This is a genomic window from Bradyrhizobium sp. NP1 (assembly GCF_030378205.1).
In the GTDB taxonomy this organism is placed as follows: Bacteria; Pseudomonadota; Alphaproteobacteria; order Rhizobiales; family Xanthobacteraceae; genus Bradyrhizobium.
The window spans coordinates 7,651,422-7,706,540 of the sequence record NZ_CP127385.1; the positions used below are offsets into that span (position 1 = coordinate 7,651,422).

At 66.0% G+C, this 55,119-nt stretch carries 54 protein-coding genes and 1 pseudogene (2 of these 55 running past the window's edge); 29 read left to right on the forward strand and 26 right to left on the reverse strand.

What is annotated here, in order from left to right:
• Both QOU61_RS36835 and QOU61_RS36840 read right to left on the reverse strand, forming a co-directional pair.
• Nucleotides 1-571, reverse strand: partial view of a L,D-transpeptidase gene (locus QOU61_RS36835; protein WP_502877002.1) — the 5' portion only. The gene continues 20 nt to the left of window position 1, outside the view; only the first 571 of its 591 coding nucleotides appear in the window; its start codon is at nt 569-571; the stop codon falls past the left edge of the window.
• Nucleotides 572-775: 204 nt separating this feature from the next.
• The gene (locus QOU61_RS36840; protein ID WP_289656063.1) at nt 776-1,663 is read right to left on the reverse strand and encodes a DUF2778 domain-containing protein; all 888 of its coding nucleotides are present in this window, start codon (nt 1,661-1,663) and stop codon (nt 776-778) included.
• 512 nt (nt 1,664-2,175) lie between these two features.
• Here QOU61_RS36840 and QOU61_RS36845 point away from each other — a divergent pair.
• The gene (locus QOU61_RS36845) at nt 2,176-2,769 is read left to right on the forward strand and encodes an HdeD family acid-resistance protein (RefSeq protein WP_289656064.1); all 594 of its coding nucleotides are present in this window, start codon (nt 2,176-2,178) and stop codon (nt 2,767-2,769) included.
• On the opposite strand, the gene QOU61_RS36850 is transcribed toward QOU61_RS36845, so the two are convergent.
• From QOU61_RS36850 to QOU61_RS36860, 3 genes are read right to left on the reverse strand one after another with little or no spacing between them, the layout of a single operon-like run.
• The gene (locus QOU61_RS36850; protein WP_289656065.1) at nt 2,756-3,868 is read right to left on the reverse strand and encodes an ABC-type transport auxiliary lipoprotein family protein; all 1,113 of its coding nucleotides are present in this window, start codon (nt 3,866-3,868) and stop codon (nt 2,756-2,758) included. The two genes, QOU61_RS36845 and QOU61_RS36850, sit on opposite strands and share 14 nt — an antisense overlap.
• A gap of 16 nt (nt 3,869-3,884) precedes the next feature.
• Complete coding sequence (locus QOU61_RS36855) at nt 3,885-4,625, reverse strand: ABC transporter ATP-binding protein (protein ID WP_289656066.1); 741 nt, start codon at nt 4,623-4,625, stop codon at nt 3,885-3,887.
• A 2-nt stretch (nt 4,626-4,627) separates the two neighbouring features.
• Nucleotides 4,628-5,773, reverse strand: a complete 1,146-nt coding sequence (locus tag QOU61_RS36860) for an ABC transporter permease (RefSeq protein ID WP_502876863.1) — start codon at nt 5,771-5,773, stop codon at nt 4,628-4,630.
• Nucleotides 5,774-5,915: 142 nt separating this feature from the next.
• On the opposite strand from QOU61_RS36860, the gene QOU61_RS36865 reads away from it, so the two are divergent.
• From QOU61_RS36865 to QOU61_RS36875, 3 genes are read left to right on the forward strand one after another with little or no spacing between them, the layout of a single operon-like run.
• On the forward strand, nt 5,916-6,194 hold the full coding sequence (locus tag QOU61_RS36865; RefSeq protein WP_289656067.1) for a hypothetical protein: 279 nt from the start codon (nt 5,916-5,918) through the stop codon (nt 6,192-6,194).
• Entirely contained in the window at nt 6,191-6,670 is a 480-nt protein-coding gene (locus QOU61_RS36870; RefSeq protein ID WP_289656068.1) for a phage holin family protein, read from the forward strand. Before QOU61_RS36865 ends, QOU61_RS36870 begins: the two co-directional genes overlap by 4 nt.
• Before the next feature lie 27 nt (nt 6,671-6,697).
• Nucleotides 6,698-7,108, forward strand: coding sequence for a hypothetical protein (locus QOU61_RS36875; protein ID WP_289656069.1), 411 nt, complete (start codon nt 6,698-6,700; stop codon nt 7,106-7,108).
• Between the two features lies 1 nt (nt 7,109).
• Here the strand turns inward: QOU61_RS36875 and QOU61_RS36880 are convergent, their stop codons facing one another.
• Nucleotides 7,110-9,848, reverse strand: a complete 2,739-nt coding sequence (locus QOU61_RS36880; protein ID WP_289656070.1) for a bifunctional acetate--CoA ligase family protein/GNAT family N-acetyltransferase — start codon at nt 9,846-9,848, stop codon at nt 7,110-7,112.
• A complete protein-coding gene (locus tag QOU61_RS36885; protein ID WP_289656071.1) occupies nt 9,830-10,306 on the reverse strand; it encodes a CBS domain-containing protein in 477 nt (158 codons plus the stop codon). Before QOU61_RS36885 ends, QOU61_RS36880 begins: the two co-directional genes overlap by 19 nt.
• Nucleotides 10,307-10,435: 129 nt before the next feature.
• Between QOU61_RS36885 and QOU61_RS36890 the strand changes: the two genes are divergently transcribed.
• Complete coding sequence (locus tag QOU61_RS36890) at nt 10,436-11,419, forward strand: zinc-dependent alcohol dehydrogenase family protein (protein ID WP_289656072.1); 984 nt, start codon at nt 10,436-10,438, stop codon at nt 11,417-11,419.
• Entirely contained in the window at nt 11,416-12,939 is a 1,524-nt protein-coding gene (locus QOU61_RS36895; RefSeq protein ID WP_289656073.1) for a bifunctional aminoglycoside phosphotransferase/ATP-binding protein, read from the forward strand. Before QOU61_RS36890 ends, QOU61_RS36895 begins: the two co-directional genes overlap by 4 nt.
• On the opposite strand, the gene QOU61_RS36900 is transcribed toward QOU61_RS36895, so the two are convergent.
• Nucleotides 12,936-14,750: a PHA/PHB synthase family protein gene (locus tag QOU61_RS36900; protein WP_289656074.1), complete on the reverse strand. Its 1,815-nt coding sequence runs from the start codon at nt 14,748-14,750 to the stop codon at nt 12,936-12,938. The two genes, QOU61_RS36895 and QOU61_RS36900, sit on opposite strands and share 4 nt — an antisense overlap.
• 340 nt (nt 14,751-15,090) lie before the next feature.
• Between QOU61_RS36900 and QOU61_RS36905 the strand changes: the two genes are divergently transcribed.
• The 4 genes from QOU61_RS36905 to QOU61_RS36920 all read left to right on the forward strand — a co-directional run bounded on the left by QOU61_RS36905 (nt 15,091) and on the right by QOU61_RS36920 (nt 17,320).
• Nucleotides 15,091-15,927 carry a universal stress protein gene (locus QOU61_RS36905; protein WP_289656075.1) on the forward strand — a complete coding sequence of 279 codons (837 nt, stop codon included), beginning with the start codon at nt 15,091-15,093 and terminating at the stop codon, nt 15,925-15,927.
• A gap of 259 nt (nt 15,928-16,186) precedes the next feature.
• A complete protein-coding gene (locus tag QOU61_RS36910) occupies nt 16,187-16,522 on the forward strand; it encodes a c-type cytochrome (protein ID WP_289656076.1) in 336 nt (111 codons plus the stop codon).
• A gap of 27 nt (nt 16,523-16,549) precedes the next feature.
• On the forward strand, nt 16,550-16,753 hold the full coding sequence (locus QOU61_RS36915) for a hypothetical protein (protein ID WP_289656077.1): 204 nt from the start codon (nt 16,550-16,552) through the stop codon (nt 16,751-16,753).
• A gap of 168 nt (nt 16,754-16,921) precedes the next feature.
• Nucleotides 16,922-17,320, forward strand: a complete 399-nt coding sequence (locus tag QOU61_RS36920) for a DUF4118 domain-containing protein (RefSeq protein WP_289656078.1) — start codon at nt 16,922-16,924, stop codon at nt 17,318-17,320.
• An 8-nt stretch (nt 17,321-17,328) separates the two neighbouring features.
• On the opposite strand, the gene QOU61_RS36925 is transcribed toward QOU61_RS36920, so the two are convergent.
• From QOU61_RS36925 to QOU61_RS36935, 3 genes are all read right to left on the reverse strand, one after another.
• Nucleotides 17,329-17,601: a hypothetical protein gene (locus QOU61_RS36925; RefSeq protein ID WP_289656079.1), complete on the reverse strand. Its 273-nt coding sequence runs from the start codon at nt 17,599-17,601 to the stop codon at nt 17,329-17,331.
• 122 nt (nt 17,602-17,723) lie between these two features.
• Nucleotides 17,724-18,416, reverse strand: a complete 693-nt coding sequence (locus tag QOU61_RS36930; protein WP_289656080.1) for a glutathione S-transferase N-terminal domain-containing protein — start codon at nt 18,414-18,416, stop codon at nt 17,724-17,726.
• Entirely contained in the window at nt 18,409-19,470 is a 1,062-nt protein-coding gene (locus QOU61_RS36935; RefSeq protein ID WP_289656081.1) for a glutathione S-transferase C-terminal domain-containing protein, read from the reverse strand. The genes QOU61_RS36930 and QOU61_RS36935 overlap by 8 nt, the downstream gene beginning before the upstream one ends.
• A gap of 221 nt (nt 19,471-19,691) precedes the next feature.
• On the opposite strand from QOU61_RS36935, the gene QOU61_RS36940 reads away from it, so the two are divergent.
• Nucleotides 19,692-21,275: a class I adenylate-forming enzyme family protein gene (locus QOU61_RS36940; protein WP_289656082.1), complete on the forward strand. Its 1,584-nt coding sequence runs from the start codon at nt 19,692-19,694 to the stop codon at nt 21,273-21,275.
• A 12-nt stretch (nt 21,276-21,287) separates the two neighbouring features.
• Here the strand turns inward: QOU61_RS36940 and QOU61_RS36945 are convergent, their stop codons facing one another.
• The 3 genes from QOU61_RS36945 to QOU61_RS36955 all read right to left on the reverse strand — a co-directional run bounded on the left by QOU61_RS36945 (nt 21,288) and on the right by QOU61_RS36955 (nt 25,479).
• Nucleotides 21,288-22,070, reverse strand: a complete 783-nt coding sequence (locus QOU61_RS36945) for a helix-turn-helix domain-containing protein (RefSeq protein WP_289656083.1) — start codon at nt 22,068-22,070, stop codon at nt 21,288-21,290.
• 53 nt (nt 22,071-22,123) lie between these two features.
• Nucleotides 22,124-23,434, reverse strand: a complete 1,311-nt coding sequence (locus QOU61_RS36950; protein WP_289656084.1) for an MFS transporter — start codon at nt 23,432-23,434, stop codon at nt 22,124-22,126.
• 164 nt (nt 23,435-23,598) lie between these two features.
• On the reverse strand, nt 23,599-25,479 hold the full coding sequence (locus tag QOU61_RS36955; RefSeq protein ID WP_289656085.1) for a potassium transporter Kup: 1,881 nt from the start codon (nt 25,477-25,479) through the stop codon (nt 23,599-23,601).
• Nucleotides 25,480-25,822: 343 nt separating this feature from the next.
• Here QOU61_RS36955 and QOU61_RS36960 point away from each other — a divergent pair, with 343 nt between their 5' ends.
• From QOU61_RS36960 to QOU61_RS36970, 3 genes are all read left to right on the forward strand, one after another.
• Complete coding sequence (locus QOU61_RS36960; protein ID WP_289656086.1) at nt 25,823-27,652, forward strand: CocE/NonD family hydrolase; 1,830 nt, start codon at nt 25,823-25,825, stop codon at nt 27,650-27,652.
• 195 nt (nt 27,653-27,847) lie between these two features.
• Nucleotides 27,848-28,411: an alpha/beta fold hydrolase gene (locus QOU61_RS36965; protein WP_289656087.1), complete on the forward strand. Its 564-nt coding sequence runs from the start codon at nt 27,848-27,850 to the stop codon at nt 28,409-28,411.
• 72 nt (nt 28,412-28,483) lie between these two features.
• Nucleotides 28,484-28,648, forward strand: a complete 165-nt coding sequence (locus QOU61_RS36970) for a hypothetical protein (RefSeq protein WP_289656088.1) — start codon at nt 28,484-28,486, stop codon at nt 28,646-28,648.
• A 65-nt stretch (nt 28,649-28,713) separates the two neighbouring features.
• Here the strand turns inward: QOU61_RS36970 and QOU61_RS36975 are convergent, their stop codons facing one another.
• On the reverse strand, nt 28,714-29,217 hold the full coding sequence (locus QOU61_RS36975) for a MarR family winged helix-turn-helix transcriptional regulator (protein WP_289656089.1): 504 nt from the start codon (nt 29,215-29,217) through the stop codon (nt 28,714-28,716).
• 208 nt (nt 29,218-29,425) lie between these two features.
• On the opposite strand from QOU61_RS36975, the gene QOU61_RS36980 reads away from it, so the two are divergent.
• The 10 genes from QOU61_RS36980 (at nt 29,426) to QOU61_RS37025 (ending at nt 40,510) form a co-directional block, all read left to right on the forward strand.
• The gene (locus QOU61_RS36980; protein ID WP_289656090.1) at nt 29,426-31,093 is read left to right on the forward strand and encodes a UGSC family (seleno)protein; all 1,668 of its coding nucleotides are present in this window, start codon (nt 29,426-29,428) and stop codon (nt 31,091-31,093) included.
• A 15-nt stretch (nt 31,094-31,108) separates the two neighbouring features.
• Complete coding sequence (locus QOU61_RS36985; RefSeq protein WP_289656091.1) at nt 31,109-32,110, forward strand: NAD(P)/FAD-dependent oxidoreductase; 1,002 nt, start codon at nt 31,109-31,111, stop codon at nt 32,108-32,110.
• Nucleotides 32,076-33,479 (forward strand): MFS transporter, encoded by a 1,404-nt coding sequence (locus QOU61_RS36990; RefSeq protein WP_289662103.1) that lies wholly within the window; start codon nt 32,076-32,078, stop codon nt 33,477-33,479. Before QOU61_RS36985 ends, QOU61_RS36990 begins: the two co-directional genes overlap by 35 nt.
• On the forward strand, nt 33,476-34,540 hold the full coding sequence (locus tag QOU61_RS36995; protein WP_289662105.1) for an ABC transporter substrate-binding protein: 1,065 nt from the start codon (nt 33,476-33,478) through the stop codon (nt 34,538-34,540). Before QOU61_RS36990 ends, QOU61_RS36995 begins: the two co-directional genes overlap by 4 nt.
• Nucleotides 34,537-35,343 carry an ABC transporter ATP-binding protein gene (locus QOU61_RS37000; protein ID WP_289656092.1) on the forward strand — a complete coding sequence of 269 codons (807 nt, stop codon included), beginning with the start codon at nt 34,537-34,539 and terminating at the stop codon, nt 35,341-35,343. Before QOU61_RS36995 ends, QOU61_RS37000 begins: the two co-directional genes overlap by 4 nt.
• Entirely contained in the window at nt 35,340-36,203 is an 864-nt protein-coding gene (locus tag QOU61_RS37005) for an ABC transporter permease (protein ID WP_289656093.1), read from the forward strand. The genes QOU61_RS37000 and QOU61_RS37005 overlap by 4 nt, the downstream gene beginning before the upstream one ends.
• 25 nt (nt 36,204-36,228) lie before the next feature.
• Entirely contained in the window at nt 36,229-37,341 is a 1,113-nt protein-coding gene (locus tag QOU61_RS37010; RefSeq protein ID WP_289656094.1) for an aldo/keto reductase, read from the forward strand.
• 297 nt (nt 37,342-37,638) lie between these two features.
• The gene (locus QOU61_RS37015; RefSeq protein ID WP_289656095.1) at nt 37,639-39,204 is read left to right on the forward strand and encodes a flagellin N-terminal helical domain-containing protein; all 1,566 of its coding nucleotides are present in this window, start codon (nt 37,639-37,641) and stop codon (nt 39,202-39,204) included.
• 144 nt (nt 39,205-39,348) lie between these two features.
• Nucleotides 39,349-39,990 carry a glutathione S-transferase family protein gene (locus QOU61_RS37020; RefSeq protein WP_289656096.1) on the forward strand — a complete coding sequence of 214 codons (642 nt, stop codon included), beginning with the start codon at nt 39,349-39,351 and terminating at the stop codon, nt 39,988-39,990.
• Between the two features lie 7 nt (nt 39,991-39,997).
• Nucleotides 39,998-40,510, forward strand: coding sequence for a DUF1697 domain-containing protein (locus tag QOU61_RS37025; RefSeq protein ID WP_289656097.1), 513 nt, complete (start codon nt 39,998-40,000; stop codon nt 40,508-40,510).
• Between the two features lie 21 nt (nt 40,511-40,531).
• Here the strand turns inward: QOU61_RS37025 and QOU61_RS37030 are convergent, their stop codons facing one another.
• The 3 genes from QOU61_RS37030 to QOU61_RS37040 form a co-directional block, all read right to left on the reverse strand.
• Entirely contained in the window at nt 40,532-40,735 is a 204-nt protein-coding gene (locus QOU61_RS37030; RefSeq protein WP_289656098.1) for a hypothetical protein, read from the reverse strand.
• On the reverse strand, nt 40,732-40,965 hold the full coding sequence (locus QOU61_RS37035) for a hypothetical protein (RefSeq protein WP_289656099.1): 234 nt from the start codon (nt 40,963-40,965) through the stop codon (nt 40,732-40,734). Before QOU61_RS37035 ends, QOU61_RS37030 begins: the two co-directional genes overlap by 4 nt.
• A gap of 118 nt (nt 40,966-41,083) precedes the next feature.
• Complete coding sequence (locus tag QOU61_RS37040; protein WP_289656100.1) at nt 41,084-42,052, reverse strand: AraC family transcriptional regulator; 969 nt, start codon at nt 42,050-42,052, stop codon at nt 41,084-41,086.
• 240 nt (nt 42,053-42,292) lie between these two features.
• On the opposite strand from QOU61_RS37040, the gene QOU61_RS37045 reads away from it, so the two are divergent.
• Nucleotides 42,293-42,715, forward strand: a complete 423-nt coding sequence (locus tag QOU61_RS37045) for a GFA family protein (protein ID WP_289656101.1) — start codon at nt 42,293-42,295, stop codon at nt 42,713-42,715.
• 49 nt (nt 42,716-42,764) lie between these two features.
• Here QOU61_RS37045 and QOU61_RS37050 read toward each other — a convergent pair whose 3' ends face one another.
• Nucleotides 42,765-43,283, reverse strand: coding sequence for a GNAT family N-acetyltransferase (locus QOU61_RS37050; protein ID WP_289656102.1), 519 nt, complete (start codon nt 43,281-43,283; stop codon nt 42,765-42,767).
• Nucleotides 43,284-43,604: 321 nt separating this feature from the next.
• Here QOU61_RS37050 and QOU61_RS37055 point away from each other — a divergent pair, with 321 nt between their 5' ends.
• Together QOU61_RS37055 and QOU61_RS37060 are read left to right on the forward strand one after the other, a co-directional pair.
• A complete protein-coding gene (locus QOU61_RS37055; RefSeq protein ID WP_289656103.1) occupies nt 43,605-44,741 on the forward strand; it encodes a helix-turn-helix transcriptional regulator in 1,137 nt (378 codons plus the stop codon).
• Between the two features lie 101 nt (nt 44,742-44,842).
• A complete protein-coding gene (locus QOU61_RS37060) occupies nt 44,843-46,129 on the forward strand; it encodes an LVIVD repeat-containing protein (protein ID WP_289656104.1) in 1,287 nt (428 codons plus the stop codon).
• Nucleotides 46,130-46,175: 46 nt separating this feature from the next.
• Here the strand turns inward: QOU61_RS37060 and QOU61_RS37065 are convergent, their stop codons facing one another.
• From QOU61_RS37065 to QOU61_RS37075, 3 genes are all read right to left on the reverse strand, one after another.
• Nucleotides 46,176-46,856: a di-trans,poly-cis-decaprenylcistransferase gene (locus tag QOU61_RS37065; protein WP_289662107.1), complete on the reverse strand. Its 681-nt coding sequence runs from the start codon at nt 46,854-46,856 to the stop codon at nt 46,176-46,178.
• Nucleotides 46,857-46,988: 132 nt separating this feature from the next.
• Nucleotides 46,989-47,363, reverse strand: a complete 375-nt coding sequence (locus QOU61_RS37070) for a winged helix-turn-helix domain-containing protein (RefSeq protein ID WP_289656105.1) — start codon at nt 47,361-47,363, stop codon at nt 46,989-46,991.
• Nucleotides 47,350-47,967 (reverse strand): hypothetical protein, encoded by a 618-nt coding sequence (locus tag QOU61_RS37075; protein ID WP_289656106.1) that lies wholly within the window; start codon nt 47,965-47,967, stop codon nt 47,350-47,352. The genes QOU61_RS37070 and QOU61_RS37075 overlap by 14 nt, the downstream gene beginning before the upstream one ends.
• Before the next feature lie 175 nt (nt 47,968-48,142).
• Between QOU61_RS37075 and QOU61_RS37080 the strand changes: the two genes are divergently transcribed.
• On the forward strand, nt 48,143-49,393 hold the full coding sequence (locus QOU61_RS37080; RefSeq protein ID WP_289656107.1) for a S1C family serine protease: 1,251 nt from the start codon (nt 48,143-48,145) through the stop codon (nt 49,391-49,393).
• Between the two features lie 149 nt (nt 49,394-49,542).
• Here the strand turns inward: QOU61_RS37080 and QOU61_RS37085 are convergent, their stop codons facing one another.
• Together QOU61_RS37085 and QOU61_RS37090 are read right to left on the reverse strand one after the other, a co-directional pair.
• On the reverse strand, nt 49,543-49,851 hold the full coding sequence (locus tag QOU61_RS37085; protein ID WP_289656108.1) for a DUF3551 domain-containing protein: 309 nt from the start codon (nt 49,849-49,851) through the stop codon (nt 49,543-49,545).
• A 73-nt stretch (nt 49,852-49,924) separates the two neighbouring features.
• Complete coding sequence (locus tag QOU61_RS37090) at nt 49,925-50,902, reverse strand: Bug family tripartite tricarboxylate transporter substrate binding protein (protein WP_289656109.1); 978 nt, start codon at nt 50,900-50,902, stop codon at nt 49,925-49,927.
• Between the two features lie 149 nt (nt 50,903-51,051).
• On the opposite strand from QOU61_RS37090, the pseudogene QOU61_RS37095 reads away from it, so the two are divergent.
• A pseudogene (locus QOU61_RS37095) lies at nt 51,052-51,453 on the forward strand (VOC family protein); the annotation flags it as partial.
• 135 nt (nt 51,454-51,588) lie between these two features.
• Here QOU61_RS37095 and QOU61_RS37100 read toward each other — a convergent pair.
• A complete protein-coding gene (locus QOU61_RS37100) occupies nt 51,589-52,686 on the reverse strand; it encodes an HD-GYP domain-containing protein (protein ID WP_289656110.1) in 1,098 nt (365 codons plus the stop codon).
• A gap of 190 nt (nt 52,687-52,876) precedes the next feature.
• Nucleotides 52,877-55,119, reverse strand: the 3' portion of a protein-coding gene (locus QOU61_RS37105; RefSeq protein WP_289656111.1) for a xanthine dehydrogenase family protein molybdopterin-binding subunit. The gene runs 64 nt beyond the window's last position; the window shows 2,243 of its 2,307 coding nt (coding positions 65-2,307); its start codon lies off the right edge, out of view; its stop codon occupies nt 52,877-52,879.

Genomic DNA, 55,119 nt, shown 5'->3' on the forward strand with positions numbered 1-55,119 from the left:
CGATCTGTGCAGTCCGGCCCGGCGCAAGCACGACGACGGTCGTGCCCATCGATACACGGCCGAACAGATCGATGACATCGCTGTTGGTCATGCGGATGCAGCCGGACGAGATCGCCTGGCCGATATATTCCGGCTGGTTGGTGCCGTGGATCCGATACAGCGTATCCTTGTTGCCTTCGTAGAGATAAAGCGCCCGCGCGCCCAAAGGATTGGCCGGGCCTCCGGAAACGCGCGCCGGATAGGGACCGAGCCGGGCCTGGATATCCGCCGTCGGGACCCAATCCGGCCACTCGGCCATGCGGCCGACGGTTGCGACGCCGGAAAAGGCCATCGCCTCCTCGCCCACCGCCACGCCGTAACGGATCGCCTTGCCGCCGGGCAGCACATAATAGAGATAGCGCGCATCGGTATCGACCAGGATCGTGCCCGGCCGCTCCCGGCGCTGGTAGTCGACGATGTGCCGCTGATATTGATCGGGGATCGAGGCCTGCGCGTAAGGGGGATGGGCCAGCAGCTGCCGGTCCCTTGGTGTCATGGTGGCGTCCGACGACGGCGAGAGCGTCGCCTGCATGCACCCACCGAGCAGGAAAACTCCCGCGAGCACCACTGCAGTTGCGGACCTCGACACGGCCTGTCCTCCACGCGTTACACGGCCTCAATGTTGCTGCTTCAATAACGCTGAAATCAAGGCAATCAGCGTCATCACCCGGCACGGAGGCGAGTGGCCGGCGCCGATGTCGGAGCCGGTCGCGCCTCGAATGGCTTTCCCTTTCAACTATAGCGACGACTGTCGCGTGGGCGTGGGCCCGCCCGCAGCGAGATTCGGCACGACTGCCAATCGCTTGATGTCGCCTTTCTGATAGGCGGCCAGGAACTTGTCGTAGTCCTTGACTGACACGCAGCCATTCGAGTCCCCGTTGGGGCCGAGCATATAGGTGTGGACCAACAGGCCGGTGCGGCCAAGCGCGCTTCCTTCGACCGGAAGCATCCGCAACGCCTGAACACCGTGAAACAGCTGCTCGCGCGGCTTCAGCTCATAGACTGCCGGCGGCGTCGCTCCGACCGAACGCTGGCTGACGTAGCGCGGATCGTCCAGTTTTTCGCCCAGGCCCGAATGGGCCTCCAGCTTGGAGCCATCGGGCAAATAGACCACGCGGGCCGAGATGTCGTAGACCGCCGTCTGGCCATCATAGCCGCGCGAGGCCAGGTCCGGCGCGGTCGCAAAAATCCCGTCATTCGGTGTCAGCGAGGCGAGCGTCAGGCGATAACGAAACATCCCCGACAGTTTCTCGAGCAGCGTCGGGTCTTCGGTATGAGCACTGTCACCGTCACCTGGAAGTGGAAGCGCCTTGGCTTCCGAGGGCCGCGGCCGCGGGACCGGAACGGCCGCTGCGACCACCTGCTGCGCCGGCTCGTTCGGGGTCACCCGGTCCCAGCTTTCGGTTGTCGGCACCTGAGGCAGGGAGACGTTGACGACCTGGAGCTTGATGTCCGAACCGGAGGACCGCGGCTTTTCCTGATGCACGGAAAACCCGCCCAGATCGAGAAACGACTCGCGAATCCTTGAGGCGGGGGAGTCGGTCGAAGCCGTCGAAGGCGGGATCGCAGCGACGGAGTCGCTGATCCAGGACTCGTCCATCCAGGCCGCTGCCGCGGAAGCCACGGCGAAGGCTGCAATGACAACGCTCGCCGGCCCCGCCCATCGGCGGCGCCGAGCATCCGCACCAGCGATCCTTGTGCCGTGATGCATTCAATCCCCAACGGCGTCCCGCGAAACGAATCCCCCATATCGGGGACGCCACCCCCATCATGCAGATCGGACTGAGGCAAAATATGGGCGATCCGCCCGATGGAGGGGCAAGAAAGCTGTCCTGCGGCCTCCCCCGGGGAGGGGGCAGGCCCATCGCGGCGGCATCCGCTTGGCGACGCCGTCCGGCCGCGACGCTTGCGACCACCGCTCCCGGGCGCCCGGCCCAGCCGGATCCCCTCAAATTGTCCGGCCTTTGAAGAGAAAAACCCGAGACATTGCCGCTTGTTTGCGGCGAAACGGACCGCCGCGAAGCGGCCTGCCGGCCCGCAGGCGAGAGATATCTGTTGCGGGCAGGACCGCTCTGTCCCTATCTTAGGCTGTAGCCCGCAAAGCAGTCGGATAGGTTTCCGTCCAGGAGGACCGTCATGACAAGCGTCTCGGATAGCTCACAAGTCCCCGGCCTCAACTCAGCCATCGCACCGCTTCGCGCAAAGTGGGGCTGGATCGTCGCGCTCGGCGTCGTTTACGTCATTGCCGGCTTCATCGCGCTCGGCAGTATCGTGATGGCGACGGTCGCCAGCGTGCTCGTCGTCGGCATCATGATGATCGTTGCCGGCGTCGCCGAAGTCATCAACGCGTTCCAGATCAAGACCTGGGGCAAGTTCCTGCTCTGGGTGCTGCTCGGTGTCCTCTATATCATCGCCGGCTTCATCACCTTCGACAATCCGCTGTTCGCCGCCGTGCTGCTCACGCTGCTGCTCGGCGCATCGCTGATCGCTTCCGGCGTGATGCGGATCGTTCTCGCCTTCAGCATGAAGTCCGAGATGCCGTGGATCTGGGTGGCGCTGTCCGGCGCCGTCACGCTGCTGCTCGGGCTCCTGATCGTCGCGCGCTGGCCGGTCAACAGCGTCTATATCCTCGGCCTGTTCCTCGGCATCGACCTGATCATCGCGGGCACGGGCTGGATCGGACTCGGCTTCGGCCTGCATCGCAATCCGGCCGGCGTCACTTCCCGCTGACCGAGACGGTCCACTGCACGAGCTCCCGGGCAAGGCTGCCGAAGGCCTGGTTGAAGGCTGCGGCCGCCGTCGCCGGGGTCACGGTGTCGATCGGGGCCGACTGCTCGAAGATGCGCGCCGCGCGCAGATGGCCGCCGCCGTCGACGAGCTTGGCCGACAGCGCGATCGTCGCTTTCGGCCGTGGCGCGACCGCGATGTCGAACTGGCGCAGGTCGATCAAAAGACGCGTCCCGCCCTCGCTCATCGCATCGGCGCGCAACGGCGCATGCGCGATGTCATAGTTTTCGAAACTCTGCAGCAGTCTTGCCTGAACCAGCGCCGGCAGGCTGTCGCTCCACTGCGCGTTGTCGAAATCCTCGTGCGGCTCCTCGCTGCCCGCAAACAGCAGGCGCTGCGTCTGCAGCCGCGTCGTCGCCGTCGGCTCGGCGAGCGCGAGCCCGCTTTCCAGCTGACGCTTCGGCGCGTCGAAGCTCCGCGCCGCATCGAGGTCATAGACGATCTTGCGCGGCGGCGTCGCCCCGCCGGTCATCCGCTCCAGCCCCGCCACGATACCCTCGAGCCGCGGGGTGTTGCGCGCCAGCCCTTCCGTGAACGTGCTCAAATTGGTGATCGCATCATGCAGCGGCGCGGCGTTCTCCGACAGCACGGCGTCGACCCGGCGCAGCGCGTCGCGCGCGGCCTGCGTCATGCTCTGGCCGGCGCCCTTCTCGGCGACCAGCGCGCCGCGCACCGGCGGCGCCGATGCGCTCTCGCCGCCCTCGAGCGACACCACGGGCACGCCGGTCAGGCCCTGAAATTCGAGGCCGACCTTGGTGTCGGCGCGAACCGGGGTGCGCTCGGCGACCGCGATGGTCGCGTCGATCTCGCGCGGCCGATCGGCGGCGAGCTCGAGCGCGGTGACCTCGCCGACGCGAATGCCGTTGAACAGCACCGCTGCCCCGACCAGCAGGCCCGGCACCGGCTCGCGGAACACGATCGCATAGGTCTCGCGCTTTCCGATCCCGCCGGCATTGTTCAGCCAGTAGACGAAGCCGAACACGGCGACGATCGCGGCGAGCACGAAGGCGCCGACGACGATATAGGGTGCCCGTGTTTCCATTGTTGTTCTCCCGGCCTCAGGCGCCGTTCAGGTGAAGCATCTGGGCGCGGGCGCCATGAAAATACGCCCTGACCCAGGGATGATCGGATTCCAGCACGCTCGACAGCGGGCCGAGCGCGGCGATCTTGCCGTCCGCGAGCGCCGCGACGCGATCGCACACCGCAGCCAGCGTGTTGAGATCGTGGGTGATCATGAAGACGGTGAAGCGCAGCGTCCGCTGCAGCGTCTTGATCAGCGCGTCGAATTCGCCGGCCGCGATCGGATCGAGGCCCGAGGTCGGCTCGTCGAGGAACAGCAGCGCGGGATCGAGTGCGAGCGCGCGGGCCAGCGCGACGCGCTTGGTCATGCCGCCGGAGAGCTCGGATGGAAACTTGTCGCCATCGCCGGCGCGAAGTCCGACCATTTCGAGCTTGGCATTGGCGATCTCGTCCAGAAGTTCCGGCGAGAGGTGAGCGGCCTCGCGCAGCGGAAACTGGATGTTCTGCCGCGCGTTGAGCGCCGAGAACAGCGCGCCCTGCTGGAACAGCACGCCGCGACGGCCGCCGCCCGCCTCGGACTCGAACGCGATTTCGCCGCTGCGCTTTGGCAGCAGCCCGATCAGCGTCCGCATCAGCACCGACTTGCCGCCGCCGGACGCTCCGACCAGCCCCAGGATCTCGCCCCGGCGCACGTCGAGCGAGAGATGGTCGAGCACGATGCGCTGGCCGAATCCGACCACGAGGTCGCGGACATGGATGGCGGCGGGATGGTCCGGCATCGTCACATCCCGATCGAGGCAAAGAACACGGCGAACACGCCGTCGAGCACGATGACGAGGAAGATCGACTTGACCACGGAGGTCGTGGTCTGCTGGCCCAGCGATTCCGCCGATCCCTTGACCCGCAATCCCTCGCAGGCCGCGACCAGCCCGATCACCAGCGCCATGAACGGCGCCTTGATGATGCCGACCTCGAAATGGGTGACCGACACCGCCTCGCGCAGCCGCGCGATGAAGATGGCCGGGCTCATGCCGCCGTAGAGCCAGGCGACCAGGCCGCCGCCATAGAGCGCGGCCATCGAGCCCAGGAAGGCAAGGATCGGCAGGGCCACGATGAGCGCGAGAATCCGCGGCAGGATCAGCACCGAAACCGGGTCGAGCCCCATCGTGCTCAACGCGTCGATCTCCTCGCGCATCTTCATCGAGCCGAGTTCGGCGGTGGAGGCACTGCCCGAGCGGCCGGCGACCATGATGGCGACGATCAGCACGCCGATCTCGCGCAGCACCAGGATGCCGACCATGTCGACCACATAGGATTCCGCACCGAAGCGGCGGAAGTGAAAGATGCCCTGCTGTGCGATGATCGCCCCGATCAGGAAGGTGATGAGCGCGATGATGGGAATCGCCTGCCAGCCGACGCGGCCGAGCTGATAGATGGTCGGCGTCAGTCGGAACGAGCGCGGCCGGCGCAGGGCGTGAAGCAGCGCGATGCTTGTCGCGCCCAGCATATGCAGAAAGGCCGCGCCATCGGCCGTCGTATCGCGCGCGATGCGGTCGAGCCGCTCGATCAAGGCGCTGCGCCGTGTGGTCGCCGCCGGCCTGGTCCGGTTCAGGCCATGCAGCTCATCCAGCAATCCGGAATAGGAATCGGGGACTGCGACAAACCGCGCTTGCGGGGCCGTCGTGCCGCCTGAGCGCGCCAGCTTCTCGAACAGCCAGGCACCCACCGTGTCGAGCGCGGTCACCCCGCTCAAGTCGATCGCGCCGATCGCGCCTGCACGGACGCCCCTGCAGAGCCGTTCGAGGGTCTCGACATTCTCGACCGTCCAGGCGCCGGTCGGGCGCAGCGCTCGCGGTTCGTGCGGCGTCACGGTCAGCCCGGGCAAATCGGCGGTGCCGGCGGCGGCCAGAATGGATACGTCAGTCACAGCAAACTCCTTCTCGTTTCTCATAGGGCCGGGCGCCGCGAAACCAATTGACCCAGCGCAAGGAGCCGCGGTTCACGCCGTTGATTCACATCAAAAACGTGGAACGCGATCCGCCCTAGCGTGCGACACAGGAGATGCGGCCATGACCTATCGCCATGACATTCTGGACGAGCTGCAGGCGCTCAAGCGCGAGGCGGGCCGCCGGCTGCAGGCGGGTGCCGACGAACTGCGCGAGGCGTCCAGCGAAACGGCCAAGACCATCGGCGCCGACATGAGGGCATTCGTGACCGACCTTCGCGATGCGCTCTCGCTTGACGAGGCCGAGATCGAACGCATCTTCGCCGGACGCGCCGCCGCGGCGCTGACGACTGCGCTGGTGCTCGGCGTCGTGATCGGCGCGACCTTGAGGAAGAAGCCATGAATGCAAGCCGGTTCGCAAGCCACGCGCGCGCGCTGTGGCGCACGGAACGCATCGTCGCCGAACTCCGCCTGAAGCGGCTGCTGGGTAACCTCGGATTGCAGGCGCTGGCCGCGCTGGCAACATCCTGCGCACTGCTGCTGTTCGAGCTCGCGGCCTATTTCGCGCTGGTGCAGAGCTGGAGCGCGATCGCTTCCGCAACGATGCTCGGTTTCGTCAACCTCGTGGTCGCCGGCCTGCTCGTGCTGTTAGCGTTGCGCCGGCGGGCGGGCCGCGAGCTGACGCTGGCGAACGACGTGCATCGCGAGGCGCTCGCCGCTTTCGAGACCGAGCTGCAGCACGCGGAGACAACGGCGCCGGCCACGCTGCGCGCCGCGCTCGAAAGCGCCGCCATTCCGCTGTTGCTGCCACTGATTCCGCTGGTGATTCGCCGCCTGCGCAGGGCCAGGGCCGCGACGCCTGCGACCGACGATTTGTGACGCCTGGACGTTTTTTCGGAGAGACCCATGAACCACCCCGCCTTCCCGCCGCTACGCAACACCGCGTTGCCACACACGTTCCGCCAGATCCGCATCGAGCGCGCACGCGAGCATGGCCATCCCGAGGGCGACAGCAGGACCGCCTATATCCTGATCGCGCCGCTCGACGACGAGGGACGGATCGATGCCACCGTGTGGGCTGCGCACAAGGAGGCCTGCCGCGTGGTGCGCAAGCGCGCCGACGGCGACGACAGCCTCGGACATCTCGTTCGCGGTCCGGGCGGCCACTGGCGTTTCCACTATGACGTGTCCGGCAAGACCGCGGACGAGTCCGGCCACCATTTCGAGAACGAGCGATTCGAGCTCGGCGAGTATGTCTCGGTGCGCGAGGCGGACGGCCCGCACGCCTACCGGGTGGTTGCCGTCAACGCGCTCTGAGCTACCGATTCGGCCGGATCAATCCGGCGTGCCTGATGTGGTCGGGCACCGTGGCGAGGTCGAGCGAGACCTCGACAATGCCGGCATCGTGGACGTCGCTCGCGGTCTTGAAGCCGAGCTCGCGGCACATCGCGAGCATCGTCATGTTCTCGCGAAGCACTTCGCCGGTCAAGGTTTTCAGGCCTTCGCTGCCTGCATAGTCGATCAAAAGCCGCATCAGGCTCCAGCCGAGCCCGCGGCCCTTGAGGTCGGAGCGCAGCAGGATGGCGTATTCGGCGTTCTCGTAGCGGGAGTCCGAATGCAGCCGGACCACCCCGAGCACCTCGCCGCTTGCCTGATCGAGCGCGACAAAGGCCATCGCGCGGGCATAGTCGAGCTGGGTCAGGCGCGAGATGAATTGATGCGAGAACGCCTTTACCGCATGAAAAAAGCGCAGCCGGAGATCCTCGGGTGAAACGCGATCGAGCAGCCTTGCGATCGCGGGCTCGTCCTCGGGCCGCACCGGACGGACCGCGACCGTCGAGCCGTCGCGCAGCTTGAGCTCGCCCTCCCACTGCGCAGGATAGGGCCTGATCGCCAACCGCGTCTGCCCCGCGAACAGCCGCGCCGGCGGGCCGATCGCGACGCGCGCGTCGAGCGCCAGCACGCCGCTCTCGTCCGCGATCAGCGGATTGATGTCGAGCCCGCGGATCTCGGGCAGGTCCGCCGCCATCTGCGACAGCTTTACCAGCGTCAGCGGCACGGCGTCGGGCGGCACTGCGGGCACGTCGCGGTAGGCCGGGAGCAGCCGGGCGATCGCGGTGCGCCCGACGAGGTCGCGCGCCAGGTTCATGTCGAGCGGCGGCAGCGCCAGCGCCTTGTCCTTGACAACCTCGACCGCGGTGCCGCCGCGGCCGAACACCATGACCGGGCCAAAGGTGGGATCGTCGGCTATCCCCAGGATCAGCTCGCGCGCCGCAGGCCGCGTGATCATCGGCTGGATCATCACGCCCTCGATGCGCGCGTCCGGCCTCGCGCGCCGGGCGCGCTCCAGCACCCTGGTCGCAGCATTGCGGACCTCCTCGCCGGTGGCGAGGCCAAGGATGACGCCGCCGATATCGGACTTGTGGGTGATGTCGCGGGAGAGGATCTTGACTGCGACCGACTGGCCCTGGCCCAGGAATGGCGCGGCCTTGGCAGCCGCTTCGTCGGGACTGGCCGCGGCGATCGTCGGCACGATCGCGATGTCATAGGCCGCAAACAGCGCGGCGATCTCGATCGGATCGAGCCAGGCACGGCCCTCCTTCCGGGCATTCGCGATCAACTTCCTGGCCGATTCCACATCGGGCGTGAACAGCGACGACACGCCGGGCGGCACCGCCATCAGCGCTTCGATGGCCTCGCGATGCTTCACCAGATGCATGAAGGCCCGCACGGCGTCGTCCTCGGTGGGAAAATGCGGGATCGTCGCCTTGTCGAAGATCGGCGCGACCAGCTGGTCGTTGCCGACCCAGGCCGCAAGCACCGGCTTTGCCGAGTCACGGCGTTGCGCGCGATCCTCGCCCACCCGCGCGGCAACGGCCCGCGCAATCTCCGGCGCCGACGCCACCGCCGTCTCCACATTCATGACAAGCACGGCGTCGCTGCCGGGGTCGGCGAGCAGCACGTCGAGCGCCGCCCCATAGCGCCCGGCGTCGGCATCGCCGCCGATATCGACCGGATTGGCCTTCGACCAGGTCGGCGACAGCGCGGCATCGAGCCGTGCCGCGATATCCTTCGCCAGCACCGCCGCGGTGCCGCCGAGCTCGGCGAGGCGATCGATGGCAAGGATGCCGAGCCCGCCGCCATTGGTCAGGATGGCAAGGCGCGCCCCCTGCGGCGCCCGGCTCCGGCCGAGCAGCGCCGCACAGTCGAACAGCTCGCGCAGATCCATGACGCGAAGCAGTCCGGCGCGGCGGAACGCCGCGTCATAGACGGCATCGGAGCCGGCCAGCGCGCCAGTATGGGTGGCGGCGGCCTTCGCGCCTTGCGCCATCCGCCCCGATTTCACCACCACCACCGGCTTCAACCGTGCCGCGGCGCGCGCCGCCGACATGAACTTGCGGGCATCCTTGACGCCCTCGACATAGAGCACGATCGCGCGGGTCTTTTCGTCGAGCGCGAAATAATCGAGCAGGTCGGCGACATCGACGTCGAGCTGATCTCCGATCGAGACGATGCCGGAGAAGCCGATCGACTTCTCGGCGCCCCAGTCGACCATGGCGGCCGCGATCGCGCCGGACTGCGAGATCAGCGCCAGCGAGCCGGCGGCGGGCGAGCGCGCGGCAAAGCTCGCATTCAATCCGAGCGCCGGAAACATGACGCCCAGGCAATTGGGGCCGACGATCCGCATCTTGGCGGCATGTGCATCGCGCAGCACCGCTTCCGCGTGCGAACCCTCGCCATGGCCGAGGCCGGAGGAGATGATGACCGCGCCGGCAACGCCGCGCGCGCCAGCCTCCCGAATGATGCCCGGGATAGTCTCGGCCGGCGCGGTGATGACGATCAGATCGGGGGTGAAGGGCAGCGCCGCGAGGCTCGGATAGGTCTTCTTGCCGTCGATCGCGGCGTGGCGCGGATTGACCACCGCGATCTCGCCGGAAAAGCCGGCGGCCTGGAGGTTGCGCAGCACCGCCGCGCCGAGTGAATGCGGCCGAGGGCTGCCGCCCACCAGCGCGACGCTGCGCGGACGGAAAACCTGTTCTAGGCGAAAGGTGGACATCGCGCGGTCTCACAGGGGACAAGCGAAGGATCCTGCCGCCCTATGCAGCGCGCCATGGCCCGCATCACATCTTCCCGCGCGATGATGCCGATCAGGTTTCGCCATTGATCGATGACCGGCAGGCTCTTCACACGATGTTCGACCATCAATTGCAGGACCCGCTGCAGGTTGGTGTCAGGGCTGACGGCCACCACGTCGGCGGACATGATCTCGTCGACCGTCGTACCCATGCCAACGTCATAGTGCGGCAAAATTCGGTCCTTTGTGAAGGCAAACACCTTGAGCGCGTCGAGCTTGGAAACCATGCCGACCAGTCGATCGTCCCGTGCCACCGGATAGGCATCGAAGTCGTCGACCGCGAACAGCCGGTAGAGATCGCCGACCGCAAGCTCCGGCGCGACGCATCGGACCGCCCGGGTCATGTTCTCTGCAACGGTTTCATGAAGGAATTCGTACATCGGGCTTTTCCATCATCTGGCTGGAACCGGCCCCGACCTTAAAGGAACGGCGGACTTCGACGTTGACCGAGATCAAACAGCCTGCAGACTACGCGGTCAAATTGAAGCGAACATGATGGGACTTCTTCCATGTACGCCATGGTCCTTGCCGCACGCGGCGCGCCCCTGACGCTTCAGGAACGGCCCGACCCCAAACCGGGGCGCGGCGAGGTCGTGGTCAAGGTCAGCGCCTGCGGCGTCTGCCGCACCGACCTGCATGTGGTCGACGGCGAGCTGCCTGACATCGCCTACCCGATCGTCCCCGGGCACGAGGTCGTCGGCCGCATCGAGGCGCTCGGCGCCGGCGTCACCGAGCTGAAGATCGGCGCGCGCGTCGGCGTGCCCTGGCTCGGCGCGACCTGCGGCATCTGTCCCTATTGCCGCGCGGGCAAGGAAAACCTCTGCGACCGGCCGCAATTCACCGGCTATACCCGCGACGGCGGCTTCGCGAGCCACCTCGTGGCGGACGCGCGCTACTGCTTTCCGCTCGGCGAAAAGGGCGACGACACGGCCCTGGCGCCGCTGTTGTGTGCCGGGCTGATCGGCTGGCGATCGCTGGTGAAGGCGGGCGACGGCAAGCATCTCGGCATTTACGGCTTCGGCGCGGCCGGTCATATCGTGGCGCAGGTGGCGCGCGCCCAGGGCCGCGTGGTCTATGCCTTCACGCGCAAGGGCGACCGCGAGGCGCAGCTTCTCGCGCTGTCGCTGGGGGCGCAATGGGCCGGCGCATCGGAGGACACGCCGCCGGTCGAGCTTGATGCCGCCATCATCTACGCGCCGGTCGGGCCGCTGGTGCCGCAGGCGTTGCGCGCCGTGCGCAAGGGCGGCCGCGTGGTCTGCGCCGGCATTCACATGTCCGACATTCCCGCCTTTCCCTACCAGATCCTCTGGGGCGAGCGTCAGGTCGTCTCGGTCGCCAACCTGACGCGCCAGGACGGCACCGATTTCCTCAAAGCGGCGGCGCGGGCGCGCGTGCAGACCCACACCACCGTGTTTCCGCTCGAGCAGGCCAATGAAGCGCTGGCGCAACTGCGCGACGGCAAGCTGGTCGGCGCCGCGGTGCTGGAGCCGTGACCGCTGTGGAGGACGACCAGAAGGCCGTGCTGGATTTCCTCGGCGGCCGCCGCGAGGTGAAGCGCGTCGACACCCACATCTCGGTCGTGTTCCTCGAACCGGAGCGCGTGCTGAAGGTCAAGCGCGCGATCCGTTTGCCCTATCTCGATTATGCGACGCTGCAGAAACGCAAGGACGCCTGCGATGCAGAGCTTGCGATCAACCGGCGCTTTGCGCCGGCAATCTATCGCCGCGTCATCCCAATCACCCGCGGGCCCGCGGGGCCCGCCATCGACGGCGACGGCCCCGTGATCGAATGGGCCGTCGAGATGGCGCGGTTCGACGAGCGGAACACCTTCGACCATCTCGCCGCCACCGGGACGATCGGGCCCTCGCTTGCCGAACATCTGGCCGACACGCTGCGCGCCTCCCATGAACGCGCCGATGTCGCGCGCCAATCATCCTGGCCGCAGTCGATTGCCGGGCTGATCGATCGCAATACGGAGAAATTTCGCAGCCACGCGAGCCTCGACCGCCGAAGCGTCGAGCAGCTCGACGCGCTCAGCCGGCAGAAGTCGGCGGCGCTGCGCGCGATCATTGAACAGCGTGCCGCCGATGGCATGGTCCGCCGCTGCCATGGCGATGCCCATCTCGCCAATATCGTGCTGATCGACAACGCGCCCGTTCTGTTCGACGCGATCGAGTTCGATCCGGCAATCGCGACCACCGACGTGCTTTATGATCTGGCATTCCCGCTCATGGACCTCCTCCATTTCGGTCAGGGCGCGGCGGCAAATCGACTGTTCAACCGGTACTTCGAGGCGAGCTGGCGCCACAATGGCAGCGCGCTCGGCCTGATGCCGCTGTTTCTGTCGATCCGTGCCGCGATCCGGGCGCATGTGCTGCTCACGCGTTGCGAGCAATCGCCGCACGATGCCTCGGCGGCCGACGCGGCGCGCGCCTATTTCGACCTCGCGCTGCGGCTGATCGCGCCTGCCCCGCCCGCGCTGGTCGCGATCGGCGGCCGCTCGGGCACCGGCAAGAGTGTGCTGGCGCGTGCGGCCGCCGGGCTGATCGAGCCAATGCCGGGTGCGCTGGTGCTGCGCTCCGACGTGATCCGGAAAGAGGTGTTCGGCGTCGGTCCGCTCGAGAAGCTGCCGGAACCGGCCTATGCGCCTGACGTCACCGAGAGCATCTACCGGATGCTGTGCGAACGCGCGCGGCAGGCTGTTGGCCAAGGCTGCTCGGTCATCGTCGATGCCGCCTATCTGCGCGAGAGCGAGCGCGCCGCGCTTGGCGAGGAGGCGCGCCGGCTCGGCGTCGCCTTCTTCCCGCTCTTCCTCGATGCCCCGAGCCAGATCCGTTTCGACCGCGTCGCCACGCGCCGGGGCGATGCCTCCGACGCAACCCGCGAGGTCGCCGAGCGCCAGGAACGCATGGACCTCGGCCCGATGGAGTGGCCGGTGATCGACGCATCAGGCGCGCCGGAAGAGACGCTGCAGCGGGCGCGCCGTCACCTGCCAAATCCGATCGCGCCTTAGCACTGCAGCACGTAGCGTCCCGGCGCGTCGTCCAGCGCCGCGGCTCGCGACGAACCGCCGAGCGGCGGCGGCGACACCGGCTCACCCGAATGGCTGCCGAGGAAATCGCGCCACGCCGTCCACCACGATCCTTCGACGTGCAGCGCCTGCTTCAGCCACTCTTCCGGCCCGACATAGGAGCCATCGACCGGCCGGGCCAATATCTGGTAGCTGCGACCCTCCTCCCCGGTCGGAGGCGCGACGATGCCGGCGTTGTGCCCGCCACTCGCCAGCACATAGGTGATCGGCGCATCGGCCAGGAAGTGGATCTTGTGGGTCGACCGCCACGGCGCGACATGGTCGTACTGCGTCCCCACCACGAACATCGGCATGCGCAGATCGGAAAGCGCGACCGGCACGCCGTCGGCGCGGTAGCGGCCCTCGGCGAGATCGTTGTTGAGGAAGAGCTGCCGCAGATATTCCGAATGCATGCGGTAGGGCATGCGGGTGGCGTCCGCGTTCCATGCCATCAGGTCGCTCAACGGCTCGCGTTCGCCCATCAGGTAGTCGCGCACCACGCGCGACCAGATCAGGTCGTTGGAGCGCAGCATCTGAAAGGCGCCGGCCATCTGTCCGGCATCGAGCACGCCGCGTTGCCACATCATGTCCTCGAGGAAAGCGACCTGGCTTTCGTTGATGAACAGCGTCAGCTCGCCCGCCTCGGTGAAGTCGGTCTGCGCCGCGAGCAGCGTGACGGAGCGCAGCGCCTCCGGCCGCACCCGGCCGAGCCGCGCCGCCTCGATCGCGAGCAGCGTGCCGCCGAGGCAATAGCCCGCGGCATGGATCGGACGCTTCGGCACCATCTCGTTGACCGCCTCGATCGCCGCTTCCACCCCGAGCTTGCGGTAATCCTCGAGGCTGAGGTTGCGATCATCCGAGGTCGGGTTCTTCCACGAGATGATGAAGACGGTGAAGCCGTTGTCGACGAGATAGCGCACCAGCGAATCCTGCGGCGCCAGATCGAGAATGTAGTATTTCATGATCCACGCCGGCACGATCAGAACCGGCTCGGGGCGAACCACCGCGGTCGTGGGCGCATATTGAATGAGCTCGATCAACTCGTTGCGATAGACCACCTTGCCCTTGGTGGCCGCCACCGTCTTGCCGATCACGAAATCCGATGCTGCGCCGGGCTTGCCGCCGGCGAAGAGCGCCTTGCAGTCCTCGAGCCAGTTGTGCAGCCCGGAGACGAAGTTGCCGCCGCCCGATTCCATGATCGTGCGCAGCACCTCGGGGTTCGTCAGCGGGAAATTCGAAGGCGCAGCCGTATCGAGGAGCTGGCGCAGTGCGAAGTCGACGATCGCTGCGTTGGGCCGGGCGAGCCCGTGCACGCCTGAGGTCGCCGAGTGCCACCATTGCTCGCCGAGCAGGAAAGCCTGGGCCATCATGTTGAAGGCGGGCAGCTCCCAATCCGGATCGGCAAAGCGGTGGTCGTTCGGCGCCGCCTTGACGACTGACCAGGGCTGGAATTCCGGATGCCTGGGCACCCAGGCTTCAGCGAAGCGCAGCGTGTCGACGAAGGCCTGATGCGTCAGCGCGAGCTGCTTGCCCGGCGAGGCCGCAAGATGAAGCTGCCAGTCCGCGAAGGCGAGCAGGATCGCGGCCGGCGACAGCCCGCCGGTCCAGCGCGCGATCGCGGCGTGAGTGGAACGATCGATCGTCTGGAAAGCCGAGTCCGGGTCAGGCGCGGCGACCGGCGGCGATGGCGGTGTCGCAGTGGACGGCTCGGCGAAGGAAGTCGGAATGCGGCTGACCGATGCGGTAGGGGACATGGCGAGGCTCCTTGATGGCGGCAGCCTAGCCGTGCCGGCAAGGAGCGCCGTTGAGCTGCATCAAACTGGGGCCGCCCTCGGCCGCAGCCCAGAGCATGATCCGCCCAGGGCGAAGATCCTGGCGCAGCGATGATCGATCCAGACCACGGCGCGGGCATGGGGCGTCGGCTGCAATGAATTGGCTTGTGTCACGGCGGTTCTCGGCGGTTAAATTGGCTGCAATCTGGCGCGCCTGCGACGCGGTTGCAGTTTGACATGCGTCAACGCCGGACGCCGGATGACCTGTTCTGATGCCTGTGTTTTCGGGCCTTGCCTGAATCCTCATTCGTGGAGCGCAGAGATGTACAGGAACATGTTGGTGCATATCCCGACCGAACGATCGGTGCGGCCGGCGGTCGATGGCTCCGTTTCGCTGGCCCTCGCCTTCGGGGCCCACCTGCAGGCCGTGGCCGTTGGCTATATCTCGACCAATGTGCCGTTCGTGGCCGAGGGCGGCGCCGCCGTGGCCTCGTTCTATGACATCGAGAACGAGCGTGCGCTTGAACGCGCCAATGCCGCGATTGCCGTCTTCGAAACCGAGGCGCAGAACGCGGCGATCGCCCATAGCCATCGCGCCTTCACCGGGAGCTATGCCGAGGCGGTGGAAACCGTCGGCGCGATGGCGCGGCTGACCGATCTGACAATCGTCTCGCAGCCCGAAAGCGGCCGCGACATCTTCGACAACCACGTGCCGCAGGAGATGCTGTTCCAGTCCGGCGGACCAGTACTGTTCATGCCCTACACGTTTCACGGCGCGCTCAAGGCCGCGCGCGTCGGCATTTGCTGGGACGGCAGCCGCCTCGCCGCCCGCGCGCTGCGCGACGCCATGCCGTTCCTCACCAAGGCCGACGCCTTGACCGCCATCACCATCAACGAGGCGAACCAGGTCCCATCCGAGGCCTCGCCGGCCCAGCTTGCAAAATATCTTGCGCAGCTTGGCCTGCCGGTCAGGACCGTCTCGCTGCAGTCGGATCGGGCCAACGTCCAGTCGAGCATCCTGTCGCTGGCGGCGGACGACAACCTCGATCTGCTGGTGATGGGCGGCTACGGCCACTCCCGACTGCAGGAGAGGATACTCGGCGGGGTCACGCGCGAAATGTTCCGCGCCATGACGGTGCCGACCCTGATGTCGCACTGATCTCGCGACACGACGGCTGCGCGCCGCCAAAAAAGGGCCGCTCTGGTCGTTGCGACCGAGCGGCCAAGTTTTTGGCGCACGGGTTGGCTGTACGCCGGACCCCATCTTTGCGCGTTCTTCCACGCCTGTTTTTGATCGAGATCAACCTCGCGCCAACCTTCCCGCGCTTCCGGCGCGCTCCCGGCCTTTGACCTGCGTCAACGGCCGAGGCTGGAAAGCGACTAGCCTTCCAATCAGCTTCAATGGGTGCAGCATCGAAATGTCCTATCCTGCGATCAAGTCCACGGCCCTCGGCGGCCTGCTTGCCTGCCTTGTGCTTCTCGCCGGCGCAACGCCGCTCGCCGCCTCCAGCGTCGCCCAGGGCAAGCGGCTGGCGCTGACCCATTGCGCGCGCTGCCATTCGATCGACAAGGTGAGCCCGAGCCCGCTGACGATCGCACCGCCATTCCGAACACTGCACGAGCGCTATCCGGTCGAGACGCTGCAGGAGGCGCTCGCGGAGGGCATCGTCACCGGCCATCCCACCATGCCGGAGTTCAGCTTCGATGCGGATCAGGTCGGCGACTTCATCGCCTTCCTGAAGACGCTGGAGTGAAACGCAGCAATCGAAAGGGAAGCGAAAATGGCATGGATCGTCCGGTTCATCCTGATGCTGGCCACACCGATCGCGGCACTGTTCGTGGCGCGTGACGCGCTGAACTTCGGCATCGTCCAGAGCCTGGTGGCGACCGGCCTGGTCGCGGTCGTCCTCGTGACGGTCGCCCGGTGGTCCGTGGGCCGCGCCGACCGGCCGGCGGACAGCTCGACATCCGAACCTTTATCATAATACCGTAAAGCAAGAGCGCGATACCTCCTCCCATTGTTCCGCCAGTGATGCTATCCATTGCGCCGTTGTGGAACGACTGGCCCTGCCGGGACCGCTCCGCAACGGGGGGAACGGCTCGCAAAAAAATAACCGTCGCCATTGTTGAAGCAGGGGCACGCGGAGCGCGGAATGGGCAAGAGATCGTCGGCGTCGGATTACATCCTGCGGCTGCGGCCGTGGTCGGTTCCCTCCCTGCTTCTTGTGCTGCTGGCGCTATCCATCGCCGTCGCCCTCCGTCTCCTTTTGGACTATCTCGGCACGACGGTTTACTTCGCGACCTTCCTCCCTGCGGTGCTGCTCGCCGCGCTGCTCGCGGGCGTGCCGGCCGGGATATTTTCCGCATTCGCTTCCGTTGCGATCGTGTGGTGGGCGTTCCTGCCGCCGATCTTCGAATTCAGCCCGCTCACCGAAACCGATTCGCAGAGTATCGTGTCGTTCTCGCTGTTCAGCGGGCTGCTGATCGGCTTCGCACACATCGCCCGCGAAGCACTGACGTTGCGGCTCGGTATGAAAAATACCCGGGCCTGACGCCGCTTTCAGCACTTCAGGTAGACGACGCGATCCGGCGGGCTGCTGGTGATCCCCGGGATCTCGGTCTGGATCGCCTGCTCGCCGACAACATGGCCGCGGCGGCAATAGGGCCGGATGGTCTGCCGGGCGAGACGGATGCGATCCGCACTCACCTCCGGGTTATAGCCATAATCGTAGGACGTCCGGACATGGACGACGTAGTCGTAGGGCTGGCCGGCCGGCGCGGCCTCGACCACGGACGCGTCGAGATCGTGAACGCAGCCCAGGCTCAGGCCCACGACAACACCTATCGGAACCAGACAATGCATTGAGCTGACCTCCGCCGGACGCCGTTCGAGCGACGGTGGAATCCTAGCACGTTTCAGGAAGGTCGACGCCTTCCCTGCGAGCCCGCGATTCGTCAGCGAACGGCGGTCTGGCCAAACAGGATCGCCTTCGACTGCTCGGTCACGACAGGCCCGCCGCCGAGCCAGTCGCGCCCGACCCGCCATCCTTCGCGCACCGCCAGCCGCTCGTTCAGCATCAGGAACCAGCGCTTGAGGTTTTCGAACGCGTCGAGATCCTGACCCTGGAGCCTGTACGGCTTGATCCAGGGCCAGCAGGCCATGTCGGCGATCGAATAGTCGCCGGCGATGAACGTGCGATCCGCAAGCCGCGCATCGAGCACGCCGTAGAGGCGGTTGACCTCCTTGGTGTAGCGCTCGGCCGCATAGGGCACCGGCGTGTCGACATATTGCCGGAAGTGATGCGCCTGACCGCACATCGGGCCCAGGCCCGCCATCTGCCACATCAGCCATTGCGCGACGTCGTAGCGCGCGCGTGGCTCGAGCGGCCAGAAGCGCTGATGTTTCTCGGCGAGATACATCATGATCGCGCCGGATTCGAAGATCGACAGCGGCGCGCCACCGCCCGAAGGCGCGTGATCGACCAGCGCCGGCATCCGGCGGTTCGGGCTGACAGCGGCGAACTCCGGCTTGAACTGCTCGCCGGTCGCGATGTTCAGCGGGATCAGGCGATAGGGGACACCGAGCTCGTGCAGCAGGATCGTGATCTTGCAGCCGTTCGGCGTCGGCCAGTAATAGAGATCAAGCATGGCCCGCTCCGGTCGGCTCGAAATAGTCCGCGGCGCGCGCTTCACGCAGGATCTCGGCCACGGCGGCGCGCTGGGTGTGCGGGATGGCGCGATACTCGTCGCGCAGCACGCGGTAGCATTTGCCGTGATAGCGGAACGGTGCCTGGCAGTAGGTCATGCCGTCGACCTCGAAGGCAAAGGACGGCGCCGACGCCTGCAAGGCCAGCTCGTTCGCTCTGAGATAGGGTAGATAGAACTCGGCGGCGAACCGAACGAGCGCGATTGCGCCCGTCCCGAGGTCGCGGCAGGTCATCGCGGCCGGCTCGATGCCGGAGGCGTCCTCCAGAAGCTGCAGGTACGGGAAGATCGCCGGCGCACGCTCTCGCATGATGGCCCAGGGCGACGGATCGGTCGCCAGCGACTGGAGCTGCCCGTAGAAACCGAAATCGGCCAGTGTCGGGGCGGCACCGAGCAGGAACGTGGTCTCGCCTGGCACGCGCTGCATGATCGCAAGAAGCCGTGCAAAGCTTGCCTCGATCAGGGCTGCGTTCTCGGGCGTGCATCCGACCAGCGGCATGCGCGACTGCTGGCGCTCGGCAAAATGCCGGGCGGCATCGAGAAACACGGTTTCGGGATAGCCGCCGCCAAGCACCTCGCCGGTCACGATCCGGCTCTTGTAGGCGGCGTTGTCGCCGTTACCCCAGCGATAGTGGAAGGCGATCTTGACCAGCCATTCGTCGGCCATGTCCTCGAGCAGATGCGCAAGGAAGGAAAGCCCGGGATCGGCGGGCACCACCAGGCGATCCGGATGCTCGTGATCGAGCCGGTAGGCGAGCGTGGTCGATTCGTTGCGGATCACCCGATCGCCGGGGAAATAGATGGCGGGCACGACGCGCGGATTGAGGTTCTCGATCTCGCGGTTTGCGGCCGCGCTCAGCGGCGGATGCGGCAGGTTGTCCGGAATCCAGTCCAGCGTCGCCGGCACCCAGTCGAAGCAAAGGCGCTTGTAGCGCATCAACGCGCGCAGTTTCAGCGCGTAGGGTGAGCCGACGGTGCCGAACAGACGATAGCGCATGGGAGAACGCCCCGGGAATGTGACGGCGCAGATCGTAGAGGCGCCGTCGCAAGCCCGCTTTGGCTGAGGCCGACAAACGCTGCGGCGAAACCGTCAATCGTGCGCCGGTGGCAAGCGCACCAAACAAGTCCGTTGCGCCGTATCCGCTGGCGGTTTGGCGAAAGACGGTCTTTTCGGCAGCTGGGATGCTCGCTGGCATCGACCAGCTTGCGAGGGGCTAAATGAACGTCGGATCCATTCTCACCAGTCACGCCCGGTTTCGTCCCGACCATCCGGCCGTGCTGTTCGGCGGGCAGGTTCTGTCGTACCAGGCGTTCAATGCGCGTGTGAACCGGCTCGCCAATGCGCTGATCGCCAACGGCATCAGGGAAGGCTGCAAGATCGCCTGCGTGACGCCGAACTGCCTGGAGATGCTGGATCTCTATTGGGCGACCGCCAAGATCGGCGCGGTCGCCGTTCCCCTGAGCCCGCTCTTGACCGGCCGCGGGCTGAAACACCTGATCGACCATTCGGATTCGGTGCTCGCCCTGCTGTCGCCGGAGGCGGCTCTTGCGATGGACCCGGCCGGGCCGCACAGCCCGGCGCTGCCGCCGCACAATCGCATCATCGTCGGCGACGCGCTCGACGGTTACCGGAGCTATCAATCCTTCGTCGATAATCATTCCAGCGACGAGCCGCCGGCGGCCGGCACGCACGAGCGCTCGCCGCTGATGATCGTCTATTCGAGCGGCACCACGGGCGATCCCAAGGGCATCGTGCTCAGCCACTATGCCCGCACCATGTATTGCACGCTCTATGCCGCAGCCTGGCGGATGACGCCGGAAAGCGTGTCGCTGCATACGGGGTCGCTGGTCTTCAACGGCGCGTTCATGACGCTGATGCCGTCATTCTTCCTCGGCGGCCGCTACATCCTGCACGAGGAGTTCGATCCCGAGCGGATCATGCAGACGATCGAGCGGGAGAAGGTGACGCATATCGTGATGGTGCCTTCGCAGATCGTCGCGCTGCTCGACTGCCCGACCTTCGACGCGAAGCGCCTTGCGTCGCTTGAGGCCCTGATCTCGCTCGGCGCCACGCTGCACCTGTCGCACAAGAAGCGGCTGATCGCGGAGCTGGGCGAGTGCTTCTACGAGATGTATGGCCTGGCCGAGGGATTCATGACCATCCTGGACCGGTCGCAGGCGAACGCGAAGCTTGCGTCCGTGGGCTGTCCCCCGCCCTTGTTCGAGATGCGGATCGTCGACGAGAACGGCGGGGATGCGCCACCCGGCAGCATCGGGGAAATCGTCGGCCGTGGCCCGATCCTGATGGAAGGCTATTACCGCCGCCCCGACCTCACCGCGAAGGCGATCGTCGACGGCTGGCTCTATTCCGGCGATGTCGGCTTTGTCGATCAGGACGGCTTCCTGCATCTCGCCGACCGCAAGAAGGACATGATCAAGTCCGGCGGCGTCAGCGTCTATCCGCGCGACATCGAGGAGGTGATCGTCGGCCATCCGGCCGTGCGCGAGGCCGCGGTGTTCGGCGTGCCGCACGAAAAATGGGGCGAAACCCCGGTCGCCGCCGTCATCGCGGGCGAAGGCAAGGCGATCGCGGCGGACGAGCTCAAGGCGTGGATCAACGCCAATGTCAGCGCGAAATTCCAGCGCGTGAGCGACGTCGCGGTGTTCGACGTGTTTCCGAAGAACGCCGCTGGCAAGATCCTGAAACGCAGCGTGCAGGAGCAATATCTGAAGAGCCGCGAAGCGGCCGCCAGCCATCCGGTTCAGGACATGCAGCTCGCCAGCCCGACTTCTCCGACGTGACCAAAGGACGGGTCAGCCGTCGAGGAACTGGCCGGGCGTCCGTCCGGTCAGGCGGCGGAACATCTCGATGAACGAGCTTGGATTGTCGTAGCCGGTATCGAGCGCGATCGACGTCACCGGCTGGCCCTGATGCAGGCGGATGACGGCATCCTGCAGCCGAAGCTGCCGCCGCCATTGCGCAAAGGTCATGCCGGTTTCCTTGTGGAACAGGCGCTCCAGCGTCCGCGTGCAGCCGCCGGCGACCTTGGACCAGTCCGACAGCGCGCGACTGTCGGCCGGGTTCTGCTTCAGCGCGGCGCAGATCCGCTTCAGGCGCGGATCGCGCGGCTCGGGGAAGCAGAATGCGATCTCCTTGGCGATGCGGAATTCCATCACCAGCAGGTCGAGGATCTTCGCCTCGCGGCTGTGCTTCTGCACCCACTGCTCGCCCTCGACCGCGCTGCCGAGCAGCTCGGAAAACAGCGGCGAGATCGAGATCAGGGAGATCGACTGCGGCAGCTCGGGCGCGAGCATGCGCGAGATCTGCAGGTTGCGCATCTTGGCGTCGGTCGAGGCGGCGACCGCGTGGTCGCAGCCTTCCGGAATCCACAGGCCGGTTCGCCCCGCCACGACATAGGATTTACCCGCGGCGGTCACGCTGAGCACGCCCGACGGCGCGGTCATGATCTGGCCGCGGTGATGCTGGTGGCGCTCGATGGCGCTGCCATGCACGAGCTCCATCCCGAGGCCATGGATCGGCGAGGCGCCGATCTCGGCTTCCCAGGAGGCGATGGTCGAAGCACTCAGCGTAAACATCGGCGGCTCCCGCAGCGTTCGGTCGGTTCGGGTGCCGGTCGCAGGTCGTGTGGTCAAGCGAGTGGCCGCCCTCGCGTTTCCGGCATCCACCAGATCGTGACAGCGGTCAAAAGGTTGAGCGCTATCAGATAGAAGGAGAAGATATCCATCCGCTCGATGCTCGCAAGCCAATTCTGGATGTAGGGCGCGGTGCCGCCGAACAGCGCGACCGTCAGCGAGTAAGGTATCGCCATGCCGGTGGCCCTGATCCGCGTCGGGAACAATTCCGCATAGACTGCCGGCGCGATCGCGGTCCACGCCGCGAGGAAGAACAGCGAGATCGAGATCGCGGCCGTCAGCTCGACAAAGGCGCCCTGGATCAGGCCGACCAGCGGCACGGCGAGCAGCACGGCCATGACCGCACCGATCAAGAGGTTGGGCTTGCGGCCGCCCTTGTCCGAGATCATGCCCCAGATCGGCTGGGCGATGATGTAGACGATGCAGCCGATCAGGAGGCTCCACAGCGCGCTCTTGGCGTCCATGTGCTTGAAGTTGATCGCGTAGGTGGTCGCGCCCGATACCCAGGTGTTGTAGCTCAGCGTCGGGCCTGCGGTCAGGCCCACCACGGTGACGATGGCGCCGCGGCAATCCCACATCGTGCGCCACACCGGCTGGCGGTTGCGATGGGTGGCGTCATAGGCCTGCTCCGCCTTGAAGGCGTCGGGCTCGTCGAGGCCGCGCCGCAGGAAGATGGCGTAGACGCCGAGCAGCGCGCCGATCAGGAACGGGATGCGCCAGCCATAGGCCGCCATGGCGCCTTCGGGAAGAACCGCGGTCAGCACCAGCGCGATGATGGTCGCGAGCAGCGATCCCATGATCAGGCAGATGAACATGCTGCTCGACCACAGGCCGCGACGCTCCGGCGGCGCGCTCTCGATCAGGAAGGTGAAGGAGGCACCGATCTCGCCGCCGAGGCCAAACCCCTGGGCGAGACGGCCGAGCACCAGCAGCGTGGGTGCCGCAATCCCGATCGTCGCGTAGGTCGGCGACAGGCCGATGACGAGGCAGCCCACCGCCGTCACCGACATCGACACGATCATGGCATGGCGCCGGCCCCTGCGGTCTGCGAGCCAGCCGAAGTAGAAGCCGCCGAGCGGCCGCAGCAGGAAGCCGACGGCAAAGATCGCGAGTGTCGCGAGCAGGGCCGCGGTCTTGTCCTGCGGGTTGAAGAATTGCGGTGCAAAGAACGGCGCGAAGATCGCGTAGGCCGCAAAATCATACCATTCAAGCGCGTTGCCGATGCCGGCGCCGAAGATCACCGAACGCATGTTGGGCGCGCGCGACACTGGTACGATGGCCGTGTCCACGGCCGCTTCGATGGTCATATCCGCTTCCTCCTCCGTTTTTATTGAACAGTATCAATTGAGGCCGGAGGGGCTTGCGGTGCAGCGACATTCGATATGGGAAAAGAGACAGGCTCGCGAGGCGAATGGCGGCCGCCACGGGATCGGCGTGGCGCGCGCGTTTCGCTACTTACGTCACGGGCGAGCTAGATCGCGACCTGCCTGCCGATCTCGACCACCTGGTTGTTGGGCAGGCTGAAGAAGTCGGAGACATGCACGGCGTTGCGCTCCATTGCGACGAAAAACCGTTCCTGCCAGGCCGGCAATCCAAGGCCGTCCTCACGCCGCACGACAGTCTCATGCCCGACATAGTAGGTCACGTCATCAAGATCGACCTCGCAGCCGAGCGACTTGCTGGCAGCCAGAACCTCGGGGATGTTCGGGCGCTCCATGAATCCGAACGAGGCCTCGACGCGCCAGAAATTCGGAACGACTTCGCTGACGGTGATGCGATCACTCTCGGAAACCCGGGGAATCTGCATCACCTGCACGCGCACCACGACAAGGCGCTGGTGCAGCGCGCGGTTGTGCTTGACATGCCAGAGCATGACCGGCGGCGTGCCCTCCGTAAGGCGGGTGAGGAATACCGCCGTGCCCGGCACGCGGGGAACCGCTTCCGCCGCGATCTTCTTCATGAAGTCCGGCACCGCGACGATCTGCTCGCGCAGGCGCCCGGAAACCGCTGCCGCGCCGCGGTGCCAGATCCACATGATCGTGTAGACGCCGGAAGCGAGGATCAGCGGCACGTAGCCGCCCTCCGCGACCTTGGCGAGGTTCGCCAGGAAGAACGCGCCGTCGATCGTCAGGAACACGGCGGCGGCGGCGGCCGCGGCCACCACGTTCCAGTGCCAGATCTCGCGCATGGCGATGAAGAGCAACGCCGAGGTCATCAGCATGGTCAGGGAGACGGCGATGCCGTAGGCGGCAGCCAGATTGTCGGACTTGCGGAAATAGACCGTCAGCCCCACGGTCGCGAGCATCAGCAGCCAGTTCACGGTAGGCACATAGATCTGGCCGTATCCTTCCGATGACGTCTGCTTGATCTGCAGGCGCGGCAGCCATCCGAGCTGGATCGCCTGCCGCGTCATCGAGAAGGCGCCGGTGATGATCGACTGGCTCGCGATGATGGTGGCGACGGTTGCGAGAACGACCATCGGCAGCAGCAGGCCTTCGGGACACAGCCGGAAGAAGATGTTGCCGTCGGTGGGCGCGCCCTCCAGCACCAGCGCGGCCTGCCCGGCGTAGTTCAGGATCAGGCTCGGAAACACGATGGCAAACCATGCGAGGTTGATCGGCCGCCGGCCGAAATGTCCCATGTCGGCATAAAGCGCCTCGGCGCCGGTGACGCAGAGGAAGACGGCGCCGAGCACGAGAAAGCCGGTCATGCCGCTGGAGAACAGATAGTTCAGCCCGTAGACCGGATTGATCGCGGCGAGCGCGGACGGATGCTTGACGAGGCCGGCGATGCCGAGCGCCGCGATGGCGACGAACCACAGCAGCATCACCGGCCCGAACAGGTGCCCGATCGCCGACGTGCCGTTCGATTGCAGCGCAAACAGCGTCACCAGGATGACGACCGCGGCGGGGACGATGTAGGGATCGAACGTCGAAGTCACCATGTTCAGCCCTTCGAGCGCCGACAGCACCGAGATGGCGGGCGTGATGGTGCCGTCGCCATAGATCAGCGCGGCGCCGAACAGCCCGACCGCCACGATCGCCGGCCGCTGGTGCTTCTTGATCCCGAGCAGCGCCATCAGCGCCAGGATGCCGCCCTCGCCGTCATTGTCGACCCGCATGGCGAAGCAGACATATTTGACGGTCGTGATGATGAAGAGCGTCCACAAGACAAGCGAAAGCGCGCCGAGGATCGCGAGCCGGTCCGGCCCCTGCGGCGCCGTGCCCAGAATCGCCTTGAAGGTATAGAGCGGGCTCGTTCCGATATCGCCGAAGACGATGCCTAGCGCGGTCAGCGCCAGGACGGGAAGACGGCCTGAAGGCAGGTGCGGACGGGAGGTAGCCGAAGACATTGGATTGAGATTCTCCGCATGAGGTGCGATCGAGGGCGGCCGCCTGGTTGGCGCTTTCAGGCCGATGCTAGCGCCCCTCGGACAAAGCCCGATGACGCCTGCCATCGTCCAACTATGGCGCCGCGCATTGCAACGACAAAGGCCGCGTCTCCTTCACGCGCATGGCTCTGCTCGTCGCCATCCTGCACCAACCCTTGTCAGCCCGGACAGACTGACCATAATCGGAAATTGCCGGGCGGGCTGAATTTACCAGCACAACAATATGTGCGCAGCACAATAAGAGAATCTGCGACCCGCTCAAAAGAACGCCGGGGCCCTTAACCGGTGCAGACAGGGGAAACGCATGACCAGAACCGCAACAAAAATCGTCGTCGCAGGCCTGATCGCCGCCAGCACGTCCGCCACAAGCAGCATGGCGGCGCAATTGGCGACAGGGCCGTGCAACGTGACGGCCGAATATGACGTCCCCGCGCGCATGCGCGACGGCACCATTCTGATGGCCAATGTCTGGCGACCGAAGGAGCCGGGCAGCTATCCGGTGATCCTGATGCGGCTGCCCTACAACAAGGATCTCGGGCAGATGAACGTCTACGCCAAGCCCGAAATCTACGCCTCGCACTGCTACATCGTGGTCACGCAGGACATCCGCGGTCAATACAAGTCGGGAGGCGTATTCTATCCGTTCCGTCACGAGGCGGACGACGGCTATGACAGCGTCGAATGGGCGGCGAAGCTGCCGGGCTCGACCGGCAAGGTCGGCATGTACGGCTTCTCCTATGTCGGCGCGACGCAGTGGCTGGCGGCGACGAAAAAGCCACCGTCGCTGGTCGCGATTTCGCCGGGCCATACCGCATCCGACTACTACGACGGCTGGACCTATGCAGGCGGCGCGCTGAGCCAGGCCTTCATCCAGTCGTGGCCGCTGACGACGATCGCGCTGACCGGCACCCGCCGGCTCGGCGATCAGGACGTCACCGATCGCATCATCAAGGGGCGCGACACCGCGCAGCAGACCTACGCGGCGTTGCCGCTCGCCCGATACACCTGGCTGTCGACGGACGACAAGCGTGTCGCGCCGTATTATCTCGACTGGCTCCGCAACGAGTCGCGCAACGATTACTGGAAGCAATGGAGCATTCGCGACCGCTATCAGGACATCACCGTGCCGGCGCTCAGCATGGCCGGCTGGTACGACGTGTTCCTGAAAGGCGGAATCGAGAACTTTACCGGCATGCGCGCCCGCGGCGGCTCGGAGGTCGCGCGCAAGGGGCAGAAGCTGATCATCACGCCCTATGTCCACATCCCCTGGACGCGCACGGTCGGCGAGATCGACTTCGGTCCCGAGGCGGAGAACCAGCACGACAGTGTCCAGCTGCGCTGGTTCGACCACTGGCTGAAGGGTGTCGACAACGGCATCGACCGCGAGCCGCCGGTGAAGCTGTTCGTGATGGGCGCCAATGCCTGGCGCGAAGCCACGGACTGGCCCGTGCCCGGCACGCAGTTCACCTCGTTCTATCTGGAGAGCACGGGTGCTGCGAACTCCAGCTTCGGCAACGGCAGCCTGAGCCGCACCGCGCCGTCGGCAGCGCAGCCAGCCGATCGCTTCGTCTATGATCCGGCCAATCCGGTGCCAAGCCGCGGCGGCAACTCCTGCTGCTCGATTGCGTTTGCGCCGGTCGGCCCGTTCGACCAGGCCGCGATCGAGCAGCGCTCGGACGTGCTGGTCTATTCGACCCCGCCGCTCGCCGAGGACACCGAGATAACGGGACCGGTCACGGTCGATCTCTATGCCTCAAGTTCGGCCGTCGACACCGACTTCACCGCCAAGCTGGTCGATGTCCATCCCGACGGCAAGGCCTACAATGTCAGCCAGGGCATCATTCGCGCGCGCTACCGCGACTCGCTGGAGAAGGCAAAACCCCTGACCCCGGGCGAGGTCACCGCGTTCAAGATCGAGATGATGCCGACCAGCAACGTGTTCAAGGCGGCACATCGGATTCGCCTTGAAATCTCCAGCAGCAACTTCCCGCACTACGATCGCAACCTCAACACCGGCGAGCCGATCGCGAGCGGCGAGAAGGCCAAGCGCGCCACGCAGACGATCTATCATGAGCCGCAGCGGCTCTCGCGGATCGTGCTGCCGATCATGCCGCAGCCGCTGAAAACGCAATAGGAGCGGACACGGACGACAAGCCAAAGCGCGGTGGCGGCTCGACCTGAAGCCACCGCGCTTTGGGCCGCGGCCGCTCACCTGCTTCGGCGATGACCACGCGATTTTGAAGGAAGTTTGCGGGAAGAAACGCGGCACGCCCGGCGTCATGAATGCTGGTCATCCGACCGCAGGACTCACGTACCGTTCAGCCTTCTCATGCATACGCAAGCCGATCCCACCACCGCAGCCGCGCCGGCCGACAGCGGCATCGCCCTGCACACCTTCGGTCGACGAGACCGGCCGCCACTGTTGCTGATCCATGGCATCGGCATGGGTCACCGGTTATGGCTTCGGCAGATCGACGAATTCAGCGCAACCCATTTCGTCATTGCCCCGGACCTGGCCGGCCTCACCTCGCCCGCCCGCGACGTCCCCATCGATATCGCGCTCGTGGCGCAAAGCCTTGCAAAGGCGCTGCGCTCGCTGGGCGCCGTCGAGCTTTCCGTGTGCGCCATCTCGGCCGGCGCAAGCGTGGCGCTCGGGCTTGCGCTGCTTGGCAACGTCCGTATCCGGCGGCTGATGCTGTCAGCGCCGCAGGCCCGGGCGCCGCGGATCGCGCTCGGCCTTCAAATCGCGATCTGCGCCGCGATACCGGAATCGGCGCTCGTGAAGGCTGCGGTGAAGGCGATCGGCGGCGGTCCCGACATCGCCGCGGCTGCCGCGGAAGACCACCGCGCCCTCGGCAAGCGCGGCCTGCTTGGCGCGATGGCGGCGCTCTGACGGCTGGATCTGCGACAACGTCTTCGCGAGATCGATATCCCGACCTGGGTTTTCTGCGGCTCGAACGACCGCGTGAACCTCCCGGCGGCGCGCGCGATTGCGGCCGCAATGGCGCGCTCCGTCCTGCGCGTCGAGAATGGAATGGGTCACCTGTGGAACGTACAGGACCCCGTTCGATTCAACCGCGCGATGCGAGAGGCGATGAGCGGCGACTATCCGAACAACGTGGCAGGTTGAGCGCGCCTCGCGCTGCTCCTGTCCGCCGTGACGTCAGGGTTGGCTGGCGCGCCCGAAAGGAGGCGTCACGTCGCGCCGGCGACGATCCTGCGCGCCTTTTCCAGGAGTGCGAACAGCCGGTCATACTCCTCGGCCGTCAATCCGTCGCGCAGCGGCTGCTCGGTCGCCATCGCCAGCCCATGCATTTCCAGCATCAGCTTCTCGCCGGCGGGCGTGAGAAACAGCGAGTTGCGGCGACGGTCGCTTGGCGAACGGCCGCGGATGGCAAGCCCCCGCGCCTCGAGCCCATCGACAATGGTGACGATGGCGGATTTGTCGAGATTGCCGATCCGCGCCAACTCGGCCTGGGAGTAACCCGGATTGGCCGAGATCAGCACCATGACCGTCAGCGAGCCCGGACGCAGGCCGTAAGGCAGGAACACGTTGGCGACGCGCTCGCTCAGGAGATGATGCAGCCGGCGGACCTGAAATCCGAGCCGCAGCGCATGCAGGCCGAGCTGGATGTCGCCGTCCTCGGCTTCGTTCTTGGCGTCAGGGCGCGGCAGTTCCGATGCGTCCAGCGTGCTCAAAAAGCAGGGTCCTCTCTCGGTTCGAAATATCCGGCGCTTATGGCCCCAAACTCGGCTCGATTCAACCATCGTAATATAATCTGTAACCAGATTATCTGATTGACAACCAATTTTGCTGGCGCATTATTGGGCGACGACAGCGAAAAGCAGCACATACAGGCGAAATATCGCGCCGTTGAGTGGGATTGGGCTTGGGTAGGAGACAACAATGAACATTGCGGTTCCCGCGCCGTCGATCGTCAAGGACAAGATGATCTGCTTCAATCCGGTTGGTTTTCCACCGAAAATCAACAAGAAGCGCCTGGCGCCCCGCCTCGATGCCCTCGACGGCAAGACGATCTATCTGGTCGACAGCCGCTTCGACGATTCAATCGACCTCCTGAAGGAGGTGGAGCGCTGGTTCGTGAACCGCATGCCCGGCGTGCGCGTGAAGCTCGTCTCGCTGGCCGGCTATTACGGGCGCGACGATCAGGAGCTGTGGAACCGGATCAGGGCTGACGGCGATGCCGCCATTATCGGCGTTGGGCATTGCTCGACCTGCGCGCCGGCGGTGGCGACCCACGCCGTCACCATGGAGACCCAGTTCGGCATTCCGACGGTCGCGCTGCACACAGCGACCTATGACCGTGTCGTGCGCTCGGTGACGCGCATGGCGGGGCTCGCCGATGCGCCCGCCGTCTTCGTCCCGCAGCCGGTGATGGGCAAGAGTGCTGCTGAATTGCGCGCCTATGTCGAGGGCGCCGATCCCGTGACCGGACGGCCCGTGATGGCCGAGATCATCGAGGCGCTGACGACTGCGCTCGCGGGAACGCAGCCGGTCGAGATCGAGCGCACCACGCCGCGCCTTCTCGAGCCCGCCGCCGAGGAGGAGCTGCATGAGCTGTTCCTGCGCAACAACTGGACCGACAAGCTGCCGATCATTCTGCCGACGGAGGAGCGCGTCGCGGCGATGCTGGCGGCGACCAGCCAGCCGGCCGACAAGGTGGTCGGCCGCATGCAGCCGACGCATAACCGCGGCCCCTGGGAATACACGGTCGAGAAGGTCGCGGTGAACGCGGTGATGGCCGGCGCCCGGCCGGAATATTTCCCCGTCATCCTCGCGCTCGCGGCCTCGCAGATCTCGGCGCGCGGCTCGACGTCGAGCTCGGGCTCGGCGATGGTCGTGGTCAACGGACCGATCCGCAACGAGATCGGGATGAACTGCGGCATCGGCGCGATGGGTCCCTACAACCACGCCAACGCGACCATCGGGCGCGCCTATGGGCTGTTGTCGCAGAACCTGCAGGGCGGCTCGGTGCCGGGCGACACCTTCATGGGCTCGCTCGGCAACGCCTACACCTATAACAACATCACCTTCGCCGAGAACGAGGAGCGCAGCCCCTGGGAGCCGCTGCATGTGCAGCGCGGCTTCAAGGCCGAGGACAGCGTCGTCAACGTGTTCTTCGGCTGCCGTTCCACCAGCTTCGGGCTCGGCCTGCGCAAGGACTACTGGCGCGAGCACGTGCGCGACATGCTGGTCGCGGTCGACACCGTCACCGCGCCCTGCCTGTTGCTCGACCCGATCACCGCGCGGCAGTTCATCGATCGCGGCGGCTTCGACGCCAAGGACAAGCTGATCCGCTTCGTCCACGAGACGGCGCAGATGCCGGCGGGCCGCTACTGGGACATGCAGCTCGTGCAGAACTACATCTATCCGAACGCGACGCTCGGCGTCGAACCGCTGGCGACGCGGGCAAAGGCCGCGCCCGACCAATTGATCCCGATGTTCCTGGAGGGCGAGATCAATGTCGTCGTGGTCGGCGGCGAGGCCAATGGCTACTGGCAGATCATGGGCGCCAAGCTTCGCGCGCAGGTATCGGTCGACGACTGGCGCTAGCCGCGGGGAATCGCCATGCAGGACGCCGATGTCGTCGTGATCGGGGCCGGTGTCGCGGGCCTCACCGCCGCCGCGATCGCGGCGAAGCATGGGCTTTCCACGCTGGTCATCGAGCAGCTCGCGCCCGGCGGCCAGGTCGCGACGATCGAGAACGTGCAGAACTTTCCTGGCTTTCCCGACGGCATCGCCGGCTACGAGCTCGGTCCTCTGCTGCAGCAGCAGGCCGAGGCGGCCGGCGCGCTGATGCAGCTCGACACGGTTTCCGCCATCGCCGCTGACGGCGCGTCTTACCGGGTGACCTGCGCGGGCGAGACGATCGCGGCGCGCGCGGTGATCATCGCGGCCGGCTCGTCGCTGCGCAAACTCGGCGTATCAGGCGAGAGCGAATTGACCGGCCGCGGCGTGTCGCATTGCGCGGCCTGCGATGGTCCCCTGTTCAAGGGCAAGCCTGTCGTCGTCGCCGGTGGCGGCGACTCCGCGTTCGACGAGGCGGCGACACTCGCGGGCTTCGCCTCCGAAATCCTGATCGTGCATCGGGGACCTCATCCGCGCGCGCGCCGCCCGGCGGTCGAGCAGCTCGCGGCGAAGCCCGATGTCACGATCATGGCGGAGGCCGAGATCGCGACGATCCATGGCGCGACAAGCGTCACCGGCGTCGACGTCAGGACCCGTGACGGCACGCTGCATAAGGCATGCAGCGCCGTGTTCGGCTATGTCGGCTTGCAGCCGCGCACCGGCTGGCTGGACGGATTTGTCGCAACCGACACCGAGGGCCGCATCGTCACCGACGCCATGATGCAGACCTCGCGTCCCGGCGTCTTTGCCGCTGGCGACATCCGCGCCGGCGCGGTCTGCCTGCTCGCCGCCGCCGCCGGCGATGCCGCCACGGCTGCGACCGCGGCCGCCCAATACCTGCACGCCGGACCGCAACGATCCGGCGAAAACAAGACAAAGCGATCACCGGGAGGAACTGCCATTGCTGATGGTGAGCGGAGCCGCGTCGCCTCAGGAGGTTGAACGCAGCTGGCGGACGCCGTCGCGAGCCTGGTACAGCGTCATCGTGCTGTCCCTGGTCTCGATGATGTCGAACATCGACCGCGGGATCGTCAACCTGCTGGTCGGGCCGATGAAGCGCGACCTGCATCTGACCGACAGCGAGATCAGCCTGCTGATCGGCGCAACCTTCTCGATCGCCTATGTCTTCCTCAGCTTTCCCCTGTCGCGGCTTGCCGACACCCGCAGCCGCAAGGTGATCCTGACCACGGGGCTGACGCTGTGGAGCTTTGCCACCATGCTGTGCGGGCTCGCGCAGGCGCTCTGGCAATTGTTCGCGGCCCGCGCGCTGGTCGGCGCCGCCGAGTCGGTCAAGGGGCCGTGCTCGATGTCGATGATTGCCGACCTCGTGCCGCATGAGAAGCTGCCGCGCGCGTTCGCGATCTTCCAGCTCGGCATCACCGGCGGCATGGCCGGTGCGCTCGTGGTCGGCGGGCTCCTGCTCACGCTGTTCAGCGGGCTGCCGCCGCTGTATTTGCCCGGCGGCATCGTCGTGCATGACTGGCACCTGGTGCTGCTGGCGACCGGATTTCCGGGCCTGCTGCTTGCAGCCGTCATGGCCATGACGGTGCGGGAGCCCGCGCGGCGCGACCGGACCGACCATGACGGCGTGCCGCTGCGCGAGGTGGCGCGTTTTCTTGGCAAGCACTGGCAGTTCTACCTGCCGCTGTTCGCCGGAATTGCGATCGCCTCGATCGAGAGCTACGGCTTGCAGGCGTGGCGACCCGCCTTCTTCGATCGCAGCTACGGCTGGCGGCCGGAACGGATCGGGCCGCTGCTCGGCGGCGCCATCCTGGTCGCAACGCCGCTCGGCCTCTATCTCGGCACGCTCGTTGCCGAATATCTCACGCGACGACGGCCGCAGGACGCGCTCGTTCTCTCCTGCCTGATCGCCTATGGGCTGGCGATGCCGCTGTTTGCGATCATGCCGCTGATGCCGGATCCTTGGGCCGCGCTCGCACTTGCCTTTTTCGGCTTCACCGCCTGGAGCATGAGCGCACCCGGCCAGAACGCGGCAATCCAGATCGTGACGCCGAACGCGATGCGCGGCCAGGTCAGCGCGCTCTATCTGTTTTCGATCAGCGTGGTCGGCGGCGGCTTCGGGCCGACCGCGATCGCCCTGATCACCGACCACGTATTCCGGGACGAGGCGATGCTGCGCTACGCGATGGCCACCTTCTCGCTGATCGTGGGCCCCCTGGTGCTGCTGTCGATCGCAAGCGCGGTGAGGCCCTACCGCGCCGCCTATCGGCAGATGCAGGGCTCGCCGCGCCCGTGGCCGGACACGATCGACAACCCCACGTCTCAAAGGAGGGTCGCTTGTTCAGGATGATGAGCTTGGCGCTGCTCGCGCTCTTCGGCCTTGGCGAACTCGCAGCCGCGCAGGATGCCGCGCCGGCAAGCCCGGTGCGGTTCGGCTGGCAGGCCTCGACGCCGGTGATGACGTTCTGGGCGGGCTTCGAGCTGAAGACCTACGAGGCGCAAGGTTTGAGGCTCACGCCCACGAGCTTCAACGACAACGCGCCCGAGATCGAGGCGCTGGTGGCGCGCCAGCTCGACCTCGCCGCGGTTGCGCCGGCGCCGACCCTGCAGGCGATCAGCTTCGGCGCCCCGCTCAAGATCATCGCCGGCGTCGAATACGCCTTCACCGACAGGCAGGGCGTGCACTGGTCGGCCACCAACCTGATCGCGCGCAAGGATACCGGCATCCAGTCGCTCAAGGACCTGGTCGGCAAGCGCGTCGCGGTCTTTGGGCTGTCGTCGAACTGGTACCTCGCCTTGCTCGACCGGCTGCGCGAGGCCAACATCGATCCGAAAAGCATCAAGTTCCTCAGCATGCCCTACACGCAGATGGAGGGCGCGCTGGCCCACGGCGAGGTCGACGCCGCCATCATGACCGCGATCGGCGCGTTCCATGCCTCGCAGCGCATCCCGACCACGCTGTTGATGACCAGCGACCAGATCACGGGCATCGCGATCGACATGTCGCAGGTGATCGCGGCCCGCGCCGACTGGCTGAAGGACCACGAGGAAGAGGCGGTCCGCTTCCTGATGGGCATGCTGGCGACGCGGAAATTCATCGAGGACGACGTCGCCAAGGGCGGCGCCGGGATCAAGGCGATCGCGCAGAAGACGCTGAAGCTCGACGCCGACACCAACGAGGCGTTCTACCGGCTGCGGGTGGCTTCCGCCGGCCGCGAGCTCGAACTGATCAATTCCCTCGACCTGCCGAAGCAGACCTTCGTGGCCTATGGCCGCATGCTGACCGATGCCGGCCAGCTTCGCGGCAGGGCGGCCGCGACCTTCGAGCAGATCGTCGATACCAGCTATCTGCGCAAGGCATTTTCCCGGCTCGGCATGAGCTGGGACAACAGCAAGGTGGCGAGCCAATGACCACTAGCGCAATGACAGCCCCTGCCGACGACACGCATGTCGAGATCAGGCGGATCAGCCAGCGCTATCACACCGGCCGGCGCGGCGAGCTGCTCGCGCTCGATCACGTCGACCTCGCGGTGCGCCGCGGCGAGTTCGTAAGCATCGTCGGCCCCAGCGGCTGCGGCAAGTCGACCCTGCTCTACATCGTGGCCGGCCTGCTCGAACCAAGCGAGGGCGAGGTTGTCGTCGACGGCAGGCGCATCGACGGCCCGCATCCCGATCGCGGCCTGGTGTTGCAGAACTCCAGCATCTTTCCCTGGCGAACCGTCGAGGAGAACGTCGCGTTCGGCCCGCAAATGGCCGGCGTGCGGAGCGATCAGCGCAGGGCGCTGGTCGCCCATCATCTCGACATGGTCGGCCTCTCGAAGTTCGCGACCTTCTATCCGCGCGAGCTTTCCGGAGGCATGAAGCAGCGCATCGCGATCGCGCAGATGCTGGCCTGCGCGCCGAGCGTATTCCTGATGGACGAACCGTTCGGCGCACTCGACTCGCTGTCGCGCGAGGTGCTCCAGGACCAGTTGCTGCAGCTCTGGGAGCGCGACCGCAAGACGGTGCTGTTCGTCACCCACAGCATCGACGAGGCCGTGCTGTTGTCCGACCGCGTGGTGGTGATGTCGCCGTTGCCGGGGCGGGTCAAAGAGATCGTGCCGATCGATCTGCCACGCCCGCGCGACGATGCGCGCACAAATCCGGCGTTTGGCCGGCTGCGCAACCACATCTGGTCGGCGATCCGGGAGGAAACCATGGAGGCGATCGGATGACGATGCTGACGGCCTCGGAACGATCGGTCGTGGCGGATGCCGAGCGACAACCGGGCGCGCCCGCGCCGGCGGCGAAACCGGCCGCGGCATCGCGCCGGCCCGGATGGAGCCGGCTGCGCGCGATCGCGCGGTACTATCCCGTCTTCCTGGTCTTTCTTGTCTGGGAGATCCTCTCGCGGCTCGGCGTGCTCGATCCGATGTTCATGCCGCCGCTCGAGGATGTCGGGCGCACCTTCTACAACGAGGTCTTCGTCACCCACGATCTGCTCGAGCACATCCGCGTCAGCGTGCTGCGGGCGGGTGCAGGGCTCGGCCTCGCCGTCTTCATCGGCATTGCCGCCGGCATCCTGATGGGGCGGGTGCGGATCGTCGAGAGCTTTCTCGATCCCCTGATCTCGGCCCTGTTTCCGACGCCGAAACTGGCGCTGTTTCCCCTGATGATGATCTTCCTCGGCATCGGGGACGCCTCCAAGATCGCGCTGATCTTCCTCGGCTGCTTCTTTCCGATCGCCATCAACACCTATGCCGGGGTCAAGAACGTCGACAAGTTCTTCATCTGGAATGCGCGAACCAAGGGCTCCGACAGCCGGCAGCTGATCTGGCACGTCATCATCCCCGCCTCGCTTCCCTTCGTGTTCGCCGGCCTGCGGGTCGCGACCTCGACCGCGTTCTTGCTGATCGTGGCCTCCGAGCTCATCGCCGCCAATGACGGCCTCGGCTATCTGATCATGTTCGCCGAGCGCTCGTTCGATCCCGCGCTGATGTGGTGCGGCATCCTTTTGATCGCCGGCATGGGATTCACCGTCGACCGCCTGCTGCTCGCGCTCGGCGCGCGGCTGTTCGTCTGGCAGGACAAGTAACGGATACGGGAACGGGAGGGCCACGATGGCTGATGCATCCGGAGCCGCGGCAGGTGCGCCGCAAATCACCGCCATCGGGCTTGCACCGAAGACGATCCACGGCATGCGCTACCGGCGCGTGGGCCGCTCCGGCCTCAGCGTGTCCGAAATGGGCGTCGGGTGCTTTTCGTTCGGCGAGTTCGTCGACACCGCCGGCGCCGAAGCGGTCGTGCACTGCGCGCTCGATCTCGGCATCAACTATTTCGACACCGCCGACAGCTACGGGCTCGGCGTCTCCGAGGAGAAGCTCGGCGCCGCCCTGGTCGGCCGGCGCAGCCGGGCCGTCATCGCCACGAAATTCTCGAACCGCATGGACTACGGCCCGAACGACATCGGCACCTCGCGGCTGCACATCGTGCGCGCCTGCGAAGCGAGCCTGCGCCGGCTGAAGACCGACTACATCGATCTCTACCAGGTGCATTGGCCTGACCGCCGCACCCCGATCGAGGAAACCATGCGGGCGCTCGACGACCTCGTCCGGGAGGGCAAGGTTCGTTATCTCGGCGTCGCCAATTTCTTCGAATGGGAGATCTGCGAGGCACAGTGGACCGCCGAGAAACTCAACCTGAACAAGTTCGTCTCGGCGCAGGATCACTACAACCTGCTCTATCGCGACATCGAAAAGCGCATGGAGCCGTTCTGCGTCAGATACGGCATCGGCATGAACTCCTATTTTCCGCTCGCCGGCGGCCTGCTCACCGGCCTGTACCGGCGCGACGAGCCGGCGATAACAGGCACGCGGGCGGCGGCAAGCGCGAGCTATGCGGCGTGGCAGAGCAAGCGCAATTGGGACGTCCAGGAGGCGCTCCAATCGTTCGCAGAGGCGCGCCGATGGTCGCTGCCGCAGATGTCGCTGGCCTGGCTGTTGTCGCGGCCGGCGATGTCGACGATCATCGCCGGCGCCGACAGGCCCGAGCATCTGATGGACAACGTGAAGGCGCTCGATATCCGCTTCACGCCCGAGGATCTCGTCGAGATCGACCGCCTGACGCTGGTCGATGAGGACCGCAGCGTCGCGCCGGTCTATCGCCGGCTGCGCCCCGAGAAGGTCCACGAATTCGGACCGATGCAGGAAGCGAGAGCAAGGGCGCTTTCGTAGCGCGGCTGGCGGCGAGGCTTTCGCCGAAACCAGGCGCTGTCGAAATCAAGACTCTGCTAACGTTAAGACGCCGCGGCGCGGGCCTGCATGGTTACCACATCGCTCATTCCAGGGCGGCTTGGTCAACGCGCCGTTTAGGTTAAAGGCCGCGGATTCAGTACGCGTTAGTGAAGTTCCTGCGGTGCCGTCGGGCTAATTCGAATGCTGCAGGTGCAATTGACTCTTTGTTAGATTCTTTCCGGACTCATGGGAGCGTCAAGAAAATGACACTTGATAACAACCAGTAGGGACTCAAACATGACCGGCATTGTGCTTTCCGCCTCGGTTCGCCAGAACCTGCTTTCGCTGCAGTCCACCGCTTCGCTGCTCGCCAGCACCCAGAATGACCTCGCCACCGGCAACAAGGTCAATTCGGCCCTCGACAACCCCACCAACTTCTTCACCGCCCAGTCGCTGAACAACCGCGCCAGCGACATCGGCAACCTGCTCGACAGCATCGGCAACGGCGTCCAGGTGCTGCAGTCCGCCAACACCGGCATCACCTCGCTGCAGAGCCTGGTCGACAGCGCCAAGTCGATCGCCAACCAGGTGCTGCAGAGCCCGCTCGGCTACTCCGCCAAGTCCAGCGTCACCTCGGCCGCCATCACCGGCGCCACCGCCAACAACCTGCTCGGCACCACCGGCACCAACGCCACCGTGACCGGCACCGCCGTCAACAACAACCTGACCTCGGCCGTCGCCATCACCAGCGCCACCACGCTGTCGGGCGCCGCCAACACCGACTCGCTGGCCTCAGCCATCTCCACCGGCGACACCCTGGTCGTCAACGGCACCACCTTCTCCTTCGTTGCCGGCTCGACCTCCACGGGCACCAATATCGGCGTCGGCGACACCGTTGCCCACCTGCTCTCCGCGATCGACACGGTGACCGGCGCCACCACCGCCTCCAGCGTCAACAGCGGCAAGATCACGCTGTCCACCGGCACCAGCCAGAACCTGGTGATCTCCGGCACCGCGCTGACCAAGCTCGGCTTGACCGCCGGCACCACCAATGTCGGGCCGCCCGCCCTGTCCGGCGAGACGCTGACGATCAACGCCACAGGCGGGGGAACGGCGACCTCGATCACCTTCGGCACCGGCAACGGCCAGGTCTCGACGCTGAACGGATTGAACGCGGCGCTGGCCGGCAACAATCTGCAGGCGACGATCGATGCCGCGACCGGCAAGATCAGCATCACCACCACCAACGACGCGGCGTCCTCGACGATCGGCACGATCGGCGGTTCGGCGACCTTGAGCGGCGCGGCCTTCAACGGGTTGACCCCGGCGGCGCCGGTGGCCGATCCGAACTCGCAGGCGCAGCGTGCGAGCCTGGTCGCGCAGTACAACAACGTGCTGACGCAGATCAACACCACGGCGCAGGACGCCTCGTTCAACGGCATCAACCTGTTGAACGGCGACACGCTCAAGCTGACGTTCAACGAGACCGGCACCTCGACGCTCAAGATCACGGGTACCGTGCTGAACTCGGCGGGCCTCGGCCTGTCGACGCTGGCGGCGGGCACCGACTTCCTGGACAACGCCTCGGCCAACAAGGCGCTGACCTCGCTGACGACGGCCTCCTCGACGCTGCGCTCGGAAGCTTCGACGCTGGGTTCGAACCTGTCGATCGTGCAGATCCGCCAGGACTTCTCCAAGAACCTGATCAACGTGCTGCAGACCGGTTCGTCGAACCTGACGCTCGCCGACACCAACGAGGAAGCGGCCAACAGCCAGGCGCTGTCGACCCGCCAGTCGATCGCGATCTCGGCGCTGTCGCTCGCCAACCAGGCCCAGTCCAGCGTGCTGCAGCTCCTGCGCTAAGCCTAAAATCAGGGGGCAAACAAACTGGAGACGGCGGGGGAAACCCCGCCGTTTCGCTTTTCATATCCACTTCGCACGATTCCCCCGGCTTGGAGCAGCGTCCCCGCTTGCCTATGATAGCCCCGGACGAACAAGGGGAGCGCGATGCTGACCGTTCATCATCTCGGGAAATCGCAGTCGGAGCGGATCGTCTGGCTGTGCGAGGAGCTGGAGATCCGCTACGAGCTCAAGCGCTACGCGCGCGATGCGGCCACCATGCTGGCGCCTTCGGACTACAAGGCGCTGCACGGCATAGGCACCGCGCCTGTCATCACCGACGGCGATCTGGTGCTCGCGGAATCCGGCGCCGTGATCGACTACATCATCGCCCGACATGGCGGCGGGCGCCTCGCGCTGAAGCCGGATCATCCCGATTTCGCGCAATTCCTGTTCTGGTATCACTTCGCCAACGGCACCTTGCAGCCCAGCATGGGACGCAACATGATCCTGAACCGGCTGAGGCTGCCGGAAGACAATCCGATCCTCACGGTAACCAGAGCGCGCGTCGACCGCGCGTTCGATCTCGTCGACGCAAGATTGCGCGAGGCAGAGCATCTCGCCGGCCGCGAGTTCACGTCAGCCGACATCATGACCGGCTTTCCGCTCACGACCATGCGCTATTTCCTGCCCTACGACCTGAAACGCTGTCCCAACATTCTGCGCTATCTCGATCGCATCGGCCGACGCCCCGCCTACCGCCGCGCGATGGAGAAAGGCGATCCCGGAATGGCACTGCTGCTGACGTGAGCGCGACATGCCCAACTATATTGCCCTGTTGCGCGCGGTGAATGTCGGCGGCACCGGCAAGCTGCCGATGACCGAGCTCAAGTCGATGTGCGCGGCGGAGGGTTTTGCCAACGTGCAGACCTATATCGCGAGCGGAAACGTGGTTTTCTCCAGCAGCCTGTCCGCGACCAGGGTCAAGGCCGCGCTGGAGAAGCGGCTTGCCGCCTATGCCGGCAAGCCGGTCGGCGTGATCGTCCGTACCGCGGCGGAAATGGCCGCCGTGCTGCGATCCAACCCGTTCCCCAAAGCGCCGCCGAACTTCACGGTCGCGATCTTCCTCGACGAGGCGCCGCCGGCGGACACGCTCGCGTCCGTCCGCGGGCGGGCCGACGAGGAGGTCCGCCTTGGCAAGCGCGAGATCTACGTTGCCTATGGCGCGGGGATGGGACGCTCCAAGCTGAAGATCCCGGCGGCCACGAAAGGCACCGCGCGCAACATCAACACCATCGCCAGACTCGTCGCGCTGGCGGAGGCGCCCTAGCGGGGCAGCCCGGCGCGCACCCTACTCCGCATTCGCAATCGCATGCATCAGCAGGAGCGCGGCGAACACGACGAACATCGAGAACCAGTGGAACTCCACTGGAGCCATATCGACGATGCCGGACAGCCAGTCGATCGGAAGTCCGCCGACCCACAGGATCAGCACCGTGGTAAAGGCGACGAAGACCGCGTCGAGGACGCGCAAGGCGACCAGCTTCGACGTCATCGCAATGCTGACCGGCGGCGCGAGGCATGGAGGCCGACGATACGGCGGCCGGCGGCCTGCGCGGCACGATAGGCCAGCCTGCGCGCGACCCAGCGATCGAACGCGCGCCTGGCGTCGCCGAGCAGGCGGCCAGGCGCGACCATGCCGAGCGTGCCGATGGCAAAGAGATGCAGTGCGATCGAAATCGTGATGCTGGCGACGATCACCGTCGCCCAATCCAGTCTGCTCATGAACGGCTCCAACAGAGATCGGGACAAACGCCGCCAGTCCTGGAAGGCAGCTAATGCGAGCACGCCGCGATGTCTTGGATTGGCACGACATCCTGTCGGACGACGCGGCGACGCGGGCTCACGTCCGGTCGCCCCGCACCTCGCGCGGCGTCAGCCCGTACTGGCGGCGGAAGCGCCGGTTGAAATAGGACAGGTCGCCGAAGCCGACGTCATAGGCGATCGTGCTGATCGCGCGGTGGTCCGCGCCCGGGTCGCACAACAGCCGATGCGCCCGCGCCAGCCGCTGCCCCAGGAGATAGTCCGAGAAAGTGGTGCCGTCGGCCTCGAACAGCCGCTGCAGATAGCGTGGCGTCACGTTGAGGCTCGCCGCCAGGCTGACCACGGAGAGCTCGCGGTTGTGGCTGTTGGCAACGACGTAGGATTTCGCCAGCTTCAGCCGAACCGCGCGAAGCCCGCGCGTGCGTGCCGTATCGGCGAAATCGGGCGACGGGCCGACCGCGAGCGCCAGCAGATCATGCACATGACGGACCGAGAGGTTCATCAGCGCCTGGTCGATGCCGGCGCCGGCGGCCTTGAACAGCCATCCGGTATAGCTGGAGAGCAGACGCAGGGCGCCGCGATCCGCCGGAATCGGCCGCATCACGACATCGCCGACGCTGATCACGCTCGATTCGAACAGCGGCCGCGGCACGCGGATGGTGTAGGACTGTCCGACGCTCTTGCGATGAAAGGCGGCCTCCTCGCCGCCGCTCAGCACGACGGCCTCGCCTTCGCGCAGATCCTGTTCGCGGCCGCCGGAGGTGACGGTCACCGACCCCGAGCGGTTGTAGCAAAGCAGGATGTCGTCATTGCCGTCGGCGAGATAGACGCCGCGACGGGAGATCCGCACCGGAGAGGACGTGCCGTCCACGAGCTGCAGTCCGGGGAGCGCCATGGTGGAAAACTTCGCCTCGAAGCTCCGATCCCGCGCCGGCTCGAGGTCGACGCGAAACATCATCTGTCCATAGTGCTCCCGCCAGACGGCGATGCGGTCTTTTTCGGGAATGGCGCTGGTGGAAAATTCGACGATACGGTTCAAATCAGTCATGCGTATCAAGCCAATCGATTAAAACGTTAGCTTCCCCGCCGTGCGCATTCCTCTGCCCACGCCCCTGTTAGCCCCTTTGTGCGCCGCCCCGCATCCCCTGATCGGAGGACATCGGGCAGCCGCCGGCGGCTGGCACCAAAGCCGCTGTCGCGCTAGGCTTGGTCTTGGTCGCAGCCGTCCAAGACCCGGTGCGACCACGATGATCTCTGTCCCGTTCATTTTTGACAGGCGAGGACGCCAATGACACTCACGGGCAAATGCTTTTGTGGTGCGGTCGAGATCGAGGTTTCGGGCTCGCCGGAAGCGATGGGATATTGCCATTGCAGCTCCTGCCGCTCCTGGTCGGGCGGTCCGGTGAACGCGTTCAGCCTGTGGAAGCCGCAGGCCGTCCGGATCACTGCCGGTGCCGGCAACGTCGCGATGTTCCAGAAATCGCCGCTGAGCCAGCGGCAGTATTGCGCCAAATGCGGCGGCCATCTGATGACCAGCCATCCGCCGCTCGGCCTGGTCGACGTGTTCGCGGCCACCATTCCCGGCCTCGACTTCAAGCCCGGCGTGCATGTCAACTATGCCGAGACGGTGCTGCCGATTCGCGACGGTCTGCCGAAGCTGAAGGATTTTCCGAGCGAGTTCGGCGGCTCGGGCGAGATGATCGCGGAATAACCACCGTTCAACGCGGCGGCGCGGGCCGGCGCTTGCCGGCCGCCGGGCCTTATTCGGCCGCCACGACCAGCCGCTTGTCGAAGCGAATGGCGCGCCAGTCGAGCGAGCGTGAAAACGCGAAGCCCGCGCTGCGCGCCATGCACTTCATTTCCTGGTTGCTGCGCAGCGTCTCTCCGAACAGCTCGAAATTGCCGAGGCTGACGGCGCGGCTTTGCAGGGCATCGAGCAGCGCCGAGCCAAGACCGCGCTGCCGCCATTGCTCCGCAACCGAGATCGCAAACTCGCCGCAGCCTTGCGCGCGGTCGAAGCCATAGCTCGCCTCGCCGACGATGCGGTCACTGCGGGCCTCGCGCGATTCGGCGAGCAGCGTGAAGAATTCCGCCGAGCCGGCGTTCTTCAGGCAGTCGAAGGCAATTCTCGAAAAATTGCTCACCGCGCCCATGAAGCGGTTGTACTGCGCGGGCGGCGAGAGCTCCTGAAAATACACGGCGAGAGCCTCGAGATCGGCCACGGTCGCGGTGCGGATCCAGACCGGTCCTGCCGCCTCGATCACGATGGTTTGCGACACGCTCGTCATTTCACTGCGTCGGGCAGACGCCCGGCCTCTCGATGCAGCAGATCACATTCCGACATTGCACACCTCGCCAGGATTTGACCGCGCCGCATGCAGAGCACGACGCACGCCGACCGCACTTGGACGGAACCGTCAATCAAGCGGCGTCATACGAAGGTTGTGAGGTGGCGCACATAAGCCCGATCAAGACTGTGCTTGCTTGAACCTAAGCAGCCCTGCCGCGACTCATGACGGGGAATTCCGTCAACTGGCTGGGGTTCATCACATCGCGTGCCGCTGTCCCTGCGACGCGGCGCCTTCAATCGAGGAACCAACGTGAAGTGTGATCTCTATGTGCAGGCCGTCGAGGCGGTGTATGCCTGCGGCCATGAAGGGGAAGGCGTTTCTGCGGCGCTGGCTTTGACCAGCCAACTACTCGGCGCGGTCGGAGCAACGTTCGAGGTGATCGACAAGGCGACGCGTCAGCCGCTCGTGTTCTGTTCGGCCGGCCTGCCGCCGGTCGCCGGAACGCAATATGTCGAAGAATTCGCGGCTCTCTGCCCGCGCCACCCGCCGGTCCTGTCGCAGCAGCCCGGCCAACTGAGCTGGGACTACAAGTTCCTCGATGAAAGCGCGATGGATCGCGATCCCTTTTATTCCGATTTCCTGCCAAAAAACGACTTGCGCTATTTCATTGCCGCCGTGCTCGAACAGACGCCGGAAAGAATCGCTGTCGTGTCCGTGCAACGCTCCCGCCGCCAGGGCCATGTCAGCGACCGCGAGATCGCGCTGATGCAGAAACTCTGCCCGCATTTTCAGAGAGCCTACATGATGAGAGCCCAGCTCACCGCTGTCCCTGCCCGCACCGACGCCCTGGAGGATGCCTTCAACCTCTTGGCCGACGGCGTCGCGTTGCTCAGCCGCGACGGCCGGATCGTCTATGCCAACGAGGCGCTGCGCATGATGGCGGCGAGCGGCGGCGATTTCCGTCTCGACCGCGACACCGTAGCGTTCTCAAGCACCGAGCTGCGCAGCCGTTTCACGGCGGCGCTCGGCGCGGCGCTGCGCGCCGGCGATCCTTCCGCGGCCTTTGCGCTGACCGACTTCGCCGTGCCGCGCCAAGACGGCGCACCGCCCTACACGGTGTCGCTGCGGCCGCTGTCGCGGGCACGGACGGACACGCAGCACAATCCCGATGCGGTGGCGATGCTCCTGATCCACGATCCGCTGCAGCAGAATTCGGCGATCTGCCGCATGCTGCAGGAGCTCTACGGGTTGACCAGGGCCGAAGCCCATCTGGTGCAGGCGCTCGGCACCGGCATGACGGCGGTTGCCTATGCGCGCAGCCGGGGCTTGAGCGTCACCACGGTCTACACCCATCTGCGGCGGACCCGCGAGAAGACCGGCTGGCGCAGCGTCGCCGAGCTGACGCGGCGCTTCTACGAGCTCAACGTCGCGCTGCGCGCGAACTAGCTCTTTTCCGCATCACTCCCATGACGATCGCGCGATTGCAGCGGGCCGCGATCCATACGAGGCTTGCCGCAAACCAAAGACCAAAAAGGGAGAATGGTTTGATGCGGGCGATGGCGCACGTTGCGGCCGCAGCACTTCTGTGCGGCATCCATGCTGGTTCGGCCAGTGCCGATCCGCTGCCGCCGGGCGCGGTCGGTTACAACATCGAAGCGGTCGGCTACAGCAACCTCAACGACAAGCCCGGCTTCAAGATGTCGATCCAGAAGGTCGGCGAGCGCTGGTATCTCTATCTCGGCATGCTCTGGAACGAGGGCTGGCAGATCGTCGACGTCACCGACCCCAGGGATCCGAAGGTAGTGAAGGAGATTCAGGGTCCCGACAACACCGCGACCGACCAGATGGAGATCGCCGACGGCAAGATGATAACCGCGCTGGCGAAGATCTCGCCCGGCTGGGGCGGCGACCCCGCAAAACCCTTCGACGAGGGCGTGCTGATCTGGGATCTGAAGGACCCGCTCAATCCGCAGAAGCTCGGCCAGTACAAGACGGGCTCGCTCGGCACCCACCGCAACGGCTATGCCGGCGGCAAGTACATGCATCTGTCGGCGCAGATGCCGGACTTCAAGGGCAACATCTACGTCATCGTCGACATCTCCGATCCGGCGCATCCGAAGGAAGCCGGGCGCTGGTGGGTGCCGGGCCAGAAGGACGGCGAGACACCCGCCGCACCGCCCGGCACGGTGATGCATGGGCCCGCCTTCGTGGCCGGCAACCTGTCCTATCTGCCTTACGGCGGCGCGGGGATGATCATCCTCGACATTTCCGATGTCGCGCATCCGAAGAAGGTCGGCCAGCTCTCGATGAGCCCGCCCTTTGCCGCCAATATCGGCGTGCATACGGTGATCCCGCTGCCGGAGCGCGGCATCGCCTTCATCAATTCCGAGGCGATCCAGGAGGATTGCAAGGAGCCGTTGCAGCACGCTTCCGTGGTCGACATCTCCGACCCGGCGAAACCGCGGCTGATGGCGCTGTTTCCATTGCCGCTGCCGCCGGCGGACTGGCCGATCAAGAGCTTCTGCGAGCGTGGCGGGCGCTTTGGTCCGCATAACCAGAACACGCTGTTGCACAATCCGTTCGTGCAGCCGCAGGGAAACCTGGTCTACCTCACCTATTTCAACGCGGGCCTGCGCATCTATGATGTGGCGACGCCGACCGCGCCGCGCGAGGTCGGCTATTTCCTGCCGCCTGATCCGACCCGTCGCTACGGCACCTTTCCCAAGGGCAAGCTGGTGGCGCAGACCGAGGATGTGCTGGTCGATACCAGGGGCTACATCTACATCACCCACAAGAACCAGGGGCTTTGGATCCTGAAATACACCGGCAAGTGAGCGGCGCCGATCGATCCCGCGATCTGCCTCGACGCTTTAGTCCGCCTCACAGGCTCGGCGCCGGCTCCAGCGCCAGCGCGGCGAGCCCGCCGAAGCGGCGCTCGCGCCGATGGAAGGAGGCAAGCGCCTCGGCGAGATCCTGCGCATCGAAATCCGGCCACATCCGGTCGGTGAAGTGCAGCTCGGCATAGGCGCCTTCCCACAGCAGGAAATCGGACAGCCGCTTCTCGCCGCTGGTGCGGATGATGAGGTCGACGTCGCGCAAGCCCGCTTCGCCGGTCACCAGCGCCGAAAAAGCTTCGCGTGTGAGATTGGCCATGCCGGCGACCCGCGCGGCGGCGGCAAGAATGGCGTCGCGCGCGGAATAGTCGACCGCGATGCGCAGGTGCAGCGCCGCGCCGCCTGCGGTCGCGCGCTCGGCGCGGGCGATCGCGGACGCGATGCCGTCCGGCAGACGGTCACGCCTGCCGATCACGGAGAGGCGGACACCGTTCCTGACCAGGCTCTCGACCTCGTTCGCCAGATAGAACCGCAGCAGCGTCATCAGCGCCGCAACCTCCGCCCTCGGCCTTCGCCAATTGTCGGTCGAGAAAGCATAGAGCGTCAGTGTACCGACGCCCTGATCGGGCGCCGCCTCGACGATCCGGCGGATCGCCTCGACGCCGGCCTCATGCCCGCGCGCCCGCGACAGGCCGCGATGCGTCGCCCATCGGCCGTTGCCGTCCATGATGATGCCGACGTGCAGTTTCTGCTGCAGTTTCTCCTGTAGTTTCTCTTGTAGTTTCTCTTGCGCCGCAGCCGGCCGCTCGGAAGCACGATGACTTTGCATTGCAAAGTTCCTGTCTAAAAGGGGGGACGATCAGGTCGGCAGGATGCCAAGCCGGGCCAGCGCCGACTGCTCGCGGCCGGCGGCCTTCGCCGCATCGCGCACCAGGCGCTCGAGCACGGCGAGATAGTCGAGGAAGCGACGGCGGCCGGCCTTGGTCAGGCGGCAACTGGTATGCGGCCGGTTGCCCTCATAGCCCTTGGTGACCTCGACGAGGCCGGCTTCCTGCAGCACCTGCAGATGGCGGCTGAGATTGCCGTCGGTCAGCCCGCAGAGCTGCTTGAGGTCGGCGAAGGCGAGCCCCTTGGGATGGGCCATCAGCGAGGTGAGCAGGCCGAGCCGCGCCTTCTCGTGGATCACGCGATCGAGCCCGTCATAGGAGAACGGGGCGCTGTCAGTCTTCGGCATCGCTGTCTCCGGATGCGAAATAGATGATGGCGGCCATCAGCACCTGTCCCGCCGCGAACGGCAGGCCCATGGTCCATGGCGAGAGCGTGTGGCTGTGGCTTGCGATCATCACGACCGAAAAGCCCGCGACGAAATACCAGGCGCCGGCGATCGCGACGCTGCGCGGCAGCGAGCGGACCGAGGCGAAAATGCCGAGCGAGACCAGGATCTGCCACAGCCCCGGCAGCATCCACAGCGTCTCCGGCGCGAATTTCCAGAGCACCGCCGCGAGCAGCACGCCAGCCACGCCGGCGGGCAGGAACTGCTCGACCGCCTGGTGGATCATCGCGTCGGCAAGGCCGGAATGATGGCGGCGCGAGCGCGCCCGCATCTCGATCCAGATCATGGCGGCCGACAGCACGGCGGCCACCGACCAGCCGGCGAAGAACAGGATCGGATTATGCGTGGGATCGGCGAGCCAATGGTGCTGCAGGATCGCGGTCAGGAGCGCGACCGCGCCGGTCGCGGCAATTGTCGCCGGGCCGTAGCCGCGAAACGCGGTACCGGCCGCGAGCTGGCTGCGAATCGCGACGATGTCGGCCAGCGCCTTGTCGAGATCTCGCATCCGAAAAGCGGTCCCATTAACTTTGCAATACAAAGTATACCGGGCCGCAAGGCAAATGCAAGGGTGCCGGCGCGGGCCGCTCCCTCCCGCGCGACATTTCTGCCATGGCTACTTGCGGTTGCCATCCGGCCGTGCGGACCCGTAAGATGCCGCGGGTCAGTTGCTGGGGGTGGTCATGATACGGTCGTTTGTCGTCGCGTGCGCGTTCCAGTTGGCGGTCGCCGCCACCGCGCAGGCCGCAGGCCCGTTCGGGAGCATCCGCGTCGGCAACTGGGTCGGGGGCGCGTTCACCGACGACAATAGCGGCGCCTTCTCGCACTGCGCGGCGACCACGACCTATGCCAGCGGCGTGTCGCTCGTGGTCGGCCAGAACGCAACCAATTCCTGGCTGCTCAGCTTCGCGAGCTCCGCCTTTCGCTACACCAAGGGCGAGGGCACCCAGATCGACGTCCTCTTTGACGGCCAGATGCCGGCGCGACTGTTTGCAAACGCCAATTCGCAGATCATGACGACCGCGATCCTGCCGCCGAACATCGCGCGCGTGTTCCAGAAGGCGAGCCTGATGGTCGCGAATCTCGGCGGCAACACGCTTCAATTCAATTTGACCTCGACCGGTCCATTGATCGCAGCGATCGCCACTTGCGTCGCCAAGGTCAAGGCTGACGGCATCAATAGCGCCGGCGATTTCTCCGCGCCGAAGATGGCATCCGCAGGAAAGCCCGCCGCGCCCGGCGATGCGTCGGCGCCCGGGAAGCCCGCGCAGCCCGTCAGCAAGAGCGGCACCGGTTTCGTGATCAGTCCGCAGGGCCACATCGTCACCAACCAGCACGTGATCTCGGGCTGCAATGCGGACAGCATCCGCGGCAATCTCGGCGGCCAGCCGGCGAGCCTGCTGCGGGTCGTCTCCAGCGACGAGCGGAACGATCTTGCGGTGCTGCAGGGGCCGGCCGATACCTTCAAGAGCTATGCGAGGATTCGCGACCGATCAATTCGCTCGGGCGATTCCGTGGTCGCGATCGGCTATCCGTTTCACGGCCTGCTGAGCTCCGACTTCACCGTGACCACCGGCATCGTCAGTTCGCTGAGCGGCACCCTGAACGACACACGCGTTCTGCAGATCAGCGCCGCGGTCCAGCCCGGCAACAGCGGCGGGCCGCTGCTCGACACCAGCGGACTCATCGTCGGCATGGTGGCGGCGAAGCTCGACGCCCTGCGGGTCCTGCGCGTCACCGGCAATATTCCGGAAAACATCAACTTCGCCATCAAGACCGGCATGATCCGCGATTTCCTGGATAACAGCGTCGTGCCGTACGAAACCGCAGCCACCGGAACCGAGCTCAAGACCGCCGAGGTCGCGGACAAGGCCCGCGCCTTCACCCTGCTGATCACCTGCACCGGCAAGGAACCGGCCGAGGCGAAGAGGTAGTGCTAGAGCATCGGTTCTGATGCTCTAGCATTCTTGTTTTGACGCGTTTTCTTCACGCGAACCGGTACCCACTTCGCTCGAAAACGCTCTGGCTGCAGCAGCTAACCGGCGCGCACAGGAAAGCGCGTCAAGCGCTCATGCCCGAAATCTCAGTCGTCGTAGCCGGGATAGCCGTACCAGCCAAAACCGGGAGAGTAGTAGCCGGGCGCCGCATAGCGCGGCCGCCGCGGTTGCTGCACGCGGAAGGCAACACGCGGGTTGATGTTGCAATAATCGAACGTGCCCGACGCGGTCGCCTGGCACTGCTCATAGGTCTGATAGGCGCATTCGCCGGGAATCCCGTGCTCCCTGCCCTGCAGGCACCACGGGTAATCATAGGCCGCAGCCGGACCTGACGTGGCGATGGTCGCAGCACCAGCCGCCGTCACAGCCATCATCGCCAACACAAGCTTGCGCATCTGAAAAACTCCTCACCTCGCGGATACCGCCGTCTGTCGGGTCAATTCTAGCATCGGCGAGCGATCATGCCGATCACTCTACCTTGAGGCCGGCGAACTCGACCACCTTCTTCCACTTCTCGGTTTCCGCCTTGATCATGTCGCCGAACGCTTCCGGCGACTGGATCAGCGGGTCGCCGCCGAGATCGGCGAGCCGCGCCTTCATGTCGGGCTCGGCGAGCACCGCGTTGATCTCGCTGTTGAGCTTTACGATGATTTCCTTCGGCGTGTTCTTCGGCGCCCCCATGCCGAACAGCGCGCTCGCCTCGTAGCCCGGCACCGTCTCGGCGATCGCCTGCACGTCGGGCAGTTGCGGCGAACGCTGCGTCGTGGTGACGCCGAGCGCGCGCAACGCGCCGGAACGGATATGCTGGATGATCGAGGGCATGTTGTCGAAGATCACCTGCACCTGGCCGCCGAGCATGTCGGTGATCGCGGGTGCCGCGCCGCGATAGGGCACGTGCTGCATCGTCGTGCCGGTCATCGCCATGAACATCTCGCCCGACAGATGCACCGAGGTGCCGTTGCCGGAGGAGGCCATGTTCACCTTGCCGGGATTGGCCTTCACATAGGCGATGAACTCGGCGACGTTCTTCGCCGGCACGTCCTTGTTGACCGTCATCACGTTGGGCACGCGGTTGAAGGAGGCGACCGCGGCGATGTCGCGGACGAAGTTGAACTTCAGGTTGGTGTAGAGCGTGGTGTTGATGTAGTTCGCCGGGTTGACCAGCAGCACGGTGTAGCCGTCCGGCTCCGCGTTCACCGCGGTCTCGGTGCCGATATTGTTGCCGGCGCCCGGCTTGTTCTCGATCACGAATTGCTGGCCGAGCCGCTCCGACAGCCGCTGGCCGATCAGCCGCGCGATGATGTCGGTGGCCCCGCCCGGGGGATAGCCGACCAGGAACCGCACCGGCCGCGTCGGATAGTCGAGCGCGGATGCGCCGCGCGCCGACGCGAGCAGGGCCGGCAGGCCGATTCCGATCAGGCCGAGAGCGCTGCGGCGTGAAGTCATGCGGTTTCTCCCAGGATTTTGTTCGTTGAAGTGAAGGCGTTGTGCGTTGTAACAAACAACATCATGCACGACCAGAGCAGGCTAGTGGTCCGATTCTAACATTCGCTATCCGCTTTTGCGCTCCACGAGATGCGACGAAAGGATAAGCCATGACCGTGACGGTGAATGCGCTCGACCACATCGTGATCAACGTCGCCGACGTCGCGCGGACGGCGCAGTGGTACCGCGCCATCCTCGGCATGGAGGTCAAGGTGTTCGATCCGGGTGAGGGCAAGCCGAAGCGCACCTCGCTCGTGTTCGGCAGCCAGAAGATCAATGTGCGGCCACGTGACGCCGGCACGGTCGAGTGGTTCACCGCCGATCACGTTGCGGCCGGCAGCGACGATCTCTGCTTTCTGACGTCGAGCACACCGGACGAGGTGGTCGCGCACCTCAAGGCCCATGGCGTCGCGATCGAGGAAGGCCCGACCAGGAAGCAGGGCGCGCGCGGCATGCTGTTGTCGGTCTATTGCCGCGACCCCAGCCTGATCGAGATTTTCGTCCTACGAGAAGTGAGGCGCTGGAGCGTTTTCGAGCGAAAGCCTGCCCCGAACTTGATCCGGGCTGGGCACCGGTTCGCGCGAAGAAAACGCGTCAAACCAGGAATCTGGAGCATCGGTTCTGATTCCATCAGAACCGAACATGCTCTAATACGCGCCGAAGGCGACCGGGCGGAACGCCTGCAGCAGCTGCTGGTCGAGCTTGCCGCTCATGCCTTCCATCAGCGCAAAGGCGCGCGCATGCGTGAACGGCATGCGGTAGGCGCGCTTCTCCACCAGCGCCGCGTAGATGTCGACGATGGTGGTCAGCCGCACGATGTCGCTGATCTGGTTGCCCGAGAGCCCGTTCGGGTAGCCGCTGCCGTCGAGCATCTCGTGATGGTGCAGCACGACGTCGAGCATCTCCGCGGGGAAACCGCCCTGCGCCGCCAGCGCCTCGTAGCCGCGGCGCGGGTGCTGGCGGATCTCGTACATCTCTTCCTCGGTGAGCGGCGTCTTCTTGTCGAGGATCGCGACCGGCACGAAGGCCTTGCCGATATCGTGCAGCAGCGCGGCGCGCGCCAGGCGCCGCTGGTCGTCCTCGCGCATGCCGAGATTTTGCGCAAAGGCGACCGCGAAGCCCGTCACGAACAGGCAATGGCGATAGCTGTCGATATGGTGGCAGCCGACCGCGGTCAGCCATTCGCGCAGCGAGGTGTGCTTGATGGCCTTGAGGATCTTGTTCTCGGCCTGCATGACGTCCTCGATCGTCAGCGGCTCGCCCGCCGGCAGCTTCTCGAACATCTTCACGATGACCGCGTGCGCGGCCTCGACGCCACGGTTCAGCGCCTTGCCGCGGTCGGTCGCGTCATAGGCGGCGCTGTCGGGGAATGCGGCGCGGACGCGCTGCAGAATCGCGGCTGCGTCGAATGGCCGCGAGATGGTGTCGGTCGCGCCCAGTGCCCAGGCCTGCATCGACGCGTGGTGCAGCGCATCGGCGAGCACGAACAGCCGCGGCATGCTGCGATAGGCTTCGCCGCGCAGCTTGTTGCGGACGCGCTGCACGCTCTCGGCCGAACGCAGGTTGATGTCGACGACGATGCCGGACACCTCGCTCGCCGGCTTGTCCGGAATGTCCGACGTCGCAATCGCCTGAACCTCCCCCACCGAGCGCAGGATATGCGCAAGCTCGTTGCTCTGGTCGGCCTGGTCAGAGGCAAGGAGAAGATGGCGCTTGGGCTGTTTCTGGGAGGCTGAGGCGGTCATGGATTTCCGGCAGCTTGCGAGGGACGACTGGTCACGCAACTTACCGACAATGGGTTCCCTGCCGCTTAATGGGCGTCATGAACGGACTTGCTCGATGAAAGCTACAATTTTAGCGAATGCGCCTCGCGCAAAAAAGTCCGCCGGAGGCTTGCTCCGGCGGACCGTGGTCGTGTTCGCGTGCTGACGCGCCTTACGCCTTCATCGCCGCCTTCACCGCCTCCGCCGAGATCGGCAGCGAGCGCACACGCGCGCCGACCGCGTTGAACACCGCGTTGCCGATCGCGGGCGCGACCACCGTCACCGCGGGCTCGCCGACGCCGGTGGCGTGCTCGCCATTGGCGATCACGGCAACCGCGACCTCCGGCAGCTGGCTCATGCGCAGCGGCGTGTAGCTGTCGAAGTTGGTCTGCTCGATGCCGCCGTCCTTCAGCGTCGCCTTCTCATAGAGCGCGAGCGAAAGCCCCCACAGCGCCGCGCCCTCGACCTGGGCGCGGATGTTGTCGGGATGCACCTGGGTGCCGACGTCGGTGGCCACGGTCAGCTTCTTGACCTTGACCTCGCCCGATGGCGCGACCGCGACATGGGCGACGCAGGCGGTCCAGCTTGCGGTGGCGCGCTCCTGCGAGGAGACGCAGGCAACGCCCATGCCCTCGCCCTGCGGCAGCTGCCTGGTGCCGTAGCCGGCGAGCCCCATCGCGGCGAGCAGCGTGTTGCGCAGCCGCTGCGCGCCGCCGGCATTGGCGCCCTTGCCGTCGAGCATGTCGATGCGGTACTGCGCCGGGTCGCGTCCGACCGCATGCGCGAGCTCATCGACCATGCTTTCGACCGCCCAGAACGTCCAGCCCGGCGCCACCGAGCGCAGCTGCCCCGACGGCGTGGCGGTATGCGCCATCTCGTTGAGGATCGCCCGCACATTGTGATTGGGCACGGTGTAGAAGAAGTCCGCGCCGTTCACGGTGAACGCATCCAGCGAGCCCTTCTTGTCGACCGAGGGCGACAGGAAGTCGGGAATGCCCCAACGCTTGGTCGGCCACGCCGAAACCACGTCGTGGTTCATCGCGATCAGCTTGCCGTCGCCGTCGAGACCGGCCTTGATCTTCTGGTAGGTCAGCGGACGCGAGAAATCCATCGTCATGTCGTTCTCGCGCGAGTAGATCACCTTGACCGGCTTGCCGACTGCTTTCGCGGCCTGCACCGCCGGCACCATCATGTCGGCATCGAGCCGCCGGCCGAAGCCGCCGCCCAGCCACATCTGGTGCATGACCACGAATTTGGGATCGATCCCGGCCGCACCGGCGGCGATCGCGCCGGAGCGCGTCGCGAACTGGTTGCCGGAATAGACGTGCAGGATGTCGCCCTTGAACTCCGCCGTGGCGTTCATCGGCTCCATCGGCGCGTGGATGTTGATGCTGGTGGTGTATTCCGCCTCCAGCACCTTCGCGGCGGTGCCGAGCGCCGCCTTGGTGTCACCGTCCTTGACGAAGAACTCTCCGGAATCGTCGAGCGCCTGCAGCCTTTTGGCTTCGGTCAATAGCGATTCACTGGTCAGCTTCGCGTTCGGACCACCGTCATAGGCAACCTTCAGCGCATCCGCCGCCTTGCGCGCATTGGCATAGGTGTTGGCGACCGCCACCACCCAGCCCGTGGTCGTTCCCGTCTTGTCGTCGAGCGTCACCGCCTTGATGAAGCCGGGCAGCTTTTTCGCGGCACTGTCGTCGACCGATGTCACGGTCGCGCCGTAGCGCACCGGCGGAGTGACGACCGCGCCGTACACCATGCCCGGCAGCATCACGTCGATGCCGTATTTCGCCGCGCCGTTGGTCTTGGAGGGGATGTCGAGCTGCGGCACCGAGACGCCGATCAGCGTGTACCGGTCCGGCGTCTTCAGCTTGATCGCCTTCAGCTCGTCCGGCGTGAAGGTCTTGGTCGCCTTGCCGCTCTTGACGACGTCGCCAAAGCTCATCTGCTTCTTCGCCTTCGCATGCGCGATCATGGAGTCGCGCACCACGAGCTCGGAAGCCGGCACGCCCATGATGCCGGCGGCCGCTTCGGTGAGCGCGATGCGCCCCGCGGCGCCGGCACGGCTCATCGCCTCGAAATTCATCATGGTCGACCAGCTGCCGCCGGTGATCTGCACGCCCAGCACGGGATCGTTGAATTTCGGATCGTTGGAGGCGAGCTGGACCCGCATGTCCTTCCAGTTCGCGCCGAGCTCTTCGGCGACGATCTGCGCCATGGTGGAGGCGATGTGCTGGCCCATGTCGGCCTTGCCGCAGGTCACGGTCACGATGCCGTCGGGCGCGATCGAGTACCAGACGCTGGGATCGAAATTGGCGGGCGCGGCGAGCGCCTGGTCGGCGCCGAGCATGCCGGGAACGGCGGAATAGCCGAGCGCGAGCCCTGCGGCCGCGGTGCCCACGAGGAAATGGCGGC

Excerpts from the sequence above, each read along its gene's own strand:
- QOU61_RS36845 (WP_289656064.1), top strand. The coding sequence starts at position 2,176 with ATGACAAGCGTCTCGGATAGCTCACAAGTCCCCGGCCTCAACTCAGCC.
- QOU61_RS36850 (WP_289656065.1), bottom strand. The coding sequence starts at position 3,868 with ATGGAAACACGGGCACCCTATATCGTCGTCGGCGCCTTCGTGCTCGCC.
- QOU61_RS36855 (WP_289656066.1), bottom strand. The coding sequence starts at position 4,625 with ATGCCGGACCATCCCGCCGCCATCCATGTCCGCGACCTCGTGGTCGGA.
- QOU61_RS36865 (WP_289656067.1), top strand. The coding sequence starts at position 5,916 with ATGACCTATCGCCATGACATTCTGGACGAGCTGCAGGCGCTCAAGCGC.
- QOU61_RS36870 (WP_289656068.1), top strand. The coding sequence starts at position 6,191 with ATGAATGCAAGCCGGTTCGCAAGCCACGCGCGCGCGCTGTGGCGCACG.
- QOU61_RS36875 (WP_289656069.1), top strand. The coding sequence starts at position 6,698 with ATGAACCACCCCGCCTTCCCGCCGCTACGCAACACCGCGTTGCCACAC.
- QOU61_RS36880 (WP_289656070.1), bottom strand. The coding sequence starts at position 9,848 with ATGTCCACCTTTCGCCTAGAACAGGTTTTCCGTCCGCGCAGCGTCGCG.
- QOU61_RS36885 (WP_289656071.1), bottom strand. The coding sequence starts at position 10,306 with ATGTACGAATTCCTTCATGAAACCGTTGCAGAGAACATGACCCGGGCG.
- QOU61_RS36890 (WP_289656072.1), top strand. The coding sequence starts at position 10,436 with ATGTACGCCATGGTCCTTGCCGCACGCGGCGCGCCCCTGACGCTTCAG.
- QOU61_RS36900 (WP_289656074.1), bottom strand. The coding sequence starts at position 14,750 with ATGTCCCCTACCGCATCGGTCAGCCGCATTCCGACTTCCTTCGCCGAG.
- QOU61_RS36905 (WP_289656075.1), top strand. The coding sequence starts at position 15,091 with ATGTACAGGAACATGTTGGTGCATATCCCGACCGAACGATCGGTGCGG.
- QOU61_RS36910 (WP_289656076.1), top strand. The coding sequence starts at position 16,187 with ATGTCCTATCCTGCGATCAAGTCCACGGCCCTCGGCGGCCTGCTTGCC.
- QOU61_RS36915 (WP_289656077.1), top strand. The coding sequence starts at position 16,550 with ATGGCATGGATCGTCCGGTTCATCCTGATGCTGGCCACACCGATCGCG.
- QOU61_RS36920 (WP_289656078.1), top strand. The coding sequence starts at position 16,922 with ATGGGCAAGAGATCGTCGGCGTCGGATTACATCCTGCGGCTGCGGCCG.
- QOU61_RS36930 (WP_289656080.1), bottom strand. The coding sequence starts at position 18,416 with ATGCTTGATCTCTATTACTGGCCGACGCCGAACGGCTGCAAGATCACG.
- QOU61_RS36935 (WP_289656081.1), bottom strand. The coding sequence starts at position 19,470 with ATGCGCTATCGTCTGTTCGGCACCGTCGGCTCACCCTACGCGCTGAAA.
- QOU61_RS36940 (WP_289656082.1), top strand. The coding sequence starts at position 19,692 with ATGAACGTCGGATCCATTCTCACCAGTCACGCCCGGTTTCGTCCCGAC.
- QOU61_RS36945 (WP_289656083.1), bottom strand. The coding sequence starts at position 22,070 with ATGTTTACGCTGAGTGCTTCGACCATCGCCTCCTGGGAAGCCGAGATC.
- QOU61_RS36950 (WP_289656084.1), bottom strand. The coding sequence starts at position 23,434 with ATGACCATCGAAGCGGCCGTGGACACGGCCATCGTACCAGTGTCGCGC.
- QOU61_RS36955 (WP_289656085.1), bottom strand. The coding sequence starts at position 25,479 with ATGTCTTCGGCTACCTCCCGTCCGCACCTGCCTTCAGGCCGTCTTCCC.
- QOU61_RS36960 (WP_289656086.1), top strand. The coding sequence starts at position 25,823 with ATGACCAGAACCGCAACAAAAATCGTCGTCGCAGGCCTGATCGCCGCC.
- QOU61_RS36965 (WP_289656087.1), top strand. The coding sequence starts at position 27,848 with ATGCATACGCAAGCCGATCCCACCACCGCAGCCGCGCCGGCCGACAGC.
- QOU61_RS36980 (WP_289656090.1), top strand. The coding sequence starts at position 29,426 with ATGAACATTGCGGTTCCCGCGCCGTCGATCGTCAAGGACAAGATGATC.
- QOU61_RS36985 (WP_289656091.1), top strand. The coding sequence starts at position 31,109 with ATGCAGGACGCCGATGTCGTCGTGATCGGGGCCGGTGTCGCGGGCCTC.
- QOU61_RS36990 (WP_289662103.1), top strand. The coding sequence starts at position 32,076 with ATGGTGAGCGGAGCCGCGTCGCCTCAGGAGGTTGAACGCAGCTGGCGG.
- QOU61_RS36995 (WP_289662105.1), top strand. The coding sequence starts at position 33,476 with ATGATGAGCTTGGCGCTGCTCGCGCTCTTCGGCCTTGGCGAACTCGCA.
- QOU61_RS37000 (WP_289656092.1), top strand. The coding sequence starts at position 34,537 with ATGACCACTAGCGCAATGACAGCCCCTGCCGACGACACGCATGTCGAG.
- QOU61_RS37005 (WP_289656093.1), top strand. The coding sequence starts at position 35,340 with ATGACGATGCTGACGGCCTCGGAACGATCGGTCGTGGCGGATGCCGAG.
- QOU61_RS37010 (WP_289656094.1), top strand. The coding sequence starts at position 36,229 with ATGGCTGATGCATCCGGAGCCGCGGCAGGTGCGCCGCAAATCACCGCC.
- QOU61_RS37015 (WP_289656095.1), top strand. The coding sequence starts at position 37,639 with ATGACCGGCATTGTGCTTTCCGCCTCGGTTCGCCAGAACCTGCTTTCG.
- QOU61_RS37020 (WP_289656096.1), top strand. The coding sequence starts at position 39,349 with ATGCTGACCGTTCATCATCTCGGGAAATCGCAGTCGGAGCGGATCGTC.
- QOU61_RS37025 (WP_289656097.1), top strand. The coding sequence starts at position 39,998 with ATGCCCAACTATATTGCCCTGTTGCGCGCGGTGAATGTCGGCGGCACC.
- QOU61_RS37030 (WP_289656098.1), bottom strand. The coding sequence starts at position 40,735 with ATGACGTCGAAGCTGGTCGCCTTGCGCGTCCTCGACGCGGTCTTCGTC.
- QOU61_RS37035 (WP_289656099.1), bottom strand. The coding sequence starts at position 40,965 with ATGAGCAGACTGGATTGGGCGACGGTGATCGTCGCCAGCATCACGATT.
- QOU61_RS37040 (WP_289656100.1), bottom strand. The coding sequence starts at position 42,052 with ATGACTGATTTGAACCGTATCGTCGAATTTTCCACCAGCGCCATTCCC.
- QOU61_RS37045 (WP_289656101.1), top strand. The coding sequence starts at position 42,293 with ATGACACTCACGGGCAAATGCTTTTGTGGTGCGGTCGAGATCGAGGTT.
- QOU61_RS37060 (WP_289656104.1), top strand. The coding sequence starts at position 44,843 with ATGCGGGCGATGGCGCACGTTGCGGCCGCAGCACTTCTGTGCGGCATC.
- QOU61_RS37065 (WP_289662107.1), bottom strand. The coding sequence starts at position 46,856 with ATGGACGGCAACGGCCGATGGGCGACGCATCGCGGCCTGTCGCGGGCG.
- QOU61_RS37070 (WP_289656105.1), bottom strand. The coding sequence starts at position 47,363 with ATGCCGAAGACTGACAGCGCCCCGTTCTCCTATGACGGGCTCGATCGC.
- QOU61_RS37075 (WP_289656106.1), bottom strand. The coding sequence starts at position 47,967 with ATGCGAGATCTCGACAAGGCGCTGGCCGACATCGTCGCGATTCGCAGC.
- QOU61_RS37080 (WP_289656107.1), top strand. The coding sequence starts at position 48,143 with ATGATACGGTCGTTTGTCGTCGCGTGCGCGTTCCAGTTGGCGGTCGCC.
- QOU61_RS37085 (WP_289656108.1), bottom strand. The coding sequence starts at position 49,851 with ATGCGCAAGCTTGTGTTGGCGATGATGGCTGTGACGGCGGCTGGTGCT.
- QOU61_RS37090 (WP_289656109.1), bottom strand. The coding sequence starts at position 50,902 with ATGACTTCACGCCGCAGCGCTCTCGGCCTGATCGGAATCGGCCTGCCG.
- QOU61_RS37100 (WP_289656110.1), bottom strand. The coding sequence starts at position 52,686 with ATGACCGCCTCAGCCTCCCAGAAACAGCCCAAGCGCCATCTTCTCCTT.